This window comes from Myroides marinus, from assembly GCF_900109075.1.
Lineage (GTDB): Bacteria > Bacteroidota > Bacteroidia > Flavobacteriales > Flavobacteriaceae > Flavobacterium > Flavobacterium marinum_A.
In genome coordinates this window covers 1-57,671 of sequence record NZ_FNYS01000012.1, presented here as the reverse complement: position 1 = coordinate 57,671, position 57,671 = coordinate 1, and the positions used below count along the sequence as shown (strand labels likewise).

Here is a 57,671-nt window from a genome sequence, read left to right as displayed (position 1 = left end):
GAAGAACACATTGAGTTCTATAAAACACATGAAGAAAGCAACAAGTTAGCATGGCCAAGTTCTTATGACTACTTCTATGGAGGCTTAAGTGTATCACCTGACAATAAGTACTTTACTAGTGCTGGTTGGGTATGGGGATCTTTTGACTGTTGTAATACGTATGAGATTGAAGATTTTATTAAGAATAACAGAATATCTGATATATACACAGCTGGTGGTGAACACGTGGATAGCCCCTTATGTTGGGTAAATAATAATACTATTGCTATAGCATATGATCCGTATGCAGAAGGTGATGAGGAAGCTACTAAAGGTTCTCTAAAAGAAATACATCTCTATCACATCGAAAACAATTCTTCTACGTTGATTGAAAAAATACAAATGCAACGCCAAGATATTGAGTATACTAAAATGTATTTTGATACTGTACTTAATTCATTTATACTATTGAGTAAGTCGGGAGAAATCACAGTTATCTCAAAGTCAGGAGAGATAGTATTACAGCATAATGACATAAATGTTACTACATATAACACTGCAACTAATCAGGCTCTAGTACATGGTGATAAAACCATTGCGATATGTACCTTATCAGAGTAAACAACAAAGGCTATTCGTATCCGAATAGCCTTCTTTATTTATGTACTAATAAGATTAGAATTTATATCCTACAGATACTTGGAATACTCCATTTTTAGATTTAATCTTTTCACCTTCAACTTTTTTTGCTACATCAGTCAAACCGATATTATAACGAGCATCAAAGAATACGCCCATAGGAAGCTCATACCCCGCCCCTAGATTTAAAGAGAAGTCTACACTTTTCATTTCATCTTTTATATTAACACTACCATCTTTCGCAGAAGCTAAGAAACCTATTTGTGGACCAGCTTGTACATTTAAACCGTCAAACACATAATATTTAGCCATAATAGGCACGTTAATGTAATCTAATTTCATTGTTTCTTTAACAGTAAATCTCTGAGGAATTCCTACTCCAGTATTAATAATCTCTGTAAACTCATATTTTGCCCCTTGAGCTGAATACAAAATCTCAGGTTGAATAGAGAATTTCTCTGTTACGAAATATTCTGCTACTACCCCAACATTGAATCCTGTTCTAGAGCTACTGTCACCATCTCCACTAATTGAAGATACGTTAAGACCAGCTTTAGCTCCTAATTTTAATTCAGGTTTTTGAGCATTTGCATTAAACGAAAAAGCACATAACACTAATGCGCTAAGAATGATTTTTTTCATAATAATTATGTTTTATTTAACTATATAAATATACTAATATCTAGACAATTATTAACATAAATTTAAAAAAACACTTAACCATACAGAGAATAAAGCACTAATCTCTAATATATTACAATTATATCATTATATAGAGCGGCTTTTAGAAGTATTAATTATAAAAAGAGTTATCTACTATTCTGTAGCAATTGGTTTATTACTTCTAGACCACTCACTCCATGAACCAACATATAATTTAGGTGTAGGTAATCCTGCAGCTGTAATTGCTAATAAGGTATGACATGCAGTAATACCTGATCCACAGTGTACTGCTCTATTATCTACTGGATAATCATCTAAGATAGCTGTATACTTCTCCTTTAATTGCTCTTCAGTTAAGAACAGTCCTTCACTATCCAGATTAGACATAAACGGCACATTAACAGCTCCTGGTATATGCCCTGCTACAATATCTATAGGTTCTGTAATTCCTTTATATCGATTAGCCTCACGTACATCTATAACAATATAATCTTCACGCTGTACATTGACCTCTATCTCATTAATATCTGCTAAGGGTAATTGCCAATCTGTCACAGGATAAAGTGATACTTCTTTAGGTGTTACTTTATTATTGTTAACAGGGTAGCCTACTTTCTCAGCAGCCGCCATTCCCCCACTTAACACCTGTACCTTTTGATGACCTACTGCTGTAAGCATCCACCAAAAACGAGCAGCTGAATTACCTCCAAAAACAGTATCATAGATAATGACATGGCTCTCTGCTGTTATTCCTAATGACTGTAAACTATGTGCAAACTTCTCTACTGATGGCAGGGGATGTCTACCTCCTTTAGAAGCATCCTCTCCTATCTCTGCTAGTTGTTCATTTCCATCTACAAATAATGCTCCATCTAAATGTGAGTTATCATAATTCTCTCTCGCTACTTTACTATTCGTAGCGTCTATTAAAATATAGTTATCGCCTTTCTGTTTTAAAGACAATAGTTCCTGTGGTTGAATAATTGGTTTCATATTGTTAGTTTGTATTGATTAGATATAATGTTACATTCGTGGAGCTATAATTAGCTTAGATAATTGCATACCTAAAGCTATCACATCTCTACTATCCTTTACTTCGTATAATGTTGTCCCTGTAAGTATACTCGTTTCTGGTTCTAATACTTTGCGTTCTACTGCGGTATTCGCTTCATAAATAAGATTCAGATCTGCCGTATTAGTCATTTGTATCTCTAGTTTTAATACACCTGCTGATTCATTTACATAAAAAGGCATAACTTTATTTATAACAGGATTAAATGCTTTACTTACATATGCAACGACAGATAACGGTAGTACTCTCTCACCATCAAGAGTAGATGGCTTATGTGTATAAATTATTTTATTTGTCTGATATCCAGCTACGACAACAGTCTCTCCTGTATCTTGTCTATCAAACTTGTCTTCTGTGATATTTACCTGAAGTGTCTGGGAGTCTAAGAACTCTTTTTTGTATTTAAAATTTAAGCTAGAGTTAGGCACTATTCTAGATTCTGCAAAACCATATCCTTCATCTAAGATATCGTTCCACTTATTCTCTATAGTATAGCTTAATCCTTGTCCTTTATACACCACTTCATAACCTGCGATATATATACTGTTCTTTAAAAAAGGTAACGAACCAAACATTACATTAAACCTTGGGTTATTCTTTAAGATATTCTTTAGATGTGTGCGATCTGACTCAGTTAACTTCTCACTATACTCCTCTATAAGTTCATTCGCTAACAAAGGTTCTTTACTTATATACTTTACAAAACCATCAACAATAGAATCCTTAAAAGACAATTGATATGTAAGAACTCCTTCCTCTACTTTATCAACGATACCAATAGTATCTTTCTTTAACACATCATTGGTTATTTTAGTAGAAGTTTCATCTACTTTTAAGTTTTCTTGTTTTTTACAGCCTATCAGTGTAAGTCCTATTATCAATAAGCTTAAACATCTATTTTTCATGCTTTGTTTATTTTGAAAAACTAAATTACAATAAATTGCTTTGATAGCTTATATTTTAGTCTCTGAAATGACTTCCTTCACACTAACTTAATTAATAATTGTACAAAACTATATAACCCTTCATAGAAATTGTATAACAGTCATTTTGACTTTTTATTCGTACTTTGTAGAAGTAAAAAGAGATATCCTATAATCATGAAAAAAGAATATAAAGTAAGCGGTATGAGCTGTAATGGTTGTAGAACCAAGATAGAGAACACACTTAATGAGATACACGGTGTTACTGCAGAAGTATCACTAGAGCAAGAACAAGCTAATATAGATTCACATCACGATATAGATACACTAACTCTACAAAAAGCATTACTACAAAAAGGTAATTATATACTACAAGAGATAGTAACTAAAGAAGATGGTAGCCAAGAGATACTTCCTCCAGTAGAGGTGAGTGAAGAAGATATGTACCAACAAGAAATCCCCGATGGGATGGCTGATAAAGCTGGTAAGTACTTCTGCCCTATGCTATGTGAGGGAGATAAAGTCTACGATACTAATGTAGGCTGTCCTGTATGTGGTATGAACTTAGAGCAAATTCCTGCTCCTAAAATTGAGAAGACAGTATACTACTGCCCTATGCTATGTGAAGGTGATAAAACGTATGATAAACCAGGTAACTGTCCTAAATGTGGGATGAACTTAGTAGCTAAGACAATCTTAGTAGAACAAGAAGATACTACATATACTGATATGTTAAAGAAACTGCGTATATCAGTAGGTTTTACTATACCTGTATTTATACTAGCCATGGGATCTATGATACCTGGTGACCCTATCGGAAAAGTAGTTCCTCATGAGTGGAATAACTACATCCAATTATTATTTACTATACCTGTGGTATATGTGTGTTGGATGTTCTTCACTAGAGCATGGACTTCGTTTAAGACGTGGAACCTAAATATGTTCAGTTTAATAGGATTAGGATCTGCAGCTGGTTTATTATTCAGTGTAGTTGCTTTATTCTTCCCTGACTTATTTCCAGATGATTTTAAAGGAGAACATGGTATACATTTATACTTTGAGTCAGTAGCCGTTATTCTAACGTTAGTGTTAGTAGGACAAGTAATGGAAGCAAAAGCTCATAGTCGAACTAATACAGCTATTAAAGAGCTTTTAAAATTATCACCTACAGAGGCAACTTTAGTAACTGATAATGGAGAAGAAGTTATCCAAATAGAGAAAATAGTAAAGGGAGATCGCCTACGTGTAAAACCAGGTGAAAAAATACCTGTCGATGGTGTGATTAGTGAAGGGGAATCTAGTATAGATGAATCTATGATAACTGGTGAACCAATCCCTGTACACAAACTAAAAGGTGATAAAGTAGTATCAGGTACTATTAATGGGAATAGTTCATTTATTATGACTGCGGAAAAAGTTGGTAATGAAACTTTACTTGCACAGATTATCGACATGGTAAACAATGCTAGTAGATCTAGAGCTCCTATTCAAAAGTTAGCTGATCAAGTAGCTAAATACTTTGTACCGATAGTGGTGTTAATTTCTATTGTTACTTTCATATTATGGAAAACAATGGGACCTGAACCAAGATTAGCGTATGCCTTTGTGAATGCACTAGCTGTCTTAATCATTGCTTGTCCATGTGCATTAGGATTAGCTACCCCAATGTCTATTATGGTTGGTATTGGTAAAGGTGCTCAAAATGGTATCTTAATCAAAAATGCTGAAGCATTAGAAACTGCGAATAAAGTAAATGTATTAATCACTGATAAAACAGGTACACTGACTGAAGGGAAGCCTTCTGTAGAAAAGATAGTAAGTATTCACCCTGATTATACAGAAGAGGATTTATTACTATTAACAGCTTCGTTAAATCAAAATAGTGAACATGCATTAGCTACTTCATTTACCAATAAAGCAAAAGAAAATAAAATGCAATTAATCCCTGTAAAGATGTTTAACAACATCACAGGTAAAGGAATACAAGGATTAGTAGACAAAAAACGTGTTTCCTTAGGTAATAAGGCACTGATGGATGTAGTACAAGCTCAATTATCAGAGAACCTAGTTAAACAAGTAGAAAAAGAACAGAGTTTAGGTAAAACTGTATCTTATATCGCTGAAGGCAACACTATCATCGGATATGCAGTACTATTTGACAAAATAAAAGAGACTAGTAAGCAAGCTGTAAAAGAATTACAAGACAAAGGAATCGAAGTAATCATGATTACTGGAGATAATCCTAATACAGCTAAAGCTGTAGCAGACGAGCTAGGTATCAAACACTTCTTAGCTGAAGCTATGCCAGAAGATAAATTGAATGAAATCAAGAAACTTCAAGAACAAGGAAAAGTGGTAGCAATGGCAGGAGATGGTATTAATGATGCTCCAGCCTTAGCACAAGCGAATGTTGGGATATCGATGGGTACAGGAACTGATGTAGCTATAGAGAGTGCAGAAGTAACACTATTACAAGGAGATCTAGCAGGTATTCCTAAAGCAATTAACCTAAGTCATGGTGTAATGAAAAACATTAAACAGAACTTGTTCTTTGCCTTTATTTACAATAGTGTAGGTATTCCTATCGCAGCTGGTATATTATACCCTGTATTTGGTATTGTCTTATCACCTATGATAGCAGCAGTGGCTATGAGTTTTAGTTCAGTATCAGTTATTACAAACTCTTTAAGACTTAAAAACTTAAAACTTTAATCATCATTTTTTTTATATAATACCTTTCATTTTTTAAAACCAGAGCGATAGCAATAGCTCTGGTTTTTTTGTGTTCAGTTTAGAGCAAAAAAAAAGCCAGGGCTCACTATCCCGGGCTTTTTATTCACCTTAAAAACTAAAATTGCAAACACAAATACCAATTATTAGTTGAGTAAACTGAAAAAAGGCCATCCAAAAAGAATGGCCGTACCAGAATCATCTATATAAGAAAAAACAAGTCCCCACTCTGTTTTTTAATAATTAATTAGAAGCCTTGGTGTTTTTTTCATGTTTAACCGATGCTAATATACTAAAAAAACACAAATATTAACATAAAAAGAAACTGATTGTAAAAAATTAATACATTAACAATAAATCAATCATTAAAATAACATTAAATATCAATTTATACCTCACTTCTCTTAAGTTCATTAACAAATACACCATAATGCAAATAAAAGATAATATCCAAACTCCCTCTTACCTTGTATCATCGCCATTAACAGGATATATTCCTCCTTTTTAATTCAAAAAACTAAATAAAAAAAACTCCCTCTACTAAAACTATCTATTTTAATAAAGGGAGTTTTTTTGTTTTTATACGTTAAGATACATTACTTTCTACAACTTTAGTTCGTGAAACAAAAGCAGAAATTATCAATCCTACTGCTATCACGATATCTAATACAAGCCATGCTTTGGGTTCGATAGGTAGTTCATAAAACGGTTGAAACATTCCTATAATTACTAGGTACATCGTCATTTCAATCACTTTCTTATTTAGGTGGGAATTATAGGCCAAAATACCTAAAGCTACGATGACTATAAATCCAACTAAAAGATCAAAATCAGGTGAGGATGTAAAAGCACTCAAAATCAAAAAAAGTGCAACTGCTATTTTTAGGGCTCTTTCCATAATCAAGTTCTTTATAAATTAGGTTTCCTCTAAATTAATAAAAAACGTAAACAATTAAAAATCAACATCAAACATTTAACATCTATAAATAATATAATATGTATACAAAACAAATATTAACCTCTACAACTCGTTATACCTTCCTGTAAAATGACTTTTATTTGAGATAAAAAAAACTTACTTTAGCACCTAATTATAATTAAATCATAAACAACACAATGAAACAAGTAACTTTAAACCACATACACGAAGCTTTAGGTGCTAAGATGGTTCCATTTGCAGGTTTTAATATGCCTGTACAATATGAAGGAGTAAATGCAGAACACGAAACAGTAAGAAACGGAGTTGGTGTATTTGATGTATCTCACATGGGGATATTTAAAATCTCAGGTCCAAATGCTTTAGCATTAATCCAAAAAGTTACTTCTAATGATGCGTCTACTCTAGTAGATGGAAAAGCACAATACTGCTACTTCCCTAATACTACTGGTGGTGTTATCGATGACATTATTACTTATAGAGTAAACGAAAACGAATATTTGATGGTAGTAAACGCTTCAAATATTGAGAAAGACTGGAACTGGGTAAGTTCTCATAATGATGTAAACGCTACTTTAGAAAACTTATCTGATGGATACTCAATCTTAGCTATCCAAGGTCCTAAGGCTATCGAGGCTATGCAAAGCTTAACTAGTGTAAACCTTGCTGATATCAAATTCTACAACTTCGTAATCGATACTTTCGCTGGAGTTAAAGACGTTGTTATCTCTGCTACTGGTTATACAGGTTCAGGAGGTTTTGAAGTTTACGTTAAAAACGAAGATGTAGAAACTGTTTGGAATAAAGTATTTGAAGCTGGTGCTAACTGGGGAATCAAACCTATCGGATTAGCAGCACGTGATACGTTACGTCTTGAAATGGGATACTGTTTATATGGTAACGAACTAAACGATGAGATTTCTCCATTAGAAGCTGGTTTAGGATGGGTTACTAAATTCACTAAAGACTTCATCAACTCTGATAACTTAAAAGCTGAGAAAGAAGCAGGTATCAAAAATAGATTAGTAGGTTTCGAATTAATCGGTAAAGGTATTCCAAGACACGACTACGAAATCGTTGACGCTGAAGGAAACGTTATTGGTAAAGTAACTTCTGGTACACAATCACCTTCTTTAGGAAAAGGAATTGGTATGGGGTATGTTCCTGTAGCTTTAGCAGCTGAAGGAAGCCAAATCTTTATCCGTATCCGTAAAAATGATATTGAAGCAAAAGTGGTAAAAACACCATTTTATAAAAAATAAGACAAAAGGAAAGGGAGTTTAAAAATAAGCTCCCTTTTTTTTTGTGATATATTTGAATTATACTCTATTTTTGTATTTATAAAATTAAGTAACATATTATTATGGGAAGAGCGTTTGAATTTAGAAAAGGACGTAAGCTAAAACGTTGGTCTGCTATGGCAAAAACGTTTACAAGAATTGGTAAGGATATCGTAATGGCTGTAAAAGAAGGTGGACCTAATCCCGAGGCTAACTCTCGCCTTCGTGCTGTAATACAAAATGCTAAGGCAGCTAATATGCCTAAAGAAAATGTAGAGCGTGCTATTAAACGTGCTACAGATAAAGATACTGAAAACTATAAAGAAGTAATCTTCGAAGGATATGGTCCTCATGGAATTGCTTTCTTAATAGAAACAGCAACTGATAATAACAACAGAACAGTAGCTAACATTAGAAGTTATTTCAACAAATGTAATGGTACTATGGGAACACAAGGTTCTGTTGAATTTATGTTTGACCATACTTGTAACTTTAGAATCCCTGCTGAAGAAGGTAGAGATTTAGAAGAGTTCGAATTAGAACTAATCGACTTTGGTATCGACGAAATCTTTGAAGATGAAGATGGTGTAATGATTTATGCTCCTTTCGAAAGCTTTGGTTCTATCCAAAAAGAATTAGAGGGAAGAGGTATTGAAATTTTATCTTCTGGATTTGATAGAATACCACAGGTTACTAAGGAACTTTCTGAAGCAGAAATGGCTGATGTAGAAAAACTATTAGATAAAATCGAAGAGGATGATGACGTTCAAAACGTATTCACTACTATGGCTTAATCATCATTATGATTTATAATATAAAGCGAGTTGTTTGTTTAAAACAACTCGCTTTTTTATATCAATTAATTCAGAAAGAATTTCTTTGGAGGATAACCATAATGCTTCTTAAACGCTTTAGAGAAAGCAACAGATGATGAATATCCTAAGTCAAAAGCTATCTCTGTTATCGTATAACATGCTTCTTCTAGTTTCTCAATAGCGATATTCATTCTTCTATGTTGAGCATACTCAAATAATCCTAGATTGTATAAATGCTTAAAACCTCTCTTTAATTTATACTCATTTATAAAGAACATCTTAGACAACTCTTCAGTGGTATAAAACTCTCTATAATTCAAATCAATAAAATCTTTTACCTTAGACAATACTCCCTCATCCTCTTCGGTTAACTTAATACCTAACTGTAATTTTGAGCACACCTCTACTCGTTGTTCTCTTTCATTAAGTAATACAGCTATAATCTCTAATACTTTACTTTTCACAAAGATTTCTCTAGAGACACCTTTATAACTACATGTCTTTATTTCATTAGATAATATTAATAACTCCTGCGTAAGCTTAACATCTTTAATCAATCGATGTGATTCATTAGTTTTAATAGCATTAGTGAATTCCGCAATAGTCTCATCATATTGTTCCCATTCCTTAAAGAAATCTAGAGGTAAATAAATGTCTAAATGCTCATACACTGCATCTTTTTCAAAAACGACATCAGCTGTAGATCCAGACTTTAAATAACTCAAATAACAATGAAAAGGTAAATAGCGATTATGCTTACCATTAATCACATCTTTAACAATATGCTTACCAAAGAAAAAACTCAATTCAATAAATTCCGTTTCCTCAAATACATAATGTAATGCATAGTCTTGATTATACTTTAAATAGTATTGTCTGATTATAATATCTGCACAATCAAAAATATGGTAAGTAATAAAAGTACCAACATCATTAGTAAGTTCTTTCTTACTCTGGTACATCTCTTTGGTCACCATATTTTCGACTTCAAAAAACTCTACTATCTCTTCTCCTCTTCCCATATACTACTATTAGATTACTAAAATGCTATTTTTTATTCCCTTTTGGCTAAGCTATTCCTTGCCAATGAATATACTTTTGCTTCCGACTTCAAATTTATTCAATCTAAATTAACTAAATAATGAAAACGTTATTTTTAATTAACACTACACAAAAATCATTACTTGCAGGACTTTTAATAAGTACTCTAGGGCTATATGCACAAGATAATGGAGGAATAAAAGGAACAATAGTAAGTCATACACAAGAGAAACTTGTTGGTACTAACGTGACTTTAAACAATAATCTATTTAAAACAATAACAGATAATAATGGTAATTACCTATTCGAAAATATAAAAACAGGTAAATACCTTATTACAGTGCAGTATAAAAACACTGCTGTAAGAGATAGTATCACGATAACAGCTGATCAAACTTTATCAAAAGACTTTATGTTATTTGATGATTCTAACACTACATTAGATGCTGTAGTTATCAATACAAATAAGAATATACGTTCATCGTCTTCACTTAGAACAGCTGCTAACCTATTAGATGTACCACAAAATATACAAGTAGTAGATAGAGGGCTTATGGATGACCAAATTAGTATGACGATGAGTGATGCCATAGCACAAAACGTAAGTGGAGTTAGATCAGTATTACACCAAGAACAAGCTAGTGCAGGTATATATGTACGTGGCTATGGAGCTAGCAATCTGCGTAATGGTATGGATATATCTGGAAGTTTTGGGCCGATAAGAGAAGATAATACATTCATAGAAAGAGTTGAGTTTGTAAAAGGACCAGCAGGTTTTATGATGGGAAATACTCAACCTGGTGGTTTCTATAACATCGTTACTAAAAAACCGATGGGTACAAACAAAACTACAGTCAAAACAATACTAGGTAGCTTTAATCTGTATAGAGCAGAAGTTGATATAGACAATAAACTTACTAAAGATGATAAATTACTATTTCGCTTAAACGGAATGGCCACAAAAACGAGCTCTTTCCAATTATATAACAAGAATAATTACCTATCATTTGCTCCTTCCTTAAAATATAACATCAGTGATGATACTAATGTTACTTTCGAATACATATTCAACTCAAACGAATTTGAAGGAGGTTTCTCTAAATATGCATATTCTAAAAATGAGTTTAAGGAACTACCTCGCAAGTTCACTTTCTCAGATCCTATTATAGATCCTACAACTATTAAAGAACACAATGTTTTAGTTAATCTAAATCATAGATTAAATGATGATTGGAACCTTACTGCTAAACTAGGTTATGTAGAAGCTACAATGGAAGGAGAAAGCCTTTATTCAATCTACAACTCTATTGATGACAAGGGTAATGTACAACGTGCATTATCTGTAAATGACGCATACAACTCTGCAAAAGTTGGACAAGTATACATGAATGGTAAGTTTAATATCACCGATAAAATCAAAAACAATATCCTATTCGGTTTAGATATGGGACAAAAAGAACATATGGCAGATTGGTCAGAAGTTGCAGATAAAGATGGTAACGCAATTCCTGTAGGTCCTTTGTTTAATATCTATAATCCAATTTATGGAAAACTAACTAAAAAAGATATTCCTACTTATGACCGTTCTCGTTCATTAAGAGAGCGCGCTGCAGGAAACATACAAGAGTATAGCTATATCTCATTATATGTACAAGATGAAGTACTATTATTAGATGAAAAACTTCGTTTAGGATTTGGAGTACGTTATACCTCAACAGAAAAAACAACTAGTGCTGCTAAAGGAGATGTAGTAAAAAACCAAGCTTATACACCACGCTTTAGTGTTACTTATAATATTTCACCATCATTCTCTGCTTATGCTTTATATGACCAAAGCTTCCAAGAGCAAACAGGAATATTAGAAAACAACAAAGCAGCAGATCCTTCTAAAGGAACGAATAAAGAGTTTGGTCTTAAAAAAACCTGGTTTGAGAAAAAACTATTTACCTCATTAGCATTCTACCAAGTAGATAAAACTAATATTCTTACTCCACGCGATCCATTTGCTAACAATCAAATCATGGTACAGAGTGGTCAAGCTACTTCTAAAGGAGTTGAATTTGACTTAAATGGGCAAATCACTGAAGGATTAACCCTAACAATGAATTACTCTTATACAGACGCAAAGATTACTAAAGATAATAACCCTAGTAAAAAAGGACAACTTCTTCCTGGGACAGCAAAGCATAGCACTAATGCTTGGTTAACGTATAGAGTTCCATCTGGGGCACTTGAAGGTTTAGGATTCTCCCTTGGTTATCAATATCAAAAAGATCGTTCACAAGCACCTGTACAAGCTAAAAAATTCTTACCAGATGACTACTTCACCCTTGATGGTGGTGTATCATATAAAAAGAACAACTATGCATTTAATCTTATTGTGAACAATATTACTGACAGATATAACTATGTTGGTCATTTCCCTGGTGCTTGGGGATATTCTCACTATGGATGGAGAGCTACCACCCCTCTATCTTTTAAACTTAGTTTAGCATATACATTCTAAGTCAAGCACATCATTTAACTAAATTATCCCTTTCTGAAAATACTTTTTAGAAAGGGATTTTTTATTCACATACTCAACTTTTCTCAATATTCGCATTATTTGATAGACACTCCCCTATTTTTCCTATTTTTGCAATAAAAATTTTTCATTATGAAATGGGAAGGTAGAAGAGAAAGTAAAAACGTAACAGATAACAGAGGTAAATCTGCTGCAGGTAAAACCGCTCTTGGAGGTGGACTAATAGGTATTATTGCTACACTACTTTATCTATTTGGAGGAGAAACAGGTAAACAAATCGCTCCTGTTATCGAACAAATGGGTGGTGATAGTGGACAAACAGAACAAGTGGATACTAGACAACTGTCTCAAGAAGAAGTTGACATGGGTAAAATGGTGGCTGTTATGTTTGCAGATACAGAAGATGTATGGCATAAAGTTTTTAAAGAAAACGGTATGCAATACCGTGAACCTAAGATGGAGCTATTTGACGATAAAGTTAACACTCAGTGTGGTAGTGCTACAGCTGATGTAGGTCCGTTTTACTGTCCTGCTGATGAAACTGTATATATGGACTTGCGCTTTTTTGAAGAACTACATACGCGATTCGGTGCTGAGAGAGGTAACTTCGCTATTGCTTATGTTATTGCTCACGAAGTAGGACATCACGTACAGACGTTATTAGGTACGAATAGTAAAGTACACCAAGCTCAACAAGGAATGAGTAAAAAAGAAGCTAATAAACTATCTGTAGGATTAGAACTACAAGCTGACTTCTATGCAGGTGTATGGGCTAAATACAATCAGAAATACCTAGATGCTAAAGACATTGATATTGCTTTAAGTGCTGCTCAAGCTGTAGGAGACGATGCCATCCAAAAAAGAGTAACAGGACAAGTTAATCCTGATTCATTTACTCATGGAACATCTAAGCAACGCAAGGAATGGTTTATGAAAGGTTTTGAAACTGCTGATATCAAACAAGGTAATACATTCGACTTTATACGATAATAATCCCCTCAGATACTTGTTTAGCAATTATTTGATTAAATATTAAAAAAGACTCTTTAACAGAGCCTAATCCTATGACAAACTTAAAAGATATACTCAACAACATTAAACAAAACAGCTATACTGTAATCCCTTTTCAAGTAATGGGTGAAGCTGCTACTTACTATAAGAAGACTTTCTTACTAGTAATTACAGCATTAATGACATCATTCTTAGCATATGCAATTATTGGATCGATGATTTTAAGCAAGTTAATGAACTTCTCTCAAGATCAAGAAGTCTTACAACAACAAATGGTAGAGCTGCTTAATATGATAGCAGAACCACCTTACTTCTACTACTACTTACTATTCGCAGCTGTAAGTAATGCTTTAGGGAATGTACTTATCGCTGGGTTTTACAAAATGAATGCTGATGTATCTCTTAATAAAGTACCATCAATAGGAAGTGCTTTCAAATACTTCTTTAATAAGAAAGGGTTATATGTATTTATTATCCAATTAATTATTTCATTAATCTTTATGGGAATTACTGTTCCTTTAAAACTAATGAATCTAGAGATGGTTTCTATGGCTATTAATTGTATAGCGAATATCTTAACTATCTTTACGATACCATTAATCATATTTGGTAATCAAAACCCATTTACTGCTTTAAAAAACAGTATTATGGTTGTCAATAAACAACCGATACCGATTATACTAATTGTAGTATTAAACTACTTCTTTTTGATAAGTGGTTTATTCCTTTTTATCATTGGTATTCTATTTGTTTTACCTTACTTATTTGCAGTTTACTTTGTACTGTATAAACAAGTCATTGGATATAATTTAGAAGAAGAGAAAGAGCTAGCCTAGCCAGCCCTCTCTATCTAAACTACGATACTGTATTGCCTCAGCTATATGCTGGGGCATTATATTTTCAGCCTTATCCAAATCCGCTATTGTACGAGATACCTTTAGTATTCTATCATAAGCTCTAGCGGATAAATTAAGCTTCTCCATAGCCCTTTTTAGCAAGCTAAGCGAATCTTCCTCTAATGCACAATACTTTCTTAGCAGAGCTGTATTCATCTGTGCATTATAATGTACCCCTTTGTGATTAGCAAATCTACTTGATTGTATATTCCTAGCTTCTACTACACGCTCTCTAATACTCTTACTCGGTTCTGATAATTGAGTATCTGATAATCGTTCAAATGGCACAGGGTTTACTTCTATATGAATATCTATTCTGTCTAATAGAGGACTTGATATCTTACTTAAGTAACGTTGCATTTCAGTTTGTGTTGATTTCACAGGTGCATTCGGATCATTAAAGTATCCACTAGGACTAGGATTCATACTAGCCACTAACATAAAAGAAGAAGGATAAGTAATTGTAAACTTAGCTCTCGATATTGTCACTTCCCTATCCTCTAAAGGTTGCCTCATTACTTCCAGTACTTCTCTTTTAAACTCTGGTAGTTCGTCTAAAAACAACACCCCATTATGCACTAACGATATTTCCCCAGGCTGTGGATAAGTCCCCCCTTCTACTAGTGCAACGCTAGAGGCAGTGTGGTGTGGACTCCTAAAAGGCCGAGTACGCATCAATCCACAGTCTTTAGCTTTACCTACTACACTGTGTATTTTTGTAGTCTCTAATGCCTCATCTAGAGTCATAGCAGGCAATATACTCGGCAATCTCTTAGCTAGCATAGTCTTACCAGCCCCAGGAGGCCCTATCAATATGATATTATGTCCTCCTGCAGCTGCTATCTCCATAGCCCTTTTAATACTATCTTGTCCCTTTACATCTTTAAAGTCTATTTCTAAATGTTGTTCTGCCTCTGAGTTAAACATTTCATCTAGATCAATATGCACTGGAGTTAACTCTCCCCTTCCTTCTAAAAACTGTATAACTTCACTAATATTACTCACACCATAAACCTCTAACCCTTCTACAATAGCTGCTTCTTTCTCATTCTCTTTAGGAATAATAATACCTTTAAATCCTTCTTCCTTAGCTTTAATAGCAATAGGTAGTGCTCCATTAATACACTGTATACTACCATCTAAAGACAATTCTCCCATAATAATATAATCAGATAGTTCTTCACTAAGTGAAATCTGATTAGACGCTGCTAGGATACCTATAGCTATCACTAAATCATAAGCTGAGCCTTCTTTTCTCAGATTAGCAGGAGCTAGATTAATAGTGATCTTCTTACCAGGAAACTTATATTCATTATTCTTAAGTGCAGCAGCTATCCTATAACTACTCTCTTTAATAGCACTATCTGGCAATCCTACTAAGTGATATCCTATACCACTATCGATATGAACCTCTACTGTAATAGTGGTAGCCTCTATCCCAAATACTGCACTTCCAAATACTTTTATTAACATAAATTATGATTATTAATTAATATTCACTTAATAATATTGTTTATTTATTACCTTTATAAGTACTGTAGATTAGTCATTGTGTAGAGCGATACCACAAAAAGCAACAACTTTTTAATACTTCAACAACTAAAATTAAGTAAAATGATTAAGAGTACCATTACACTATTCAAAGACAAAAGACTATTATTCAAATAATTACTAAAGTTTTATTTGTATAATTTCTCGAAAAGTATGTTTTTGGCACTAGTATTGAATAACAAATTGTGGAGATAGACTCTCACCTACAAACAACAAATAGTATTTAATAATTATGATTACAAGTAGAAAGACAGTTTTAGTAGCATTTTCAGCGTTGATTATGTTTGGTACATTGATAGGGATTAACAGCTGCAATATAGGTTCAACTAAAACATTAGACCCGAAAGAAAATGCACTAGCATTACCTATCATAAAAGTTGATACAACGACTGCTATTACAATTAAAGATTATATCGGAAATATAGAAGGGAAAGTCAACGTAGAGATAAGACCTCAGGTAGAAGGTATACTTGAGAAGATATTCGTAGATGAAGGAGCTTTCGTAAAAGAAGGTCAGCCTTTATTCCAAATTGACGCTCTTCCATATCAAGAAGTATTAAACAATATGATTGCTACGGAAAACGTAGAGAAAGCTAAGCTTAAAAATGCCAAGCTAGAGATAGACCGTTTAAAACCTCTTATCGATAACGAAGTAATCGCTCAAGTACAATTAGAAACAGCTAAATCAAACTATGAAATAGCTAAAGCATCATTGGCTAAAGCTACAGCTGCTGTTAATAGTGCTAAGATTAGCTTAGACTATACAATTATTAAAGCTCCTGTAAGTGGATACATAGGACGTATGCCTAAGCGTATCGGTAACTTAGTGTCTAAAGGTGATAAAGAACCTCTAACTGTATTATCAGATGTAAGTGAAGTATATGTGTACTTCGGTATGAGCGAATCAGACTTCTTATACTTTAGTAAAGACAACAAAAAGAATGATACTACAGGTATCAGCAGTGGTCAATATTTACCAGATGTATCTCTAATCTTAGCTGATGGTCACGAATACCCAGAAAAAGGTAAAGTAGATATGATTAATGGGCAAGTAAACAGAACTACAGGTTCTATCTCTTTAAGAGCTTCTTTTCCTAACTCTAAAGACGTAATGAGATCAGGTAACACTGGTACTATCAAACTAAAAGAGACTAACCCTAGTGTTATTCTTATTCCTCAAGAAGTAACTACTTCTATCCAAGACAAAACTTTTGTATATATCTTAGACAAAGAGGATAAAGTAAAACTTCGTTCTATCGAACTAAACGGTGTATCAGGTAACAACTTTATCGTATCTGAAGGGTTAAACATTGGAGATAGAATTATCAGAACTGGTTTTGATAAACTAACTGAGGGGATGTATGTAAAGCCTCTTAACTAAGCCTAAAACAAAACTAACAAGACAGACCGGAGTAATTCTACTCACCTTACAAAACAATTTAATATGCTAAAAGCCATTATAGAACGCCCAATATTAGCCACAGTAATATCGATTATGTTCGTATTACTAGGATTAGTAGGGCTTACATTATTGCCAATTACAAGATTTCCAGAAATAGCACCTCCTAGTGTAAGTGTATCTACATCTTATCCTGGAGCCAATGCAGAGACTGTTGCACAAAGTGTATTACTACCGATAGAAGAATCTATCAACGGGGTAGATAATATGACTTATATAAGCTCTAAAGCGAGTAACAGTGGATCAGGAACTATCAACGTATTCTTTAAAGCAGGTACTGACCCTGATCAAGCTGCTGTAAACGTACAAAACAGAGTAAGTAAAGCCGCAGGTGACTTACCTTCTGAAGTTAATGAGAATGGTATCTCTGTGACTCCTCGTCTAAGTGGTAACATTATGACGATTAACTTCTATAGTGATCACCCTGAAGAAGTATATGATGAGACTTTCTTACAGGCCTATACTCAGATTAATATTAACCGTGAGTTACTGCGTGTACCAGGTGTAGCTTCTGTAAGCCGTATCGGTGCTCGTGACTACTCTATGAGAACATGGCTTAACCCAGATAAACTTGCCCTTTATAGCTTAACTCCTCAGGATGTTATTGCCGCTATTAAAGATCAGAACTTCGAAATTGCTCCTGGTAGTTTCGGGGAGACATCTGACGAAGCTTTCGAAACAGCATTAAAACACAAAGGAAGATTTAGTCTTCCTGAACAATACGAGAATATCGTTATTAAGACGAATAAAGACGGTTCAGTTCTTTTATTAAAAGATGTAGCTAGAGTTGAGTTCGGAGCTTCTAACGTAGGTAGTGATAACAGTGTAAACGGATACCCAGGTCTGACGATGAATATCACACAGACTAACGGATCTAATGCACGTGATATTGATATCGCTGTGCGTAAGACATTAGAGAGATTAGCTAAATCGTTCCCACAAGGAGTACACTACGAGATTAGCTATTCTGTAAAAGCGCAAATTGACGAATCTATCAGTCAAGTAAGAAGTACTTTATTCGAAGCATTCTTCCTTGTATTTGTGATTGTTTATTTATTCTTACAGGATTTCCGTTCTACTATCATTCCAGTTATTGCTATCCCTATTTCATTAGTAGGTACATTGTTCTTCATATACTTAATGGGCTTCTCTATTAATATATTGACGATGTTCGCATTAGTACTAGCCATCGGTATTGTGGTAGATGATGCCATCGTGGTGGTAGAAGCCATCCATGAGAAGATGCATCACACAGGTATGAAAGCAAAAGAAGCTACCATAACTACGATGAACGAGATTACTAGAGCGATTATCTCTATTACATTAGTGATGTCTGCAGTATTCTTACCAGTAGGATTTATGCAGGGACCAGCAGGTATATTCTATAAGCAGTTTGCTTATACATTAGCCTTCGCTATCCTTATTTCTGCTGTTAATGCATTGACATTAAGCCCTGCTCTATGTGCTCTATTCTTAAAACAACCATCAGGTGAAGAATACGCAGCTAAAGAACAAGAAAAAGGAATCAAAAGAATCGCAGGTAAATTCTTCTTCTCTTTTAATACAGCATTTGACAGCTTTACAGAGAAGTATGTAGTAACTATCAAAAAGCTTATTACGAATAAGAAAGTTGCTATCGCAGGATTAGCATTGATTATCGGAGTTGGAGTATTGTATCTATATAAAACGCCATCTTCATTTATCCCTAGAGAAGATGATAGTTATATCACTTACTCTCTAGCTATGCCTCCTGGTGCATCGTTAGCACGTACTAAGATTGTACTAGCTAAGGCCGATAGTATCTTAAAACAACGTACTGATATCGTAGGAATGACAGCTATCTCAGGATACAACACTATTGATGGTAACTCGAGTCCTTCGTTTGCAGTAGGATACATTAACCTAAAACCTTATAAAGAAAGAGGTAAAGTAAAGAACATTGACAAGATCATTGCAGAAATTCAAAATGATTTATCACAGATAAACGAGGCTTCATTTAACGTATTCCCTAGACCTACTATTTCAGGTTTTGGTGACTTCGGAGGTATCGAATTTGTGCTTCAAGACCGTATGGGTGGAGGATTTACAGAGTTTAATCAAGTGAGTGACGAAGTAATCAAGCAATTAAATGAAAGAGAAGAAATATCAAATGCCTTCACATCATTTAAGGCGAACTATCCACAGTACTTACTAGAGATTGACTATGTGAAAGCTAAATCTTTAGGTGTAAGTGTAAAGGACTTAATGACTACTGTAAAGAACTACTATGGTCGTGTGAAAGCTGGTGACTTTAATAGATTCGGTAGAACGTACCGTGTGTATATGCAAGCAGACATCCCATTTAGAGAGAGTCCTCAGTCATTCTCTTCTATCTATGTGAAAAACAAAGATGGTGAGATGCTACCTGCTAATACATTAATAAAACTGAAGAAAGTATTAGGTCCTGAGACAGTGACTAGATATAACTTATATAACTCTATCTCAATCAAAGCTAACCCTGCTCCTGGATACAGTACAGGTGATGCGATGAAAGCGATAGAAGAAGTAACAGAACAATTACCTGGTAACTACTCTTATGAGTACACAGGTATGTCGTTAGAAGAAAAAGATTCGGGTAACCAAGCTATTATCATCTTTGGATTAAGTATCATCTTTGTGTACTTCCTATTATGTGCTCAGTACGAGAGTTACTTATTACCAGTAGCAATCTTATTGACAGTACCTACAGGACTATTAGGTGTTGCCTTATTCGTAAACCTAGCTGGATTACAAAACAACATTTATGTACAGGTAGGTCTGATTATGCTTATCGGGTTATTAGCTAAGAATGCTATCCTTATTGTGGAGTTCGCTCTACAACAACGTAAAAATGGTCTATCGATATTCGATGCAGCCGTAGAAGGAGCTAAGATGCGTCTAAGACCTATCTTAATGACATCATTCGCGTTCGTAGCAGGTCTAGTACCATTGATGTTCACTGTAGGACCATCTGCACAGGGTAACCATTCGATTAGTTTCAGTGCGGCTGGTGGTATGATATTTGGAGTGATCGCGGGTATATTCATTATACCAGTATTGTTCTATATCTTCCAGACTTGGGACGAAAAACTTAAATCTAAAATTACTAACGAATAAATATAGAAACCATGAACAAGAAGACAATTATAAAAGGTACTTTGTATGTATCGGTGGTTTCCGCAATATTAGCATTACAATCTTGTGCTCCACAATCTAATTATAAAGCACCTAAATTAGACTTACCTGAACAGTTTAGAGGTCAAGTAGACTCTCTAAATACCGCTAAGGACTCTGTGGGTATCGCTGATATAGATTGGAAAGCATTCTTTGAAGACGAAAAACTTATTAATCTAATTGACAGAGGTCTTGAGAACAATTTCGACATGACTAATGCAATTAAAAACATACAAATAGCTGACCAAAAGGCAAGACAGGCTAAACTAGAATGGTTACCTACAGTAGATATGACCCTTGGTAACGTAGGTTATCAGTATAAGTCGTCTAACTATTATGGATCGCCTTCTTCTGCTTATTATAAGAAAAAAGGAAAAGATGCTCCAGAGAATATGTATGTAAACTCTGCACAGCATATCTCTGATATTAGTATTAGTTGGGAACTAGATATCTGGGGAAAGATGAGAAGTATGAGCGCAGAAGCTCTAGCTAATTATCTAAAAACTCACGAAGCGAAAAAAGCAGTACAAACAGCTCTTATCGCTAATATCGCTGAGGGTTATTACAATCTACTATTGTTAGATGCTCAGATGGAAGTAGCTCAATCTAACTATGAATTAACAAAGAACACGTTAAAAATAGTAGAACTACAAAGAGATGCTGGTCAGACAACTTCTCTAGCTATCCAACAGACACGTAACCAGATGTTAGTAGCTAAGGCGTTAATCCCTTCTCTAAAACAACAGATAGCAATACAGGAGAACTCACTGTCTCTACTGACAGGACAACTACCTGATGCTGTAGAAAGAGATACTAAGCTAGCTGATGTAAAGTATGAAGAAACATTGACTACTGGAGTACCACTATACTTAGTAAGCCAAAGACCTGACGTACAGCAAGCAGAACTAGAATTAAAAGCTAAAAATGCAAGAGTAGGTGTAGCTCAGACGAATAGATATCCTTCTTTAACGATAGATGTAACTGGAGGGTTAAACAGTATGCTAGGTAAAAACTGGTTTAATATACCTGGTTCATTATTTGGTGGGATTATTGGAGAGTTATCAGCGCCCCTATTCAATAAAAGAAAATTAAAAACAGACTTCGAAGTAGCTAAAATCGAAAGAGAAAAAGCAGAAATAGACTTACAAAAGTCAGTTTACGGAGCTATCACAGAAGTATCTGATGCTCTAATCACACTAGAAACAGTGAAAGAGCAGATAGAGATAGCTGAAGAACAAGTAGCTACTTCTAGATTAGGAGTTAAGCAGTCTAACTTATTATTCAACAGTGGTTATGCCAACTACATTGAGATTATTAATGCTCAAAAGAATATGCTAGATAGTGAACTTAACCTGAACAAGCTAAAACAAAACAAACTTATCTCTAGAGTTAAACTATACAAAGCTCTAGGTGGAGGTTGGAAATAACAACAACAAGTAATAGCCAAACTCACACACACAAACTATTACGGAAAAAAGACTGCCATCGTGCAGTCTTTTTTTTATCTTTATAATATCTAAATCTCCTTAGAATAAAAGAATTACTCCACTATTCTATCAAAGATATCCTATAGTCAACCTTAGGTCTAAAGAAGTTTATATCTCTACGGATAATCTCTCTGTTTATATTGCCTTTTACTCTGTTTCACGTCTATATTAGTACTTAGTGACCTTGGTTCTATATGTCTCCTCTATGTATCTGTGATAACTCAGTAATGACTCCGTTATTTTCTCTATTTTAACGGACTCACTACGGACTCATAACGGACTTACTACAGACTCACTCACCACCAATCAAACACAGAATTCATCCTGTATAAATACAGTAATCAATCTACTGTAAACAATTAAAAACAAAAAGGGCTGCCTAATAATAGACAGCCCTAGTATATAATATCTTTAGTTTATTCCTGCTTCATTTAACCATGCACTATACTTCTTACTATTAGCATTGTGTTGAGCTAATGTCACCGCAAACTCGTGGTATCCCATTCTCTCTACACTAGCACAGAAGAATACATAATCGTGTTTCTCAGCGTTAAGTACAGCATCTATACTAGACTGATCAGACATAAAGATAGGTCCTGGAGGTAACCCTACATTTTGATATGTATTATATGGTGAAGGTATTTGTGTATCTTTTAGATATACACGTTTAATGATTTGTTTAAAGTCATTAGTATATAATTTCTTCGCAAAAACCACTGTCGGATCTGCCTGAAGCGGCATACCTAATTTGATTCTATTAAGGTAGACACCTGCTACTCTAGACTTCTCTTCACTCTTAGAAGTTTCTTTCTGCACGATAGATGCTAAGATAGATACTTCTACTGGTGTTAATCCTAAAGCTTTTGCTTTTTGCTGACGTTCTTCGTTCCAGAATCTGATATACTCTTTCTCAAACTTGTTACGCATTTTTAAAGGATTTACATTCCAGTAAAATTCATATGTCTGAGGTAAGAAACATGTGAACACATTCTCTTTAGTAAACCCGTGTTCTTCTAAAAACTTAGGCTCATAGAATGTCTCCATAAAACCTATACTATCTGTCTCAAACATAGTACCAAGCTTACCTGCAAAATCTTCAAGGCGCTCTATATTATTAAATGTCAACTTCACAGGAATATTACTCTTTAACGCTTGAATAATATCGTAACTATTCATCCCATTAGCAAGCTTAAACTTACCGCTAACTACGTTAGATGGATAACTGCGTTGCTCTGCTATTTCTTCAAATCCTGCTTTATCTTTTAAGTGAGGTTCTAACAACTTTAATACTGTCAAAAAGTTATCGTCCTGCTTAATATAAACATATTGTTCCTCATTCCAGTTTTGTAAATTAGGTTTAAACGCCTTTCCATACCAAACGTATAAATATCCTAATAGTCCAAATCCCCCAAGTACTACCAGAATGACTAAAATGTTCTTTAACTTCATAATTCTATTTAAAATAATAATTGATATAATGCTTCGTCTTTATAGACGTTTCCAACTTTCTCCCAATCTTTTTTTACACCTATAAGCTTAAACCCATTTTTAGTGAACAATTGTACACTGGCATGATTGTCTACTGATATATTTGCAAAAAGTTGGTGTAAACCTAATACTTCTTTTCCGTAATTTATAACTAATTCTAGAGCTTGTGAGCCTGCCCCCTTACCTCTATCTTCTGGGTGCTGTATCACTATCCCTACCCCAGCTCGATTATTCTTAGGGTCAAATTCAAACAAGTCAATAAGCCCTAATGCTTCTTCAGTGTCTATATCACAGATAACTAAACGCAATTGCTTTACTTCATAGATATCTAAATGTGCATTCTCTAAATACTGACGAATCAAAAAGCGACTATATGGTGTCACTGTATTACTCACCTCCCATAGATCAACGTTATTCTCTATCTGATAGATAAATTCTAAATCCTCTGGCTCTAGAGCACGTAAAAATATGGTATTCCCACGAATATGTAACATCTTATTTATATTTCTATTTCTCCTCCAAAAACTAACTTAGCTGGTCCGCTTAGCCATACATTCTTAAAGCTTATATTATCTTCTGTCTCAAAGCTAACGTTTAGGCTTCCTCCTTCTACATCTATCTGTATCGAGTTTGAGTCACATTTATTTTGTGCATACATCGAGATAGCTACCGCAGTAGCTCCTGTTCCACATGATAAAGTCTCATCTTCGACACCGCGCTCGAATGTACGTATTCTGAAGTGATTAGGTCCTTCCTGCTCTACGAAGTTAACGTTAGTACCTCTTGGAGCATATAATTCACTCTCTCTAATATCTTTACCAATATTAAATACGTCATAAGAACCAATATTTCTAACCACTTGAACGTGATGCGGTGAACCTGTATTCAAGAAACTATGTTTATCTTCTATCTTGATCCCTGATACGTCAATCATCTTCAAACTAACAGTTCCATCAGTAGCTACTGTAGCTAAATGCTCTCCATCTATAGCTATAAAACGACATTTGTCTTCGATGATATTTAGTTGTTTAGCAAAGGCTACTAAACATCTACCTCCATTACCACACATTGTACTCTCACTACCATCTGCATTATAATAAACCATCTTAAAATCATATCCCTCGGCATTCTCTAATAAGATTAGACCATCTCCACCGATTCCAAAACGTCTATGACATAAGAAAGCTACTAATTCTTTATTGTCTTTCTGGAAAAACTCAGTTCGATTATCTATCATAACAAAGTCATTCCCAGTTCCGTGATACTTATAAAATTCTAACATATAACTTATCTAGCTTAAAGTGGTAAAAATACGAATAATGTATGTTAAAACGGCTTGTTAAGTGAAGGTTAAACATCATTTTTGTCAAAAGTTTATTTATTAATTTTAGTCATACATTTTTAATAAATTCATTCATGAAAAAGATCTTAGGTGTTTTTTTAATTTGTTTATTAAGCGGTAGTATGACCTTAGTAGGTTATAAATACTTTTTTGAGAACCGTTCTACTGTAGATATAGAGTTATCTAATACAGATGCTAATCATCTATCTAATACTAGATCAGGTATAGTACCGTCTTCTGCTATTGACTTTACTCAAGCCGCAGAGAATACCGTAAATACGGTAGTTCACGTCAAAAATCTTAGCAATGTATCTGCTAGGTCTAATCCTATAATGGAATTATTCTACGGGTATAAACCTGAGCCCAAACCTCAGATAGGTACAGGTTCGGGGGTTATCATTACTGAAGATGGATATATAGTGACTAACAATCACGTTATCGCTAATGCTTCTGAACTAGAGGTTACTTTATCTAATAACGAAACATACAAGGCTAGGTTAATAGGGACAGATAAAGAAATGGATATTGCCTTACTTAAGATAGAGCCTAAAAATAAATTGTCCTATATCGTATTTGGAGATTCTGACAATATACAATTAGGAGAATGGGTAATAGCTGTAGGTAATCCTTATAACCTAACTTCAACTGTGACTGCTGGTATTATATCTGCCAAAGCTCGTAATCTGTCTAAAGCAGGAATACAATCATTTATACAAACTGATGCTGCTATTAACCCAGGTAATAGTGGTGGTGCATTAGTGAACACCAGAGGGGAACTAATCGGAATTAATACAATGATTTCGTCTAATACTGGAGCTTACGTAGGCTACGCCTTCGCTGTACCCTCTAATGTAACGCGAAAGATAGTAGAAGATTTATTAGAATATGGCAATGTACAGAATGCCTCATTAGGGGTCTCTGGTTTTGAACTAACACCACAAATAGCAAAAGAATTAAATGTGGCTGACATTCCTTATGGTTTCTACATCCAAGAATTAGTGGGTAACTCTCCTGCTCAACAAAGTGGACTAAGACAAGGAGATATTATCACTAAGATAAATAATAAAGATATCAAGACATTCGTAGACTTGCGTTCTATTATTAACACTAAACGTCCAAATGACAAGATAGAAGTGGAATATGTGCGAGACAATAAATCACTTGCTACTACTATTACTCTTGGCAAGAATGAGCCACGTAAAATAGAGCTAAGAGGATTAGAACTTCAAGAATTGGACGCTGCAGAAAAAGAAGAGTGGAATATCAACTATGGATTAAAGATTACTAAGTTGATAAATTCGGATTTTGATAAATATAAAGATGAATTATTAGGTAGTATACTCTTATCAATCAACGATATTAAGGTTGAAAACGTAAATCAAATCAAAAATATTCTAAATCAGAGTAATCAAAAACAAAAAATAAAGGTCACTTTAATGAATAAAAATGGAGAATATCTACGTTTACTAATATAATCTTATAGTTCACCAAATAAATAGATGAAAAAACTCTTTTTAAGCAAACGAACTTGATTAATTCATTAAAAAAACAGACTTTTGCAGTAATTTATCACAACACAATCGAATATATGAAAAATACTAGTCTTTACGAAAAAGAATTAGCTTTTCAAGCAGATCGCAGAAAAGCATGCGTAGAGTTTATTAAGATTATTAGCGACCTATGGTACGACAAGTCTATAGAGCTTTTAATGTTCCGTAATCAACTTATTGACCGCAGCGTTAGCGATATTATTAACTTACACGAATATGCTGCTAAATTTGTTGGTAAACCAATCAACATTTTTGATTCAGTAGAAATAGCTGAGGCAATTCAAAGAGCTGACTTACCACCTTCTAGAATTGACATCGGACGTTTAACTTACGAATACCACTTAGAAGATAACAAACACAGCAATGCTTTAGATTTCGTTATTTCTAAATTAAAAGATGCTAAAGAAACTGACGAATTAGTACCTAAAGACGTAGTATTATACGGATTTGGACGTATCGGTCGTCTATTAGCTCGTGAGTTAATGAACAAAATTGGTAAAGGACAACAAATGCGTTTAAGAGCAATTGTAACTCGTGATAAAAACGATGCAATTCTTTTAGAAAAACGTGCTTCTTTATTAAAATATGATTCTGTACACGGAGACTTCGAAGGTTCAGTTATCGCTGATCCAGAAAACAATGCTTTAATCATCAATGGTACTACAGTACATATGATTTCTGCTAACTCTCCTGAAGAAATTGATTATACTGCATATGATATCGAGAATGCTTTAATTATCGATAATACAGGTGCTTTCAAAACTGACGAAGATTTAAAACGTCACTTAACTTCTAAAGGTGCTTCTAAAGTTTTATTGACAGCTCCTGGAAAAGGTGTTCCAAACATCGTTCACGGTGTTAACCACACTGAGTATGATCCAAACCAAGTAGATATTTGGTCTGCTGCTTCTTGTACTACGAATGCTATCACTCCTATCTTAAAAGTAATGGAAGATAACTTCGGTGTAGTAAAAGGACACTTAGAGACTATCCACGCATATACAAATGACCAAAACTTAGTAGATAACATGCACAAGAAATACCGTCGTGGTAGAGCTGCTGCATTAAACATGGTTATCACTGAGACAGGTGCAGGAAGTGCTGTAGCTAAAGCATTACCTTCATTAGCTGGTAAACTTACTTCTAACGCTATCCGTGTACCAGTTCCTAATGGTTCATTAGTAGTATTAAACTTAGAAGTTGGTAAAGAAACTTCAGTTGAAGAATTAAACGAAGTAATGCGCAAAGCTGCTCTTAACGGAGACTTAGTAGAGCAAATCAAATATTCTATCAACAACGAATTAGTATCATCTGATATCGTAGGTACTTCTGCTCCATCTATCTTTGATAGTAAAGCTACTATCGTATCTGCAGATGGTAAAAACGTAGTAATGTATGTATGGTACGATAACGAGTATGGATATAGCCACCAAGTTATCCGTCTAGCTAAATACATTTCTCAAGTAAGACGTTATACTTACTATTAGTAGATAGTAAACATAGATATAAGAAAGTCCAGCTTTACAGCTGGACTTTTTTTATTTATACCAATAAGGATATTTATAAGTTCATTGTTTTAAGCAATAAAAAAAGCCTTAAAAGAATAATCTCTTAAGGCTTTATATATTTACTTTATCTTACTTTAATAAATCATCTAGCATTACTCTAAACTTAGAGCTGTTCCAATCTGCTGCTCTAAACTTGCGTACTACTATATTCCCTTTCTTGTTTATAACATAAGAAGCTGGAATAGATTCTGAAAACAATACTGCAGGTGCTGCACTCTTTTCGTAATAGACAGGTAATGTTGAATTATTCTTTTCTTTAAAAGCTTTTACTTTATCAGGAGAATCTGTTGTAACAAATAAGAAAACTACTTTATTTTTATAGTCATCATATAACTCTTGAAAGCTAGGTTTCTCTGCTATACAAGGAGGACACCACGTTGCCCAAAAGTTGATTATTACAACCTTACCTTTGACTCTATCGAAGTCAAACGTTTGTCCGTTCTCATCGACTAATTGCCAATTCTCATAGTTAACTTTCTTCTGGTCTTCTACTTTCTCAATATTAGGGCTCATCGCTAAAAGACGATTTAACCACACTTTGACACCAGTACCTACTGGTGTGAAAAAAAACACACCTAATATTATTATAAATATTACATTAGATATCCAGCCTTTACTACTTTTCTTTTTTGCACACATATTCTCACTTAACTACAGTGGTATAAATATAGAACAAATCTCTCCTAAAACAAAACAACAGTTTTAAGATTTATTATTTAGGACTTTTTAAACATTTCATCAAAATCAACATCTTTTCTACCAGGCAACACTATATTTAACACTATTCCTATAATAGACGCTAAAGCCATTCCCTCTAAAGAAAACAACTCTCCGATATGAATTGCTGCTCCACCGATACCTATGATTAAAATAACTGATGATATAATTAAATTACGCTTAACCTTAAAGTCCACATTGTTTTCAACCAACATTCTCAAACCACTTGATGCAATAATACCAAATAATAAGATAGATACTCCTCCCATTACTGGTGCAGGTATAGTACTTAATAAAGCAGCTACTTTACCACAAAATCCAAATACAATAGCAAAACATGCTGCCCCAATAAACACATAGATACTAAAAGCACGTGTAATAGCTAATACTCCTATATTCTCTCCATAAGTAGTATTAGGTGGTCCTCCTATCAGAGAAGCTAACATAGTTGCCACTCCATCACCTAACATACTTCTGTGTAATCCTGGATCTTTAATCAAATCTTTATCAATCACCTTACTCAATACTAACTGATGACCTATGTGCTCTGCTATAGGTACAATAGCAACTGGTAGCATCAACAAAATAACGTACCAAGATACAGAAGGTGTATAATCGACAAAAGGAACCATAAAGTCTGGTACTTGTATCCAATTAGCTTCAATCACTTTAGTAAAGTCTACAACTCCCATAATCGCTGCAAAACAATATCCTCCAATAATACCTATCAAAACAGGTACTACACTTAAGAATCCTCTTGTAAAAATTGCAGTAATTATAGTGATAGCTAAAGTCACTAAACCTATAGATACATAAGTCAAATCATACTCTCCAGCAGGATTATTCGTCACCATACCAACAGCTGTACTTGCCAATCCAAGTCCGATAACCATGATCACTGGCCCTACTACGATAGGTGGTAATAATCTCATCAACCAATTAGTACCTGCTTTAGCAATTAATAAAGCAACTAAAGAATAAACTACTCCTACGAGAAAACTTCCTACTAAGAAACTCCCCACTGGTAATCCTGAAGCAGGATCTGCCTCTAAAAGTTTAAGAGCAATGATGGGATTAATAAATGCAAATGAAGATCCTAAATAAGAAGGTACTTTTCCTTTGGTAATAAATATAAACACTAAAGTACCTATACCACTTGATATTAATGCAATAGCAGGGTTCATTCCTGTCAATGTTGGTACTAATACAGTGGCTCCAAACATTGCGAAAAGGTGCTGAATACTCAATAATATCCACTGCCCTAACTTTGGCTTTTCATTTACTGCTAATACGATTTTCTTATCGTCTATTTCACTCATGTCGTTGTTGTGTGTTTACTAGTTATAACTAGATTGCTAAATTAGCTATTTTCAAAACAAATATTATACCTATTCGCAGATATTAAAAAAGGGTATCCAGATGGATACCCTTTAATTTATTATAAATACAAATGATTATTTACCTGCTGCAATTAAGTTTAGTGCAGAACCAGCTTTAAACCATTCGATTTGACTAGCATTATACGTATGATTAGCCTTAATCACATCTTTAGAACCATCAGCGTGTACAAACTCTAATGATAATTGCTTACCTGGAGCAAAATCAGTTAAGTCTAAGAAGTTGATTGTATCATCCTCTTGAATCTTATCATAATCAGCTTCATTAGCAAATGTCAATGCTAACATACCTTGTTTTTTCAAGTTTGTTTCGTGAATACGAGCAAATGATTTTACCAATACAGCTTTAACTCCTAAGTGGCGAGGTTCCATAGCAGCATGCTCACGAGAAGAACCTTCTCCATAGTTTTGATCTCCTACTACAATTGTAGGGATACCTGCTGCTTTATAAGCTCTCTGTACTGCAGGTACAGCACCATACTCACCAGTTAGTTCATTCTTAACACTATTTGTTTTGTGGTTAAAAGCATTCTCAGCTCCAATCAACATATTGTCTGAAATATTATCTAAGTGTCCACGGAAACGCAACCAAGGTCCTGCCATAGAGATATGATCAGTAGTACATTTACCAAATGCTTTGATCAACAATTTAGCACCAGTAATATTCTTACCATCCCATGGGGCAAATGGTTCTAACAACTGAAGACGACTTGAAGTAGGATTAACATCTACTACAACATTAGCACCATCAGCTGCTGGAGCTTGGTACCCTGGATCTTCTACATCAAATCCCTTAGTAGGTAATTCGTCTCCTGTAGGAGGAAGTAATTTAACTTCTTCTCCATTGTCATTAATTAACGTATCTGTAAGAGGATTAAATCCTAAATCCCCTGCAATAGCTAAAGCAGCTACCATCTCTGGTGATGTTACGAATGCATGTGTATTAGGGTTACCATCTGCACGCTTAGAGAAGTTACGGTTAAACGAGTGAACGATTGTATTCTTTTCTTGTTTATCAGCTCCTTCACGATCCCACTGACCGATACAAGGTCCACAAGCATTAGTAAATACTTTCGTTCCCATCTTTTCAAATGTTTCGATAATACCATCTCTCTCGATTGTATAACGAATTTGTTCAGAACCTGGGTTAATACCAAACTCAGCTTTAGGCGTGATACCATGAGCAACAGCTTGCTCTACGATAGAAGCTGCTCTTGACATATCTTCGTAAGAAGAGTTCGTACAAGAACCGATTAATCCCCACTCCACTTTTAATGGCCAACCATTAGCTTCTGCTTCTGCTCTCATTTTAGAAACAGGTGTTCCTCTATCTGGTGTAAATGGTCCATTAATATGTGGTTCTAATTCTGATAAGTTTATTTCGATTAATTGATCAAAGTATTGCTCTGGGTTAGCATACACTTCAGCATCTGCTGTTAAGTGCTCTGCTACTTTATCAGCAGCGTCCACAACATCTTGACGCCCTGTAGCAGCTAAGTATCTTCTCATCGAATCATCATACCCAAAAGTAGATGTAGTAGCTCCTATCTCTGCGCCCATATTACAGATAGTTCCTTTACCTGTACAAGACATAGATGTAGCTCCTTCTCCAAAGTATTCTACAATAGCTCCCGTTCCTCCTTTTACAGTAAGAATATCTGCTACTTTTAAGATAACATCTTTAGGTGCTGTCCATCCGTTTAACTTTCCAGTCAACTTCACCCCGATAAGTTTAGGAAACTTAAGTTCCCAAGCCATACCTGACATTACATCTACAGCATCCGCTCCACCTACACCGATAGCCAACATTCCTAATCCACCTGCATTCACAGTGTGAGAGTCAGTACCAATCATTAATCCTCCAGGGAAAGCATAGTTCTCTAAAACAATTTGGTGAATAATACCTGCTCCTGGTTTCCAGAAACCAATACCATATTTATTAGAAACAGAAGATAAGAAGTTGAATACTTCTGACGATTGTGTTTCTGCTACTTTTAAATCTGTAGAAGCACCTACTTTAGCTTGGATTAAGTGATCACAGTGTACCGTGGTTGGTACTGCTACTTTCTCCTTACCAGCATGCATAAACTGCAATAAAGCCATCTGTGCTGTTGCATCTTGACAAGCTACTCTATCTGGAGCAAAATCAACATAGTCTTTCCCTCTCTCAAATGATTGAGATGGATTTCCTTCCCATAAGTGAGTGTATAATATTTTTTCTGTAAGTGTTAATGGACGCCCCACTATCTCACGAGCTTTAGCTACTCGATCAGGCATCTTATCATACACTTTTTTAATCATTTCAATATCAAAAGCCATAATATAAGTTCTTTTTTTACAATTATAATTATAACTACAATTTACTATATTTAGCTAAACATAATTTCTATATAAATGTTAAAACATTATATTTAAAATGATTCTACTTAACAAAAATCAACTTATAGAGGAGACTATTGCAAAAGATAAAAAGTTGAGTATTTTGTTTAAATTTGAATAAACTAAAGTTAATAAGAGAGACTGTTACATATCTCCTATCTAAACTCTCCCACCAAAATATATAACCACATTTAAGCCATTTATATGTACAAACATCTTTTTAAAGCAGCCCTAAATTGGATGGTGACTGATAAGTTAGAAGAATCTAACAAAAAGGTGTATGCCAAAAGCCATACCATCAAAATAGAAGGAAAAGATATTTTATCTATTTCAGCAGCCAAAGCCTTTAAAGGAGATCCTACCTTACTAAATCCAGAAGATTTATTGTTGAGCGCTCTTACCTCGTGTCATATGATGTCATATTTATACGTATGTCAGCAAAACAATATAGAGGTACTTGCTTATGAAGATAATTCAGAGGCTACATTAATACTAAATGATGATGGTAGTGGACGTATAACCAAAGTAGTTTTAAACCCAGTAGTGCACATCAAAGATGCATCTCAAAAAGAGTTAGCACTACAACTGCATATCCAAGCCAACAAACTTTGCTTTATTGCCAATTCTTGCAATTTTGAAATAGAACATCATGCACAATGTTACAGCTAAGATATATGTCTGATTAAAGACAAGTACACCAATAAAAAAGCGAGGTAATCTATACAGACTACCTCGCTTTATATTTATAAATACTATTCTAATTATTTAGTAGGAATAGGTTTGAACTTAGTTAAGTTAATTCCTTCTACAGAAGCTTTATATTCTTCCATAGTTGGGATTCTTCCTAAGATAGCCGATAATACTACTACTGGAGTAGAAGCTAATAAAGACTCTCCTTTTTTGCGTTCAGAATCTTCTACTACACGTCCTTGGAACAAACGAGTAGATGTAGCCATTACCGTATCACCTTTAGCAGCTTTCTCTTGGTTACCCATACATAAGTTACAACCAGGACGCTCTAAGTACATAATGTTTTCGTATTCTGTACGAGCAGCGTTTTTAGGTAATAAATCACTAAACTCAAATCCTGAGTATTTTTGTAAGTATTCCCAATCACCTTCAGCTTTTAACTCGTCGATGATGTTGTAAGTTGGAGCAGCCACTACTAATGGAGCATTAAACTTAACTTCACCACTTTGTTTTTCAATGTTTTTAAGCATTTGAGAAACAATCTTCAAGTCATCTTTGTGAACCATACAAGAACCTACGAAACCTAAGTCAACTTTTTTGTTGTCTCCATAGTAAGAAAGTTCTCTAATAGTATCGTGAGTATAACGTTTAGATACGTCTTCGTTATTTACATCTGGGTCAGCGATCATTGGCTCATCGATAATATCTAAGTCAATAACTACCTCAGCATAATATTTAGCATTAGCATCTGGAGTCAATGCTGGTTTGTCACCAGATTTAATCTCTTCGATACGTTTGTTAGCTTTATTGATTAATCCTTGAAGAACTTGGTTTTTATTATCCATTCCCTTCTCGATCATAATCTGAATACGACCTTTAGCGATCTCTAATGATTCAATTAATGTATCATCTTGAGAAATACAGATAGAAGCCTTAGCTTTCATCTCTGCAGTCCAGTCAGTGAATGTAAACGCTTGGTCAGCAAGAAGAGTTCCGATGTGTACCTCAATAATTCTACCTTGGAATACGTTCTCTCCTCCGAATTGTTTCAACATTTGAGATTGAGTCGCGTGAACTACATCACGGAAATCCATATGTTGTTTCATATTTCCTTTGAAAGTAACTTTTACAGACTCTGGAATTGGCATAGAAGCTTCACCTGTAGCTAATGCTAATGCAACTGTACCTGAATCCGCTCCAAAAGCAACACCTTTAGACATTCTCGTGTGAGAGTCACCACCGATAATGATAGCCCATTCATCGATAGTAATATCATTCAATACTTTGTGGATAACGTCAGTCATTGAGTGATACTCTCCTTTAGGGTCACGTGCTGTAATTAATCCGAAGTCATTCATGAACTTCATTAATTTAGGGATATTAGCTTGTGCTTTTTTGTCCCATACAGAAGCAGTGTGACATCCTGATTGGTAAGCTCCATCAACAATAGGAGAAATAACTGTAGCAGCCATTGCTTCTAACTCTTGAGCAGTCATTAAGCCTGTAGTATCTTGAGATCCTACGATGTTTACTTCTACACGTACGTCAGAACCTGCGTGTAATACTTTTCCTGGAGTTACACCTACTGCATTTTTATTGAAGATTTTCTCAACAGCTGTTAATCCTTGTCCTTCGATAGAGATCTCTTTAGAAGGAGCAAAAACTACAGGAGCAGGAGTTCCTAATAATTTAGCAGCAAAAGTTTGGATCTTTTTACCAAATACGATAGCGTAAGAACCACCAGCTTTGATAAATTCCATTTTTTGTGGAGTAAGTGCTTTAGCGATATCGATAAGCTCTTGGTCTCCGTTATATAATTTTTTAGCTTTTGTATCGATAGTTAATACAGTACCAGTAGCTACTGAATAAACTTCTTCTAATACAGGCTCACCTTTTTCATTGCGAACTACATTACCTTCAGCATCTGTTTTCTTTACCCAGTTTTTAAGGTCAAGACCGATACCACCAGTTACGTCAACTGTAGTTAAGAAGATAGGAGAAATACCATTAGTACCACCTACGATTGGAGCAATGTTTACGAATGGCACATAAGGACTTGCTTGTTTACCTGTCCATAAAGCCACGTTATTTACTCCAGACATTCTTGAAGATCCTACTCCCATAGTACCTTTTTCAGCGATAAGCATTACACTCTTACCAGGGTGTGCAGCTTGTAACGCTTGAATTTCTTTTTGAGCAGCAGGAGTAATCATACATTGTCCGTGTAACTCACGGTCAGAACGAGAGTGAGCTTGGTTACCTGGAGATAATAAGTCAGTAGAGATATCTCCTTCACCAGCGATAAAAGTAACAATCTCTATTTTCTCAGCTACCTCTGGTAATTTAGTAAAGAACTCAGCTTTAGCATAGCTCTCTACGATATCTTTAGCTACAGCATTACCAGCTAAGAACGCCTCTTTCAAACGATCTGTATCAGCATCGTATAAGAATACTTGTGTTTTAAGTACTTTAGCAGCCTCTTGTGCGATAGCAGCATCATTACCTAAAGCTAAGTCAAGAAGTACTTCGATAGAAGGACCACCTTTCATATGAGATAATAATTCGAAAGCAAAAGCAGGAGTAATCTCACTTACTACAACTTCTCCTAAGATAATATCTTTTAAAAATTTAGCTTTAACACCAGCAGCACTTGTAGTACCAGGTAAAACGTTGTAAATAAACAGCTTTAAAGAATCCTCACGGTATTCGTTTGCTGTATCTTTTATTTGTGCTATAACTTCACTTAGTAATTCAGCACCATCAATAGGCTTAGGGTTAAGTCCTTGATTTTTTCTTTCTTCAATCTCGTTGATGTAATCCTTGTAAAGGCTCATAGTTATTATCTATTTAATAAAAAGGCTGACGGATAAAAAAGTGCAATCTTAATCAACCTATAATGTTATTAATTATTAGTTTAACCTCTTCACCTAGCATATAATCTATTAAATAGATTCAATAGACTTATAACCAAGTAGTAGGTTTATATTTTTGTCACAGCAAATTTACGCAAAGTAATTTATTTTCAAAAGTTTTTAATGTTTCTTAGAAATACAAAAAAGATTATTTACAAACATTCTACTTCACTGAATTAAATTCAATACTTTTAATAAATAGAGTATCCTTTTCTGAAATTAATTAATTTTTAATGCTTAAAATATCATATTGCGATATTTACTGCCTAAACATAAAAAAAACGACATTTTAGCCTATTGCTAAAATGTCGTTTTCTATCTTTCAGATTATTATATTCTTATTTTTTCAACCAATTATTACGGAATTTACAATCACGAAATTCTCCTTGAATATTGATATAAGCGTCTCCTACTTTCTTAGATACCCATTTTTCTACTTCTTGAGACTGTTTTTTGTTTAAAGCCATATTCTTAACTTTCGTAAAATCCTCTACGAAGTCGATTTTATGCTCAGCATATTTCTTATTGATTGTCACAATACGGTAATACTTTTCTTGCTTCTGCATATCATTTTTCAATGCTGGCTGAGATACTTCCCCTTCTTTTAAGTTAGATACTAAGAAATAAAGCTCTCTATCCTCCATATTATTAAGCTCAAAACGAGGATCTAAACTTCTAGGATCTTTCATTACCCCACCATTTAATTTAGTATCCTTATTATCAGAAGAACTTGCAGCTGCATCAGCAAAAGAGATTTCTTTATTTACAATCTTCTCGCGTATACCTTCTATTTTCTTCTTAGCCTCTGCTACAGCTTCATCAGTAGGTTTTGGCGTTAAAAGGATATGTCTTAAGTCCAGCTGTTGACCACGTATCTTCTCTAAGTAGATAATATGGAAACCAAACTCTGTCTCAAAAGGTTCTGATATCTCCCCTTCTGCCATATTAAAGGCTACCTCTTTAAACTCTTTTACGAACTGTGTTTTTTTATTAATAGAATAGAATCCACCATTACTAGCAGATGCCCTATCATCTGTAAACAATACAGCTTTACTAAAGAAACTAGCTCCATTCTCTAATACGTCTTTCTTCATTTCGTTTAGACGATCGATTACTTTTTGTTTTTGTTCTTTAGATATTTCTGGCTTAATTACGATCTCAGCTATTTCCACTTCATCACCTACAGTTGGCAACTGATCTTTTGGAATTTCATTAAAGAACTGACGTACTTCTTCTGGAGTAATTGTCACTTTCTCTACAATGTGCTGTTGCATATTCTGAGTAAGCTTATTTTGCTTTACAATCTCGAATAAACTCTCGCGTAATTCCTCTTCGTTCTTCTTGTTATAGAACTTGATAATTTTATCAATAGAACCAACATCTTCTACCATACGGTTAATCTGTTCATTCATAAATGTAGTAACCTCTGCATCAGTCACAGGTAAACTATCTATTTCAGCCTGGTGAGCAAAAAGCTTGTCTTCTAATAATTTTTCGAATAAATCACATCTTGACAAATCACCTACTGGTATACGTTGAGCTTTAAGCTCTATCAACGTTTTATCAATCTCTGATTCTAAGATAATGTAATCTCCTACTACCCCTACTACTCCATCTATTTTTCTACCTTGTTTAGTTTGTGCTTGTGCAAAACCTACAAAAGAAAGAGCTAACCCTAAGGCTAACATTACCTTCTTATTAAAAAACTTCATACCTTTTATTTTTTTTAGCATCCTTTAAAATATCTTCTTCGTATTGTTTTAATAGTTCCATTTTTCGGTCATTAATGACCATCATCTTTAATGAGGTTTTTAAATATTCAAAAGGAATAACACTTCCTCTAGACAATACTTTATTCACTTTTACAAAATAAGTACTATTTTCTTCTTCTACCTCAAAAAAGCTATTGTTTTTTAAGTAATTATCTTTATTACTACTATTTAAGAATGGTAACTTATCATATATCTGTTTAACATCCACCCAAATAGAGTCGTTTAAAGCATAAGTTTTCATATGCAGAGACATTGATTCTAACTTATTGTGATCCTCACTGCGGTTAGAGCTAAAGTATCTTCTGATAGTTCCATAATTACTATTGTCTTTAAGCACATTAGCGTAAGACATCTTGACTAACATATCCTCTACTAAGAAATTATTCTTATACTTATCGTAGTATACCTTTAGATCTTTCTCATTGATAATAGTATCAATATTCTTCTGCACTAATTTTTCTAGATAATCTTTTATCAATAAATCAGTCTTAAACTGTGCTACGAGCTTCTCTATCTCCTCCTTCTTATCTTTAGACAGGTTAAGTTCAGCTGCTTCTATCAGTAAGTTCTTAGTAGCCCACTTATCTATAAAGCGATTTACTATCGCTAAACTATCTTCTTTATCAGCATTAGAAGGCACTAAGTCTAAAACTTCATATTTATCTAAATAAACATCATTCACTCTAGCTACTGCTCCTTCTTTAGATGTAGAAGAACCGATTTTATTACACGAAGTAGCCATAGTACCTATACATAGCGCTCCTATAATCAAGGTTCTTACTAAGTGATTTTTCTTCATATACATATTATCTAGACAAACTATTTTCCAAAAATACTTATTTTATACTAACTATAAAGTATAAATACACATATAGTATATCATTTTATACCTCTCTCCACACATATCCAACTCACAATAATACAAATACTTTGAGAAATTAAAACTAATAATTAACGAAGTATTGGTAATATTAGGTGTTTTTAACCTAGATCAGATCAGTGACTCTAATTAACTTGAGATAATTATCCCATACATTTCTAAAGTCAGAGAATTACATCATTAAAACATACTCTCCGATTAAGACTAATACTAAATCTAGATTCAAAACATTGATAAAATAACTCCAATAGCTTCTAAATATTGTTATGTCAGTCATATTCTACCTACAATTGTTTTACTCAGAAGTCCTTTGATAATTTAAAAAACGTCTTTTAATTCAACAAAATATAAGTACTTTTGTACCTCAAAATTTTTAATAATGAGTTTTTTAAAGGAAATAGATCGTAGACGTACATTTGGTGTAATTGCTCACCCGGATGCTGGTAAAACAACATTAACTGAAAAGTTACTTCTTTTTGGTGGAGCTATTCAAGAAGCAGGTGCAGTAAAAAACAACAAGATTAAAAAAGGAGCTACTTCCGATTTTATGGAGATTGAACGCCAACGTGGTATTTCTGTTGCGACTTCGGTTCTTGCATTTAACTATAAAGACAAAAAGATTAATATTCTAGATACTCCTGGTCACAAGGACTTCGCTGAAGATACATTTAGAACACTTACTGCTGTAGACAGTGTTATCGTAGTTATCGACGTAGCTAAAGGGGTAGAAGAGCAAACAGAAAAGCTGGTAGAGGTATGTAGAATGCGTAACATCCCTATGATCGTGTTTATCAATAAACTTGACCGTGAAGGACGTGATGCTTTTGAACTAATGGATGAAGTAGAACAAAAACTTCACTTAAAAGTAACTCCTCTAAGTTTCCCTATCGGTATGGGATACGACTTTAAAGGTATCTATAATATCTGGGAGAAAAACATCAACCTATTCAGTGAAGATAGCCGTAAGAACATTGAAGAGACTATCAATATCTCTGATCTATCATCTCCTGAATTAGACAAATTAGTAGGTGAAAAATCAGCGAATACTCTTCGTGACGAATTAGAAATAATCGAGGGTATCTATCCAGAATTTGACAGAGAAGCATATATCAACGGAGAATTACAACCTGTATTCTTCGGTTCTGCATTAAATAACTTCGGGGTACGTGAGCTATTAGACTGCTTCATACAGATAGCACCTTCTCCACGTGCTAAAGAATCTACTACAAGGGTTATCGATCCTAAAGAAAATACATTCTCAGGATTCGTATTTAAAATACACGCTAATATGGACCCTAAGCACAGAGACCGTTTAGCATTCATCAAGATTGTATCAGGTACATTCGAGAGAAACACTCCTTACCTACACGTAAGACAAGGTAAGAAACTTAAGTTCTCTAGTCCTAATGCATTCTTCGCTGAGAAAAAAGAAATCGTAGATGTATCTTACGCTGGAGACATCGTAGGTCTACACGATACTGGTAACTTTAAGATTGGAGATACTCTTACAGAAGGAGAGATCATGCAATTCACTGGTATTCCTAGCTTCTCTCCAGAACACTTCCGTTACATTAACAACGCTGACCCTCTTAAATCAAAACAATTAGAGAAAGGTATTGATCAATTGATGGACGAAGGAGTTGCTCAGTTATTTACACTAGAGATGAATGGTCGTAAAGTGATCGGTACTGTAGGTGCGCTTCAGTATGAAGTAATCCAATACCGTCTAGAGCACGAATATGGAGCTAAGTGTACTTATGAGAACTTCCCTGCATATAAAGCATGTTGGGTACGTCCAGAAGATCCAAAGAACGAAGAGTTTAAAGAATTTAAACGTATTAAACAGAAGTTCTTAGCATTTGATAAATCAGGACAATTAGTATTCCTAGCAGATAGTGAATTCTCTATCCAGATGACACAAAGTAAATTCCCTACTGTGAAGTTAGGATTTACATCAGAAGAGATTAAATAGTATATCTATACTTAAAACATAAAACGCTTAAGAATAATTCTTAAGCGTTTTTTATGTCCTATTCTTACCCCTTATCCTCTCTACTGAATAACCTTTTGACAACATTGCTTTTTATCTCCTTCAATGCTCGTTGATATGAAACTATAATCTTATCATAATCCTAGTATAGTTTTAGTACCATTTTACGGTGTTTTGGTACTTACACTATACTTACACTATACTTACACTGTACTAGCACCTCAATAAAAAACACCATAAAAATGGTGTGTGCTTTAACTCAAAAAACGAGTCAATACAAATTATTCACAAAGAACAATTCTGCTGATATGATTACTTCTCTTAACTACTATTGAGCCTATTGACTTATCTGCATAAAAAAAGCTACACCGAGGTGTAGCTTTCTATATTGTTAACAAAGAGTGAGATTAGAATCTCTTCATTTGTTCTTTCATCATTTTGATTTGGTCCTTTAACATACCTTGTTTATCAAGCTTCTGAGCTTCTCCTAATAGCTTAGTAGCTTCTAGTTTACGTCTCTTAGTCATAGCGATACCTGCTAACTGTAATTTAGCCATTGCTAAGTCTTGATCCATGTTTAATCCTAACTCTACAGCTTTCTTCATATATTTTTCAGAAGCGTTTAAGTTAGTCTGAGATGTCATAATTCCCATTAGGTAGTTATAATATCCATTTTGTTTACGTACTAAAGCAGTCTCTGGGTTTTTGATTTTATCTAACCACTTTTGAGCTCCTTCGAAATCTTGCTTTCTAAGCTTTAAGAACGCTAATAAGATAAATTCGTTTTTATAATATAGCAATATTACTAATGACATAAGGAATAATAAGAATATACCATTACCTATATTACCTTCTACGAATTGTAAAACTGATACTGCAAATAATACAGCAGCGATACCTAATTTAATATATCTGTGAAACATCTATTTGATAAACTTTTATTATAAAGAACGCAAAGTTAATAAATTCTACCCATTATAAAAACAAATCAAACTCAAATTAACCCCTTTCACACCCAAAATATCCTTAATATGTGTAGTGATTAGTTTACTAGAACATCACATACTGCTTATTGATATTGTAAAAGACTGTATTTGATTTTAAAATAAATGAGGTATTTGACTTTATACTTATAGTGCTAATATATAATCAGCGTCTATATCTCTAAAATCATGTACGATATAGTTCGCTCCTGTATAGTCTTGTTGTTTAGAGTTAGCACTCTTATACCCTATCACCCTTATACCTGCAGCATTAGCAGCTTTTATTCCATTAGTACTATCTTCTATAACGATACATTCTTCCTTAGCATTATACTTAGCTAAAGAAGCTGCTTTTAAAAATATAGCAGGGTCTGGCTTAGACTTAGGTAATTCTTCTCCACTAACTATATGTGTAAAGAATGGGTACAATCCAAATCTAGTAAAGACTCTATCTATAGTACTTTTAGAAGCTGATGATCCTACTACTAATTCCACACCTTTAGCATGTAATCCTTCGATAAGGTCTCTCACTCCATCGATTAATTCTAGATCAGGTTTGGTATCAAAAGACTCGTTAAACAAGGCTCTCTTTCGCAATACTAAGGACTGTACTTCGCCCTCTACTCCATAAATTTCCTTTATACGTTCGTATGTATTCTTAGTAGAATGCCCTGTGAATGAATTATAAACATGCTCCGATACATCAATACCTAGTTCGGCGAAATGTGTATGATAAGCATAGCGATGTACAGGTTCTGTGTCCACGATAACACCGTCCATGTCAAATATTACTGTCTTAACCATTTTTTTTATGACAAAAATAAGTTCTTTATAATTATAAACCGACTTTAATTATATACTTTTACTCATACCATTAACCACAAACCTAATAAAACAGAAACTTTTGTCTAACGAAAATTCACTTTTAGATCGATTACAAAATAACGACACTAAGCATGAAGCATTTCGTGAATTAATCTCCTTATATCAAGAGAGGTTATATATGCATATCCGTACTATAGTACTAAATCACGATGATACTGATGATATACTACAGGAGTCACTTATCAAGATCTATCAAAACATAGATACCTTTAAAGGAAATAGTCAACTGTTCTCATGGATGTATAGAATTGCTACTAATCAAGCACTAGACTTCCTAAAACAAAAGAGTAGAAAGCTCAATATTCAAGAAGGAGATTTAAATGAGTACCTAATCGATCAACTTGAAGCCGACTCATTGTTCGATGGAGATGAGGCTGAACTATTATTACAAAAAGCTATAGCTACACTTCCGCAAAAACAACAACTCGTCTTTAAAATGAAATATTATGAAGATTTAGACTATCAGTCTATGTCAGAAATTTTAGATACTAGCGTTGGTGCACTAAAAGCATCTTATCACCACGCAGTCAAAAAAATAGAACTATTTTTGCAAGCCAATTAAACCTTAGGCAATAAATTTCGTCTAATAGATAAATGAGAATAAAATGCACAACGATTTTTTAAATAAGAACAATCCAAAACAAGTATTTAAAGTACCTGATGATTACTTCGCTCAACTAGAGGGCAAAGTAATGGCTAGTATTGAGAATACTGCTCCTGCTCCTAAAATTATTCCACTGTATAAAAACAAGTACGTATGGATGGTAGCAGCAGCATGTGTAAGTTTATTTATAGGTATTAGCTTTGTGTATAAAACAGAGAAAAACAACCAACTTAACAACAATATTGAAAACTACTTAGAATATAATTTATCTTATTCTCTTAATAACGAAATCATCAATTCATTAGATGATAAGGATATAGAAGAATTAGAACAAAATATAGATATAAAACCATCTCAATTAGATCATTATGTGTTATCACATATTGATATCGAATACTACTTAAACGAATAATACAATGAAACAATTATTAAGTATTTTATTTATACTTGTTTGTAGTACGCTTATCTACGCACAAGATAAACACGATCAAATACGTTCTCTAAAAGTAGCTCACATTTCTTCTGAACTAAAGCTAACTAGTGAACAGGCTGACAAATTCTTGCCTATATATATCGCCTATGACAAGAAGATGTCTGAGTTAAGACATGCTGATATCTTTAAATATGTTAAGTATACAGATATCGAAGATCTAAATAAACTAAGTGATAAGGAATCTAGTAAAAAGGTACAGGAACTTATCAACTTTGAGGAGACTTACTCTGCTGCACGAGTTAAGTTTATAGAAGATGCTAAGAAAATAATCGGTGATAAAAATGTCTTAATGCTTAAAAAAGCAGAAGATGACTTTAACAGAAAGCTTCTAAAAAAGTACAAAGACAATAAGTAAAATATTAACACGACATAAACATAAAGCCCACAAATAGACGTATATTTGTGGGCTATTTATATTCATATAATAATGAGATTACACAGAAACCTTGTATTTACAGTTATCGACTCTATTTTAGCTATATTCAACGATGGAGAATATGCAGATAAAATGGTAGCTAGAGCATTGAAAAAAGATAAACGCTGGGGAAGCGCTGATAGAAAATTCGTAGCTGAGACTATCTATGAAATAGTAAGATGGAGAAGATTATACGCAGAGATAGCTGAAGTAAAAGATCCTATAAACAGGGATGACGCTTGGAGAATCTTTGCAGTATGGGCTGTACTAAGAGGATATACATTACCAGATTGGAAATACTTTGAGAATACTCCTGAACGTCGTATCAAAGGAAGATTTGATGAGTTAAGTAAAATCAGAAAGTTCAAAGAATCTATTCCTGACTGGATAGATGAATTAGGAGTAAAAGAATTAGGAGAAGAAAAGTGGACGAAGGAGATAGCTGCTCAAAATAAACAAGCAAGCGTTATCCTACGTGTGAATACTTTAAAAACTACTAGACAAAAATTATATGGTATCTTAATGGATTTAGACATTGAGACTATCATGCCTGAAGAATATCCTGACGCCCTTATCCTTAAAGAAAGAGCTAATGTATTCTTAACTGATGCTTTTAAAGAAGGATTATTCGAAGTACAAGATGCTTCTTCACAATTAGTGGCTAGATTATTAGATGTTAAACCTGGTATGCGTGTAGTAGATACATGTGCTGGTGCTGGTGGTAAAACATTGCACATTGCTTCTCTAATGGAGAACAAAGGGCAAATCATCGCTATGGATATCTATGAAAGCAAACAAAAACAATTAAAGATTAGAGCTAAGCGTAATGGTGCTTTTAATATAGAATATCGTATCATAGAAGGTACTAAGACTATTAAAAAACTTCATGATAAAGCTGATCGTGTATTAATCGATGCTCCATGTAGTGGACTAGGTGTTCTTAAAAGAAACCCAGATAGTAAGTGGAAGCTTAGACCTGAGTTTATCGAAGAGATTAAAGAAGTGCAAGCTCAAGTGTTACAAGACTACTCTAAGATATTAAAATCTGGAGGTAAGTTAGTTTATGCTACTTGTTCTGTTCTTCCTTCTGAGAATGAAAAGCAGATAGAGAAATTCTTAAACTCTGAAGCAGGTAAAGATTTTAAATTTATTGAAGATCATAAGATATTAGCTAGTGAGTCTGGTTTTGACGGATTCTACATGGCTTTATTAGAAAAGAAATAAATTAATAAAACATGATAATTCTCCTCCATTTAGACTAAGTCATAGAATTATCTTTGTAGACAGAAACAAACATATTATATAAATCACTTCTATCATGAGAATGAATTTATTATTAGTAACATTCGCATCTTTACTTTTATCAGTATCAAGTTGCACAAAGGATCCTATCATAACAGATCCAACACCTGGTAAAGAAAAACCAACAGAGCCTACTAAACCTATTGATCCAAGTAAACCAGAACCTGGTAAACCTGGAGATTTTAGTAACATGCCAAAAGAACAAGCTGATTATTACAAAACAGTGGACTTCAAAAAAACAGGTATGGCATTAAAAGAAGATCTTACTAAACTAACTACTGATACTCATAAGAGATTCTTATCTTATGGGGACATTTGGGAAGCTAGTAAAGCAACTGATGTTGTTTCCGTAGGAAGTAATGAAGTGTATCTATTATATGGACACGAAGGTGTAACTAGTGGGAAAACTGCATACACTAGAAATAAAAATAATCATGGAGGAAATGAAGGTCAATGGAATAGAGAACATACTTATGCTAAATCATTAGGTACACCTAATCTACAAGAAACTGGTCCTGGATCTGATGCACATCACTTAAGACCAGCAGATGTAAAATGGAATAGCGAAAGAGGTAACCTTCCCTTTATAGCAGGAAGTGGTGTTTCTAAAGCTATTGCTAAAGGATGGTACCCAGGAGATGAATGGAAAGGAGATGTAGCTCGTATGATGATGTATATGTATGTTAGATATGGAGACAGATGTATTCCGAAATATGATGCTTCAGGAAATAAAGGAATTGGATCTGGTGTAGTAATTGGAACAGCTAATAAGATCGACCCTAAAATGGTAGAATTATTACTTGAATGGAACGAACAAGACCCTGTATCTGAATTTGAGAAAAGACGTAATGAATACCATGGTAATAGAAGCAATAAATATGCTCAAGGTAACCGTAATCCATTTATTGATAACCCATATTTAGCTACGCAAATTTGGGGTGGTACTAAACCAGCAGAGAATACTTGGAAAAAATAAGTAAACACTACGTTTTACAATATACTAAAAGAGACAATCGACATGATTGTCTCTTTTTTTATGCACTAATCACACTTTACATAGCTTCCCTTTCCCTATTTTATTTCCATAAAAAGTTTTAAAATACCTACTCAGATTTAACCAATATTCACATAACAGGTAATACTACACTAATTTAACTCTTCACTTACAGAATATACATAACCCAAATCACACTTACTCAAAAGTCTTATAATACGTAACTTGCCAAGAACAGAATAATTAAACACACTTATTAAAATGAAAAAATCATTACTTGCCTTAATGGGGTTACTTATGTTCACTGTTTCGTGTACAAAAGACCCTATTATCACTGATCCTACTCCTGGCAATGGAGACAACAAACCTGTTACTCCAAAACCTGATGAACCTGGAGAAGGTAACAATAACGGAAATACAGCAGAGTATGTCATTCCTGCAGTTTATCAGAAATACTATAGTAAAATAGATTTCACCAAAGGTGGTATGACACTAAAACAACAACTAGCGACATTAGTAAAAGAGAGTCACTTACCTCAAAGCTATACTCCTGGTATATGGAATGCTTCAGAATTCACAGATGAAGACCCAGATAATTCTAATAACGTACTACAAATATATGGTTGGCCTGATAAAGACGCTAAGGATGATGTAAAAAAGAAAAGATCAGTACTTAAAGAGCATAAAAACAATGGAAGTACAGGTATGAATCAAACACTCTTATGGGAAAGAGAACACGTATTTGCTAAGTCATTAGCGGTTGATAAAACTAAAAATCAAAAAGCCTTAAACACAACATCTAGTAACGAAACACCAACAGCAATAGAAGATATAGCTGGGCATGATGCACATCACTTACGTCCTATCAACCGCTCAACAAACTCTTCTAGAGGGAACAGAAAATTTGTAGATGGTAATGGTAACTCTAAAACGGTAGGTAAAGAATATTACTACCCTGGTGATGAATGGAGAGGTGATGTCGCTCGTATGATGATGTATATGCATATTCGATATGAAAATGAAAACGGTGGTGGATATACTAAAGCTAGTAAAGTAGGAATGCCTATTGATGATAAAACAGGTATTCTAAGTGATGAAATGATAGACTTATTCTTAAAATGGAATGCAGAAGATCCTGTATCCGAAATAGAAAGAAGACGTAATGAATATCATGGAAACCCTTACAATCCTATTTACAAGAATTCACAAGGAAATCGTAATCCATTTATTGATAACCCACATCTAGCTACTCAGATTTGGGGTGGGCCAAAAGCTCAAAACTTATGGGTTAAATAAAATATCCATTATAAATCAAAAAGGTCGTTGAAGATATCTTCAACGACCTTTTTGATTTATATATTTTGTTAATAATACTATCTAATATAAACTAAGCTACTTTATTCTTTTGCATCTTAGCTTTTACAAACTCGTAAACAATAGGTAATACTGATACAACAATAATCAATAATACTATCTTAGAGAAATTATCTTTTATAAGAGGAATATTTCCTAAGAAGTAACCTGCTAATGTTAATCCTACTACCCAAACAACTCCACCAACTACATTATACGTCATAAAAATAGAGTAACGCATTTTTCCAATTCCTGCTACAAATGGAGCTAATGTACGCACAATAGGTACGAAGCGGGCTATAACTATAGTACGTTCACCATACTTCTCATAAAACGAATGCGTTTTATCTATGTGTTCTTGTTTTACTACTTGTTTACCAAAAAGTCGTACCTCTGTAAGGCGCATACCTACTTTCCGTCCCAAATAGTAGTTTAACGAATCGCCTGATATAGCTGCTACCAATAAAATTGCAATTGTCAAAACAATATTCAATTCATCTGATTGCGCAACTAACATACCTGTAGCAAACAATAAAGAATCTCCAGGTAAAAAAGGCATAACAACAAGTCCTGTCTCAACAAATATTATTAAAAACAGAATTACATACAACCACGTTCCATACTGCTCTATAAAAAGGTGCAAATACTTATCTACGTGTAAAAGATAATCTAATAGTTCCATAGTATCAAAGATAGATATCAAAACAATTTACAAAACAGTTTTCACAAAAAAATAACAATATAATCACACAGCACAATACAACATCTAAAAACTATATCTATCTATCATAAATACTAAGATATCTCACAATAATGACTCTATAATATTATTATCAACTAAACCAAATACACAATTAAAATATTTTAAATGACTAAGTTTTTCATTATAAACCAATTAAAATAAAATCTTTTTATTACTATAAATTACTTCTCAAAACAGTTTGGAGAACCCATAAATACTACTATATTTGCACTCGCATTACAGAAGTAATGACAAGACCATAAATGGCGAGGTAGCTCAGTCGGTTAGAGCGCAGGATTCATAACCCTGAGGTCACGGGTTCAACTCCCGTCTTCGCTACGAGTAAAAGGACATCTGTATAGATGTCCTTTTTTATTTTATATCACTATTCAAATGAGAATACTACGCCACTTTTAGTCATCTTAATTTTAAAAGCTGTAATTTTGTAGAACAGAAATAAAAACCTTTAAAATTATGATTAAGAGACTAAGTATAGCGCTATGTCTTTCTCTATTAGCTTTTTCTTGTTCAAAAGATGAAAGCACACCAGATAAACCTACTACTCCAGTAGATCCTAAACCACCTGTTGTAGTACCTCCTATTGGTAATGATAAAGACATACCAGATCCTAAAACTTTTGTAATTCCTGAAGAGTATAGTGATTACTATAAAGATATCGATTGGTCTAAAACAGGAATGGAGCTTAAAAGAGAATTAGCTACATTAATAACTAAAACTCATAAATCTATATCTTATACTCCTGGAATATGGGAAGCTATAAGATATACAGACGAAGACCCTGAAAACAAAGATAATGTGCTACTTATCTATGGATGGCCAGATAAAGACAGTAAAAACTCTACTATACAACAACGTTCTATCAATAAAAACCTATCCTATGACACAGATGCTAATCGTCATAAAAGATGGGAAAGAGAACATGTATTTGCTAAATCACTAGCCAAAACTAAAGATCAACTAGCTCTTGATGCTAATCCTAGACACGGATATATCGGAACATCTATCCCTGAAATAGCAGGTACAGATGCTCATAACTTACGTTCTATTAATGGTTCTTGGAATAGTACAAGAAGTAATAAGAAGTTCGCTGATGGTAAAGGTAATTCAGGTTCTGTAGGTTCATACAACTGGTATCCTGGGGATGAATGGAAAGGTGATGTGGCACGTATGATGTTATATATGCATATTCGTTATGAAGTAAATAAGGATCCTAAATATGATAGATATACAAATGCTAGTAAAGTAGGTGTCCCTATTAACTCTAGAGCTCCACTTACAGATAGTATGATAGATCTATTCTTAAAGTGGAATGCAGAAGACCCTGTATCTGAAATAGAAAGAAGACGTAATGAATATCATGGTAATCCTCAAAACCCTGAGTTCAGATATTCACAAGGAAACAGAAACCCATTCATTGACAATCCAAGCTTAGCTAATGTTATATGGAGAATGCCTATGTACATGGCAGAAAATAAATGGAAGAAATAAAAACAATAAAGGCTGTCAAATGACAGCCTTTATTGTTTTTATTTCTTTTTCTCAAACATGAGTTCTTTTACCTTCTCCTTGTCCTCTTTCTCTTTATCTAAATCAAACATAGTTCCGAACACACGATCCCAAAAAGTATTACTAACTCCGAATCCCATCTCTTCATCTTTATAGTGATGTAAATGATGATTTCTCCACAGTGGTTTCATAAACTTAAATGGTGGGGCAAAAGCGTGAATTGCATAATGCATAGAAGCATATAATAAATAACCTATTATAAAACCTGGATAAAAACCAAAAGTATATCTTCCCATGATTAGGTAATGTAATCCAAACAATGTTGATGCCAAGATAATACTAGGAACAGGTGGCATAAATAACCTTTGTCTATCTCTAGGATAATGATGATGATTACCATGCATGATATATGCAAACCGTTGTGCATTAGGTTTGTCACTAATCAAATGAAATATATATCGATGAGCAATATATTCAAAAAAAGTCCAGAATATCATCCCTCCAAAAAATAGAAGAATAAGATTCTGGACCGTAAAATTATAATCTGCATATCCAAGATATACAATATATGATAATACTGGTATATACATCCCCCATATTACAGCAGGATGCCCTTTAGTTAGCATTTCTAAATAAGGATTCTTAAATAATCTAGCCTGACCCTTATTGTGAATTTTATCAAATTTCATAACTACATTAACTTAATTACAGCTAATATAATTATTTTTTACCATCTGATCACCACACTACCCCAAGTAAATCCACTACCGAAGGCTGCTAACACTACTAAATCACCTTCTTTAATCTTACCTGATTCCCAAGCTTCTGTTAAAGCGATAGGCACTGAAGCAGCAGTTGTATTTCCATACTTTTGTATATTATTAAAAACTTGATCATCACTTAATCCAAACTTCTGTTGGATAAACTGAGATATTCTCAAGTTTGCTTGGTGAGGTATTAACATATTGATATCAGACACTTGTAATCCATTAGCTTCCAAACCTTCATTAATCACCTCACTAAAACGAACTACTGCATTTTTAAACACAAATTGTCCATTCATATAAGGTGTATAACTAATATCATCTGGATCATTATCTTTTAAGATATCTGTCACCCATCTTCCTCCCATACCTGGCGCTAATAGAGATAACTCTTCTGCGTGCTCTCCTTGAGAGTGAATATGAGTAGATAGTAACCCTTGATTCTCATTCTCAGAACGAGTCAATACAGCAGCTCCTGCCCCATCTCCAAAGATTACAGACACACCTCTACCTCTAGTAGTCATATCTAACCCTGCAGAGTGTACTTCTGACCCTACTACTAAAACTGTCTTATACATACCTGTTTTAATATATTGGTCAGCAATAGATAATGCGTATATAAAACCAGAACATTGTGCTCTAATATCTAAAGCAGCAACGTTATTCAATCCTAAATCACGTTGTAACAATACACCTGGTCCTGGGAAATAATAATCTGGACTCAATGTAGCAAATACAACAAAGTCAATATCCTTTGCTTCTACACCTGCTCTTTCCATAGCAATACGAGCAGCTTTTACTCCCATTCCAGAAGTAGTATCTTCTTCTAATGCTTTATGTCTTCTCTCGTGAATTCCAGTTCTTTCGACTATCCATTCATGATTTGTATCCATCAACTTTGACAGGTCATCATTTGTAACTACATTCTCTGGAACATAATAACCTAGTCCGCTAATCTTTGATCTAAACATCTTATAAATAATTGGTTTATGTAATACAAAAATACACTAATAACTAAAATCTTTCGCATTTTAACTATAAAAAGCTACACTATCTATTTGATACTGCAGAAATTCCTTTATATTAGCCGACCTAACGTAAACACCTAACCAATATGAAAATAATCAAAACGACATTATTATCTCTTTTTTTGATTACTTCTATGTATGCACAAGAAAATGTGACTTATCAGAAACCTTCTAAAGAAATTTTAGAACTAGCTGATTTTGAAAGAGCCCCTGCTATTTCAATGGATAACAAAATGGAATATATGTTACTTACTTACAGAAGTACATATAAAACATTGATGGATCTAAACCTTAACGAAATGAGACTTGCAGGTTTGCGTATTGACGTGAACACTAATATCTCTAGTACTGTTACTTACACTACTAATATCAAAGTTCGTAAAGTAAAAGATACTCAAGAAATACAAGTAAAAGGATTACCTGCTAATCCTAGAATTACTAATATCACTTGGTCTCCTGACCAATCTAAAATTGCGTTCACTAATACAGCTATTAATGGCGTAGAGCTTTGGATTGTTGATGTTAAGACTGCTCAAGCAACTAAATTAACAGAAGCAAACCTAAATGCTAACATTGGTAACCCTATCACATGGTTTAGAGACAGCCAATCTTTATTAATCAATCAGATACCTGCTAATAGGCCAGCATTAATAGATACTTCTAAAAATCTTCCTAATGGCCCTATCGTATCTGTAAGTGAGGGAGTAGTTTCTTCAAACAGAACATACCAAGATTTATTAAAAAACAAAACTGATGAAGCTAACTTTGAAACATTAGTTAATTCTGAACTTTATAAAATAGATTTAAAAGGTAACAAATCACTTTTCGTTAAAGGAGATTTATATGTAGGATCTAGCTTCTCTCCTGATGGAGAATACATCATGGTTACTACATTACAGAAGCCTTTCTCATACTTAGTATCGTTAAACCGATTCCCAATGAAAACTGTGGTGTATGACAAAGCTGGTAAATTAGTAAAAGAAGTAAACGACATTCCTCTAAGTGAGATTATGCCTAAAGGATTTATGGCTACTCGTGAAGGTAAGAGAAGTATGGGATGGAGAGCAGACAAACCTGCTAGTATCTACTTCGTAGAAGCATTAGACGGAGGTGATCCAGCTAAAGATGTACCATTCAGAGACGAAGTATTTACATGGGATGCTCCATTTAATGACGCTCCTAAATCTATCGTTAAGTTATCTCAACGTTATGGTGGTATCACTTGGGGAGATAATAACTTAGCTTTAGTAAGTGACCAATGGTATGATACTAGAAACACTAGAACATTCATCATTGATCCATCTAAATTTAATGATGCTCCTGTAAAAATAGAAGATAGAAACTCTCAAGACGTTTACAGTGATCCAGGTACTTTTGAATTAAAAAGAAACGAATTCGATCGTTATGTATTAGCGAAAGAGAACAATAAACTTTTCTTAATCGGACAAGGTTATACTGCTAAAGGTCAGTTCCCTTTCATCGATGAGTTTGATTTATCTTCGTTAAAGACTAAGAGATTATACCAATCTACTTATACAGACAAAAAAGAAACTATCCAATCTATAGAAGATGTTAAGAAAGGATTAGTATTAGTATCTATTCAGTCAGCTACTGAGTACCCTAACTACTACTTCAGAAACATCAATAAGAAAAATGACTTAAAAGCAATTACTTCTTTTAAAAACCCTTTCTCTACACTTAACGGAGTACATAAAGAGGTAATTAAATATAAAAGAGAAGATGGTTTAGAGTTATCAGGTACTTTATACTTACCAGCTGGATACGACATCAAAGCTAAGAAAGAGAAGTTACCTCTATTAATTTGGGCTTACCCTGCTGAGTACAAAGACAAAAATAGTGCTGCTCAGGTAACACATAATCCTAACGAGTTTACATTCCCATCATACGGATCATTCATCTATTGGGTAACTAAAGGATATGCTGTATTAGATGACGCATCATTCCCTATCGTAGGAGAAGGAAAAGAAGAACCTAATGATACTTATGTACAACAGTTAGTAGCTAATGGTAAAGCAGCTATCGATGCAGTAGATGCATTAGGATATATCGACAGAAAAAGAGTAGCTGTAGGAGGACACTCTTATGGAGCATTTATGACTGCTAACTTACTAACACACTCTGATTTATTCGCTGCAGGTATTGCACGTAGTGGAGCTTACAACAGAACATTAACTCCTTTTGGATTCCAATCAGAGCAAAGAAACTACTGGGAAGTACCTGAAGTATACAACACTATGTCTCCATTCATGAATGCAGGTAAGATGAAAACTCCAATGTTATTAGTACACGGTGAAGCTGATAATAACCCTGGAACATTCACATTACAGACAGAGCGTTATTTCCAAGCTTTAAAAGGTTTAGGAGCACCAGTTAGAATGGTTATTTTACCTAAAGAAAGCCACGGATACGCTGCTAAAGAAAACATCTTCCACCTATTATGGGAGCAAGATCAATTCTTAGAAAAATACGTGAAAAACAAAAAATAATAACTTTTAAAAGGCTCAGCAAATGCTGAGCTTTTTTTATATCCTTATACTAGGAAAGTAAACTATAGTATAACAAAAAAACGCTACTTAAATTTAAGTAGCGTTTTTTGTTATTATTGAAATTTCTTTAGTGCTAATTTAATTTTAGAACCCTTCTCTATATCAAAAGGATGATCAAAGAATACTACTCTATCCTCATTAAAGAAAGTCTTAATCATATATCCATCGCCTTTAAAGTAAGAATCTAATACCTCTACTTCTATTTGTCCCTTTTGCTTAGACAACATTAATTGATGCGGGTATATTAGTAATAACTCATCTTCATCAAATGTAGAAGTGAAGTCTGAAATAAATAATTCATTCACCTCACCGAATAAAGAAGCTACATATCTATTCATCGGAAAATCATATACATCTTTAGTCTCTCCCATATCTATTAACTCCCCATCTTTAAGAACGATAGTTTCATCAGCGAAGCTCAATGCATCTATACTATCATGAGTAGCTACAACACATGTAATCCCTTTTTCTTTTAAATAAGCAAATAAGTTACGTCTAAGCAAACTTCTTCTAGAATAGTCTATATGACTAAAAGGTTCATCTAATAGTAGAATCTCAGGCTCCAGAGCCAATACTCTAGCGATAGCTACACGTTGTTGTTGTCCACCACTAAGGTTTTTTACTTTTACATCAGCATAGTCTACTAGATCTACAAGAGCTAACAATTCATTTATCCTATGCTCTTTTTCTTTTAAGTAAAAATTAGATAGATACTTACCTATATTTTCTTTTACAGAAGTAAAAGGCATTAAGTCAAAGTCCTGAGCTAAATATCTCATCTCATCCATCCCAGGTACTAGGTGATATGCTGGTCCTAAAACTTGCTTGTCATTCCAGTAGATTTCTCCTCCATCTAAATCTTTTAAACCATATATAAGTTTTAATAAAGTACTCTTTCCGCACCCACTTTCTCCTAATAAAGCTACGTGTTGCCCCTTCTCTATTGCTAGATTAAGATTTTTAATAACCGTCTTCCCTTCTAAGTAACTGAATGATATATTTTTAAGTAAAAGCATTTCTATTTTTTATGAAGAGCAAATATAATAATATACCTACAAGCACTATAGAACATTAACTATTAAAAAGTAAAAAGATATATACTCTCCCAGCAACACTTATTATTTAAACCTTTTTAAGAATAAATAATATAACTATTCACCAATTTTACCATAGATATTGACATTCATTTATTGCCAATAAAAAGTAAACGTATCTTTCTCTCATTCCTTACACAGCACATTTGTTTTATATCATTCTATTGGCTAGCACATGTAAGTACAGTCCTAGTATAATGCAAGTATAGTGCAAGTACTAAAACAAGGCATTTTGGTACTTACACTATACTATAATTATGTTCTTACTATACTTAGAATAGCATCAAAACTTATACAATTCAAACTTTTACCGCTTTTGATATTTTCAGCACTAAACACAAAAAAAGGCAAAGTATATTATACCTTGCCTTTCCTCTTACTAGTCTTAGTAATTTATTCTTTAATGTCTTTTTTTACTTAGAAGCTAAATAACGCTCTGCATCTAAAGCAGCAATACATCCAGATCCAGCAGCTGTGATAGCCTGTCTGTAATCTTTATCCTGAACATCTCCACAAGCAAATACTCCTTCTACATTCGTTTTACTTGTTTTTCCTTGAGTGATTAAGTATCCTGTCTCATCCATTTCTAATTCTCCTTTAAAGATATCTGTATTAGGTTTATGACCGATAGCTACGAAAAATCCTGTTGCTTCAATATCTCTTAATTCCCCTGTTACATTATCTTTCACACGGATACCACTTACTACATTACCATCTCCTAATACCTCTTCAGTAGAAGTATTCATTAAGATTTCAATATTTTCAGTATTACGTACACGCTCCTCCATAATACGAGAAGAACGGAATTTATCACTACGCACTAACATAGTTACCTTCTTACATAACTTAGATAAGTAATGTGCTTCTTCACATGCAGAATCTCCAGCACCTACTATAACTACTTCTTGATTTCTATAGAAGAATCCATCACATACAGCACATGCAGACACACCTCCACCTAAAGATAAATAATGTTGTTCTGATGGTAAGCCTAAATACTTAGCTGTAGCTCCTGTAGAGATGATTACTGTATCAGCATGTACCTCAGTCGTTTCATTTACCCATACTTTCTTAACTTCTCCTGTTAATTCTGCTTTAGTAACCCAACCATCGCGAATATCAGCACCAAAACGTTGTGCTTGTGCTTGTAACTGCATCATCATTTCTGGTCCAGTAACACCTTCTGGGTATCCTGGGAAATTCTCTACTTCATTCGTAGTTGTTAATTGTCCTCCTGGTTGCATTCCTTGATATAATACTGGTGCCATATTAGCACGTGCTGCATATATTGCTGCTGTATAACCTGCAGGTCCTGAACCTATAATAAGACACTTTACTCTCTCTATATTTGACATAATGATATGTTTTACTGTTAGTGAAACAAAAATAGTTTTTTTATCCGCGTTTCAAAACTACTTACTGTAGAAAAAACAAATAGTGTAATAATTTTAATTTATTTCTTTTTTTTCTTGCATGTAAAAAATTTTATACTACCTTTGCACTCGCAATGACAAAATAAGTCTAGCGGGGTGTAGCGTAGCCCGGTCATCGCGCCTGCTTTGGGAGCAGGAGGTCGCAGGTTCGAATCCTGCCACCCCGACTTTTTCGGCATCAGAATGTGCCTAAATCCGTAAGTATCAATTACTTACGGATTTTTTTATTTTTAAATATATCATAATAATCCATTGTAAATCAAGGATCAGTTGCAAAAGTTGGGGACTAAGCAAAAAGTTTAGTTAATCTAAAAAGAAAAAACTTCTTATCTCTAACCCCTCTATACATCATACGGAAGTATTTAATTTTCGCATTAAATGATTCAGCAGAAGCATTAGTACTTCTATTATTAAAGTAATTAATGATTTCGTTATAATGTACATTAAAAGTCTTTAAAACCGTATTAAAGTATTTGATTGAAGTCTTTTCAATGTCATTGAACCAATGGGCAAGCTTAGTCATCGCTATTTCTTTATCTATTTTTAAATTATATATGTTTCTGAGATTATTAGCTAGTAAATATGCTTGTTTAATCTCAGGGT

45 protein-coding genes and 2 tRNA genes (1 of these 47 running past the window's edge) are annotated in these 57,671 nt (G+C 34.0%); 24 read left to right on the top strand and 23 right to left on the bottom strand.

Going from position 1 to position 57,671, the window contains the following annotated elements; all coding sequences use genetic code 11:
* Positions 1–600 carry the 3' portion of a hypothetical protein gene (locus BMX53_RS12500; RefSeq protein WP_074746649.1) on the top strand. 480 nt of this gene lie to the left of the window's left edge, so only the last 600 of its 1,080 coding nucleotides appear in the window; its start codon lies off the left edge, out of view; its stop codon occupies positions 598–600.
* Between the two features lie 54 nt (positions 601–654).
* Here BMX53_RS12500 and BMX53_RS12495 read toward each other — a convergent pair whose 3' ends face one another.
* From BMX53_RS12495 to BMX53_RS12485, 3 genes are all read right to left on the bottom strand, one after another.
* Complete coding sequence (locus BMX53_RS12495) at positions 655–1,260, bottom strand: porin family protein (RefSeq protein ID WP_074746647.1); 606 nt, start codon at positions 1,258–1,260, stop codon at positions 655–657.
* A 174-nt stretch (positions 1,261–1,434) separates the two neighbouring features.
* On the bottom strand, positions 1,435–2,274 hold the full coding sequence (locus BMX53_RS12490; RefSeq protein WP_074746646.1) for a sulfurtransferase: 840 nt from the start codon (positions 2,272–2,274) through the stop codon (positions 1,435–1,437).
* 30 nt (positions 2,275–2,304) lie between these two features.
* The gene (locus BMX53_RS12485) at positions 2,305–3,258 is read right to left on the bottom strand and encodes a hypothetical protein (protein ID WP_074746644.1); all 954 of its coding nucleotides are present in this window, start codon (positions 3,256–3,258) and stop codon (positions 2,305–2,307) included.
* A gap of 195 nt (positions 3,259–3,453) precedes the next feature.
* Here BMX53_RS12485 and BMX53_RS12480 point away from each other — a divergent pair, with 195 nt between their 5' ends.
* Entirely contained in the window at positions 3,454–5,988 is a 2,535-nt protein-coding gene (locus BMX53_RS12480) for a heavy metal translocating P-type ATPase (RefSeq protein ID WP_074746642.1), read from the top strand.
* 604 nt (positions 5,989–6,592) lie between these two features.
* Here the strand turns inward: BMX53_RS12480 and BMX53_RS12475 are convergent.
* Entirely contained in the window at positions 6,593–6,904 is a 312-nt protein-coding gene (locus BMX53_RS12475) for a DUF6804 family protein (protein WP_063176538.1), read from the bottom strand.
* 218 nt (positions 6,905–7,122) lie between these two features.
* Between BMX53_RS12475 and gcvT the strand changes: the two genes are divergently transcribed.
* Both gcvT and BMX53_RS12465 read left to right on the top strand, forming a co-directional pair.
* Complete coding sequence (gene gcvT, locus BMX53_RS12470; RefSeq protein ID WP_074746640.1) at positions 7,123–8,205, top strand: glycine cleavage system aminomethyltransferase GcvT; 1,083 nt, start codon at positions 7,123–7,125, stop codon at positions 8,203–8,205.
* A gap of 101 nt (positions 8,206–8,306) precedes the next feature.
* Entirely contained in the window at positions 8,307–9,017 is a 711-nt protein-coding gene (locus BMX53_RS12465) for a YebC/PmpR family DNA-binding transcriptional regulator (protein WP_038986340.1), read from the top strand.
* A 65-nt stretch (positions 9,018–9,082) separates the two neighbouring features.
* On the opposite strand, the gene BMX53_RS12460 is transcribed toward BMX53_RS12465, so the two are convergent.
* The gene (locus tag BMX53_RS12460) at positions 9,083–10,060 is read right to left on the bottom strand and encodes a helix-turn-helix domain-containing protein (protein ID WP_074746638.1); all 978 of its coding nucleotides are present in this window, start codon (positions 10,058–10,060) and stop codon (positions 9,083–9,085) included.
* A gap of 119 nt (positions 10,061–10,179) precedes the next feature.
* On the opposite strand from BMX53_RS12460, the gene BMX53_RS12455 reads away from it, so the two are divergent.
* The 3 genes from BMX53_RS12455 (at position 10,180) to BMX53_RS12445 (ending at position 14,450) form a co-directional block, all read left to right on the top strand.
* Complete coding sequence (locus BMX53_RS12455) at positions 10,180–12,585, top strand: TonB-dependent receptor (protein WP_074746635.1); 2,406 nt, start codon at positions 10,180–10,182, stop codon at positions 12,583–12,585.
* Positions 12,586–12,735: 150 nt separating this feature from the next.
* Complete coding sequence (gene ypfJ, locus BMX53_RS12450; RefSeq protein WP_038986336.1) at positions 12,736–13,593, top strand: KPN_02809 family neutral zinc metallopeptidase; 858 nt, start codon at positions 12,736–12,738, stop codon at positions 13,591–13,593.
* A 74-nt stretch (positions 13,594–13,667) separates the two neighbouring features.
* Entirely contained in the window at positions 13,668–14,450 is a 783-nt protein-coding gene (locus BMX53_RS12445) for a DUF2189 domain-containing protein (RefSeq protein WP_038986335.1), read from the top strand.
* On the opposite strand, the gene BMX53_RS12440 is transcribed toward BMX53_RS12445, so the two are convergent.
* Positions 14,442–15,983 (bottom strand): YifB family Mg chelatase-like AAA ATPase, encoded by a 1,542-nt coding sequence (locus tag BMX53_RS12440; protein ID WP_074746633.1) that lies wholly within the window; start codon positions 15,981–15,983, stop codon positions 14,442–14,444. The genes BMX53_RS12445 and BMX53_RS12440 overlap by 9 nt on opposite strands.
* 310 nt (positions 15,984–16,293) lie before the next feature.
* On the opposite strand from BMX53_RS12440, the gene BMX53_RS12435 reads away from it, so the two are divergent.
* The 3 genes from BMX53_RS12435 (at position 16,294) to BMX53_RS12425 (ending at position 22,139) form a co-directional block, all read left to right on the top strand.
* The gene (locus BMX53_RS12435; RefSeq protein WP_063176533.1) at positions 16,294–17,442 is read left to right on the top strand and encodes an efflux RND transporter periplasmic adaptor subunit; all 1,149 of its coding nucleotides are present in this window, start codon (positions 16,294–16,296) and stop codon (positions 17,440–17,442) included.
* A gap of 63 nt (positions 17,443–17,505) precedes the next feature.
* Complete coding sequence (locus tag BMX53_RS12430; protein ID WP_074746632.1) at positions 17,506–20,655, top strand: efflux RND transporter permease subunit; 3,150 nt, start codon at positions 17,506–17,508, stop codon at positions 20,653–20,655.
* A gap of 11 nt (positions 20,656–20,666) precedes the next feature.
* Positions 20,667–22,139 (top strand): TolC family protein, encoded by a 1,473-nt coding sequence (locus tag BMX53_RS12425; protein ID WP_074746630.1) that lies wholly within the window; start codon positions 20,667–20,669, stop codon positions 22,137–22,139.
* A 471-nt stretch (positions 22,140–22,610) separates the two neighbouring features.
* Here the strand turns inward: BMX53_RS12425 and mltG are convergent, their stop codons facing one another.
* Genes mltG through dapF form a run of 3 tightly spaced genes read right to left on the bottom strand, consistent with a single transcriptional unit; the run spans position 22,611 to position 24,969 of the window.
* Positions 22,611–23,648 (bottom strand): endolytic transglycosylase MltG, encoded by a 1,038-nt coding sequence (gene mltG, locus BMX53_RS12420; protein ID WP_074746628.1) that lies wholly within the window; start codon positions 23,646–23,648, stop codon positions 22,611–22,613.
* An 8-nt stretch (positions 23,649–23,656) separates the two neighbouring features.
* Entirely contained in the window at positions 23,657–24,181 is a 525-nt protein-coding gene (locus tag BMX53_RS12415) for a GNAT family N-acetyltransferase (RefSeq protein ID WP_074746626.1), read from the bottom strand.
* 5 nt (positions 24,182–24,186) lie between these two features.
* Positions 24,187–24,969, bottom strand: coding sequence for a diaminopimelate epimerase (gene dapF, locus BMX53_RS12410; RefSeq protein ID WP_074746624.1), 783 nt, complete (start codon positions 24,967–24,969; stop codon positions 24,187–24,189).
* 134 nt (positions 24,970–25,103) lie between these two features.
* Here dapF and BMX53_RS12405 point away from each other — a divergent pair, with 134 nt between their 5' ends.
* Together BMX53_RS12405 and BMX53_RS12400 are read left to right on the top strand one after the other, a co-directional pair.
* Positions 25,104–26,504 carry a S1C family serine protease gene (locus BMX53_RS12405; protein WP_074746622.1) on the top strand — a complete coding sequence of 467 codons (1,401 nt, stop codon included), beginning with the start codon at positions 25,104–25,106 and terminating at the stop codon, positions 26,502–26,504.
* 113 nt (positions 26,505–26,617) lie between these two features.
* The gene (locus BMX53_RS12400) at positions 26,618–28,066 is read left to right on the top strand and encodes a glyceraldehyde-3-phosphate dehydrogenase (protein ID WP_038986322.1); all 1,449 of its coding nucleotides are present in this window, start codon (positions 26,618–26,620) and stop codon (positions 28,064–28,066) included.
* 150 nt (positions 28,067–28,216) lie between these two features.
* Here BMX53_RS12400 and BMX53_RS12395 read toward each other — a convergent pair whose 3' ends face one another.
* From BMX53_RS12395 to BMX53_RS12385, 3 genes are all read right to left on the bottom strand, one after another.
* The gene (locus BMX53_RS12395; RefSeq protein WP_038986319.1) at positions 28,217–28,786 is read right to left on the bottom strand and encodes a TlpA family protein disulfide reductase; all 570 of its coding nucleotides are present in this window, start codon (positions 28,784–28,786) and stop codon (positions 28,217–28,219) included.
* A 77-nt stretch (positions 28,787–28,863) separates the two neighbouring features.
* A complete protein-coding gene (uraA, locus tag BMX53_RS12390) occupies positions 28,864–30,183 on the bottom strand; it encodes a uracil permease (protein WP_074746620.1) in 1,320 nt (439 codons plus the stop codon).
* Between the two features lie 135 nt (positions 30,184–30,318).
* Complete coding sequence (locus BMX53_RS12385) at positions 30,319–32,580, bottom strand: aconitate hydratase (protein WP_074746618.1); 2,262 nt, start codon at positions 32,578–32,580, stop codon at positions 30,319–30,321.
* Positions 32,581–32,844: 264 nt separating this feature from the next.
* Here BMX53_RS12385 and BMX53_RS12380 point away from each other — a divergent pair, with 264 nt between their 5' ends.
* Positions 32,845–33,309 (top strand): OsmC family protein, encoded by a 465-nt coding sequence (locus BMX53_RS12380; RefSeq protein ID WP_074746616.1) that lies wholly within the window; start codon positions 32,845–32,847, stop codon positions 33,307–33,309.
* Between the two features lie 92 nt (positions 33,310–33,401).
* Here the strand turns inward: BMX53_RS12380 and BMX53_RS12375 are convergent, their stop codons facing one another.
* From BMX53_RS12375 to BMX53_RS12365, 3 genes are all read right to left on the bottom strand, one after another.
* Complete coding sequence (locus tag BMX53_RS12375) at positions 33,402–36,164, bottom strand: bifunctional aconitate hydratase 2/2-methylisocitrate dehydratase (RefSeq protein WP_074746614.1); 2,763 nt, start codon at positions 36,162–36,164, stop codon at positions 33,402–33,404.
* A 416-nt stretch (positions 36,165–36,580) separates the two neighbouring features.
* On the bottom strand, positions 36,581–37,954 hold the full coding sequence (locus BMX53_RS12370; RefSeq protein ID WP_038986421.1) for a peptidylprolyl isomerase: 1,374 nt from the start codon (positions 37,952–37,954) through the stop codon (positions 36,581–36,583).
* Entirely contained in the window at positions 37,941–38,813 is an 873-nt protein-coding gene (locus tag BMX53_RS12365) for a hypothetical protein (RefSeq protein WP_074746612.1), read from the bottom strand. Before BMX53_RS12365 ends, BMX53_RS12370 begins: the two co-directional genes overlap by 14 nt.
* A 460-nt stretch (positions 38,814–39,273) precedes the next feature.
* On the opposite strand from BMX53_RS12365, the gene BMX53_RS12360 reads away from it, so the two are divergent.
* Positions 39,274–40,866 carry a peptide chain release factor 3 gene (locus tag BMX53_RS12360; RefSeq protein ID WP_063176521.1) on the top strand — a complete coding sequence of 531 codons (1,593 nt, stop codon included), beginning with the start codon at positions 39,274–39,276 and terminating at the stop codon, positions 40,864–40,866.
* 425 nt (positions 40,867–41,291) lie between these two features.
* Here the strand turns inward: BMX53_RS12360 and BMX53_RS12355 are convergent, their stop codons facing one another.
* The gene (locus BMX53_RS12355; protein WP_038986310.1) at positions 41,292–41,807 is read right to left on the bottom strand and encodes a hypothetical protein; all 516 of its coding nucleotides are present in this window, start codon (positions 41,805–41,807) and stop codon (positions 41,292–41,294) included.
* A gap of 207 nt (positions 41,808–42,014) precedes the next feature.
* Positions 42,015–42,671, bottom strand: coding sequence for an HAD family hydrolase (locus BMX53_RS12350; protein ID WP_038986309.1), 657 nt, complete (start codon positions 42,669–42,671; stop codon positions 42,015–42,017).
* Positions 42,672–42,771: 100 nt separating this feature from the next.
* On the opposite strand from BMX53_RS12350, the gene BMX53_RS12345 reads away from it, so the two are divergent.
* The 6 genes from BMX53_RS12345 to BMX53_RS12320 all read left to right on the top strand — a co-directional run bounded on the left by BMX53_RS12345 (position 42,772) and on the right by BMX53_RS12320 (position 47,856).
* Positions 42,772–43,314: an RNA polymerase sigma factor gene (locus BMX53_RS12345; RefSeq protein WP_074746610.1), complete on the top strand. Its 543-nt coding sequence runs from the start codon at positions 42,772–42,774 to the stop codon at positions 43,312–43,314.
* A gap of 43 nt (positions 43,315–43,357) precedes the next feature.
* A complete protein-coding gene (locus BMX53_RS12340) occupies positions 43,358–43,768 on the top strand; it encodes a hypothetical protein (protein WP_038986305.1) in 411 nt (136 codons plus the stop codon).
* Positions 43,769–43,772: 4 nt separating this feature from the next.
* Positions 43,773–44,204: a hypothetical protein gene (locus BMX53_RS12335; RefSeq protein ID WP_038986304.1), complete on the top strand. Its 432-nt coding sequence runs from the start codon at positions 43,773–43,775 to the stop codon at positions 44,202–44,204.
* 72 nt (positions 44,205–44,276) lie between these two features.
* The gene (locus BMX53_RS12330; RefSeq protein ID WP_038986302.1) at positions 44,277–45,488 is read left to right on the top strand and encodes an RsmB/NOP family class I SAM-dependent RNA methyltransferase; all 1,212 of its coding nucleotides are present in this window, start codon (positions 44,277–44,279) and stop codon (positions 45,486–45,488) included.
* 94 nt (positions 45,489–45,582) lie between these two features.
* A complete protein-coding gene (locus tag BMX53_RS12325; protein WP_074746609.1) occupies positions 45,583–46,542 on the top strand; it encodes an endonuclease I family protein in 960 nt (319 codons plus the stop codon).
* A 279-nt stretch (positions 46,543–46,821) separates the two neighbouring features.
* A complete protein-coding gene (locus BMX53_RS12320; RefSeq protein ID WP_074746607.1) occupies positions 46,822–47,856 on the top strand; it encodes an endonuclease I family protein in 1,035 nt (344 codons plus the stop codon).
* A 91-nt stretch (positions 47,857–47,947) separates the two neighbouring features.
* Here BMX53_RS12320 and BMX53_RS12315 read toward each other — a convergent pair whose 3' ends face one another.
* Positions 47,948–48,595: a DedA family protein gene (locus BMX53_RS12315; protein WP_038986297.1), complete on the bottom strand. Its 648-nt coding sequence runs from the start codon at positions 48,593–48,595 to the stop codon at positions 47,948–47,950.
* 325 nt (positions 48,596–48,920) lie between these two features.
* On the opposite strand from BMX53_RS12315, the gene BMX53_RS12310 reads away from it, so the two are divergent.
* Both BMX53_RS12310 and BMX53_RS12305 read left to right on the top strand, forming a co-directional pair.
* Positions 48,921–48,994 (top strand) — tRNA-Met (locus tag BMX53_RS12310).
* 135 nt (positions 48,995–49,129) lie between these two features.
* The gene (locus BMX53_RS12305) at positions 49,130–50,164 is read left to right on the top strand and encodes an endonuclease I family protein (RefSeq protein ID WP_063176516.1); all 1,035 of its coding nucleotides are present in this window, start codon (positions 49,130–49,132) and stop codon (positions 50,162–50,164) included.
* Between the two features lie 38 nt (positions 50,165–50,202).
* Here the strand turns inward: BMX53_RS12305 and BMX53_RS12300 are convergent, their stop codons facing one another.
* Positions 50,203–50,871, bottom strand: a complete 669-nt coding sequence (locus tag BMX53_RS12300) for a sterol desaturase family protein (protein WP_038987735.1) — start codon at positions 50,869–50,871, stop codon at positions 50,203–50,205.
* A gap of 38 nt (positions 50,872–50,909) precedes the next feature.
* Positions 50,910–51,917, bottom strand: a complete 1,008-nt coding sequence (locus BMX53_RS12295; protein WP_038987734.1) for a 3-oxoacyl-ACP synthase III family protein — start codon at positions 51,915–51,917, stop codon at positions 50,910–50,912.
* 143 nt (positions 51,918–52,060) lie between these two features.
* On the opposite strand from BMX53_RS12295, the gene BMX53_RS12290 reads away from it, so the two are divergent.
* A complete protein-coding gene (locus BMX53_RS12290) occupies positions 52,061–54,481 on the top strand; it encodes an alpha/beta hydrolase family protein (RefSeq protein WP_074746605.1) in 2,421 nt (806 codons plus the stop codon).
* Positions 54,482–54,594: 113 nt separating this feature from the next.
* Here the strand turns inward: BMX53_RS12290 and BMX53_RS12285 are convergent, their stop codons facing one another.
* Together BMX53_RS12285 and trxB are read right to left on the bottom strand one after the other, a co-directional pair.
* Positions 54,595–55,557 carry an ABC transporter ATP-binding protein gene (locus BMX53_RS12285; protein WP_074746603.1) on the bottom strand — a complete coding sequence of 321 codons (963 nt, stop codon included), beginning with the start codon at positions 55,555–55,557 and terminating at the stop codon, positions 54,595–54,597.
* Positions 55,558–56,048: 491 nt separating this feature from the next.
* Complete coding sequence (gene trxB / locus BMX53_RS12280; protein WP_038987730.1) at positions 56,049–56,990, bottom strand: thioredoxin-disulfide reductase; 942 nt, start codon at positions 56,988–56,990, stop codon at positions 56,049–56,051.
* A gap of 170 nt (positions 56,991–57,160) precedes the next feature.
* Between trxB and BMX53_RS12275 the strand changes: the two genes are divergently transcribed.
* Positions 57,161–57,235, top strand: a tRNA-Pro gene (locus BMX53_RS12275).
* A gap of 119 nt (positions 57,236–57,354) precedes the next feature.
* Here the strand turns inward: BMX53_RS12275 and BMX53_RS12270 are convergent.
* The coding region (locus tag BMX53_RS12270; protein WP_143061425.1) for a transposase at positions 57,355–57,671 on the bottom strand (317 nt) is incomplete at its 5' end.

Coding starts and splice junctions, on each gene's coding strand:
- BMX53_RS12495 (WP_074746647.1), bottom strand. CDS start 1,260: ATGAAAAAAATCATTCTTAGCGCATTAGTGTTATGTGCTTTTTCGTTT.
- BMX53_RS12490 (WP_074746646.1), bottom strand. CDS start 2,274: ATGAAACCAATTATTCAACCACAGGAACTATTGTCTTTAAAACAGAAA.
- BMX53_RS12485 (WP_074746644.1), bottom strand. CDS start 3,258: ATGAAAAATAGATGTTTAAGCTTATTGATAATAGGACTTACACTGATA.
- BMX53_RS12480 (WP_074746642.1), top strand. CDS start 3,454: ATGAAAAAAGAATATAAAGTAAGCGGTATGAGCTGTAATGGTTGTAGA.
- BMX53_RS12475 (WP_063176538.1), bottom strand. CDS start 6,904: ATGGAAAGAGCCCTAAAAATAGCAGTTGCACTTTTTTTGATTTTGAGT.
- gcvT (WP_074746640.1), top strand. CDS start 7,123: ATGAAACAAGTAACTTTAAACCACATACACGAAGCTTTAGGTGCTAAG.
- BMX53_RS12465 (WP_038986340.1), top strand. CDS start 8,307: ATGGGAAGAGCGTTTGAATTTAGAAAAGGACGTAAGCTAAAACGTTGG.
- BMX53_RS12460 (WP_074746638.1), bottom strand. CDS start 10,060: ATGGGAAGAGGAGAAGAGATAGTAGAGTTTTTTGAAGTCGAAAATATG.
- BMX53_RS12455 (WP_074746635.1), top strand. CDS start 10,180: ATGAAAACGTTATTTTTAATTAACACTACACAAAAATCATTACTTGCA.
- ypfJ (WP_038986336.1), top strand. CDS start 12,736: ATGAAATGGGAAGGTAGAAGAGAAAGTAAAAACGTAACAGATAACAGA.
- BMX53_RS12445 (WP_038986335.1), top strand. CDS start 13,668: ATGACAAACTTAAAAGATATACTCAACAACATTAAACAAAACAGCTAT.
- BMX53_RS12440 (WP_074746633.1), bottom strand. CDS start 15,983: ATGTTAATAAAAGTATTTGGAAGTGCAGTATTTGGGATAGAGGCTACC.
- BMX53_RS12435 (WP_063176533.1), top strand. CDS start 16,294: ATGATTACAAGTAGAAAGACAGTTTTAGTAGCATTTTCAGCGTTGATT.
- BMX53_RS12430 (WP_074746632.1), top strand. CDS start 17,506: ATGCTAAAAGCCATTATAGAACGCCCAATATTAGCCACAGTAATATCG.
- BMX53_RS12425 (WP_074746630.1), top strand. CDS start 20,667: ATGAACAAGAAGACAATTATAAAAGGTACTTTGTATGTATCGGTGGTT.
- mltG (WP_074746628.1), bottom strand. CDS start 23,648: ATGAAGTTAAAGAACATTTTAGTCATTCTGGTAGTACTTGGGGGATTT.
- BMX53_RS12415 (WP_074746626.1), bottom strand. CDS start 24,181: ATGTTACATATTCGTGGGAATACCATATTTTTACGTGCTCTAGAGCCA.
- dapF (WP_074746624.1), bottom strand. CDS start 24,969: ATGTTAGAATTTTATAAGTATCACGGAACTGGGAATGACTTTGTTATG.
- BMX53_RS12405 (WP_074746622.1), top strand. CDS start 25,104: ATGAAAAAGATCTTAGGTGTTTTTTTAATTTGTTTATTAAGCGGTAGT.
- BMX53_RS12400 (WP_038986322.1), top strand. CDS start 26,618: ATGAAAAATACTAGTCTTTACGAAAAAGAATTAGCTTTTCAAGCAGAT.
- BMX53_RS12395 (WP_038986319.1), bottom strand. CDS start 28,786: ATGTGTGCAAAAAAGAAAAGTAGTAAAGGCTGGATATCTAATGTAATA.
- uraA (WP_074746620.1), bottom strand. CDS start 30,183: ATGAGTGAAATAGACGATAAGAAAATCGTATTAGCAGTAAATGAAAAG.
- BMX53_RS12385 (WP_074746618.1), bottom strand. CDS start 32,580: ATGGCTTTTGATATTGAAATGATTAAAAAAGTGTATGATAAGATGCCT.
- BMX53_RS12380 (WP_074746616.1), top strand. CDS start 32,845: ATGTACAAACATCTTTTTAAAGCAGCCCTAAATTGGATGGTGACTGAT.
- BMX53_RS12375 (WP_074746614.1), bottom strand. CDS start 36,164: ATGAGCCTTTACAAGGATTACATCAACGAGATTGAAGAAAGAAAAAAT.
- BMX53_RS12370 (WP_038986421.1), bottom strand. CDS start 37,954: ATGAAGTTTTTTAATAAGAAGGTAATGTTAGCCTTAGGGTTAGCTCTT.
- BMX53_RS12365 (WP_074746612.1), bottom strand. CDS start 38,813: ATGAAGAAAAATCACTTAGTAAGAACCTTGATTATAGGAGCGCTATGT.
- BMX53_RS12360 (WP_063176521.1), top strand. CDS start 39,274: ATGAGTTTTTTAAAGGAAATAGATCGTAGACGTACATTTGGTGTAATT.
- BMX53_RS12355 (WP_038986310.1), bottom strand. CDS start 41,807: ATGTTTCACAGATATATTAAATTAGGTATCGCTGCTGTATTATTTGCA.
- BMX53_RS12350 (WP_038986309.1), bottom strand. CDS start 42,671: ATGGTTAAGACAGTAATATTTGACATGGACGGTGTTATCGTGGACACA.
- BMX53_RS12340 (WP_038986305.1), top strand. CDS start 43,358: ATGCACAACGATTTTTTAAATAAGAACAATCCAAAACAAGTATTTAAA.
- BMX53_RS12335 (WP_038986304.1), top strand. CDS start 43,773: ATGAAACAATTATTAAGTATTTTATTTATACTTGTTTGTAGTACGCTT.
- BMX53_RS12330 (WP_038986302.1), top strand. CDS start 44,277: ATGAGATTACACAGAAACCTTGTATTTACAGTTATCGACTCTATTTTA.
- BMX53_RS12325 (WP_074746609.1), top strand. CDS start 45,583: ATGAGAATGAATTTATTATTAGTAACATTCGCATCTTTACTTTTATCA.
- BMX53_RS12320 (WP_074746607.1), top strand. CDS start 46,822: ATGAAAAAATCATTACTTGCCTTAATGGGGTTACTTATGTTCACTGTT.
- BMX53_RS12315 (WP_038986297.1), bottom strand. CDS start 48,595: ATGGAACTATTAGATTATCTTTTACACGTAGATAAGTATTTGCACCTT.
- BMX53_RS12305 (WP_063176516.1), top strand. CDS start 49,130: ATGATTAAGAGACTAAGTATAGCGCTATGTCTTTCTCTATTAGCTTTT.
- BMX53_RS12300 (WP_038987735.1), bottom strand. CDS start 50,871: ATGAAATTTGATAAAATTCACAATAAGGGTCAGGCTAGATTATTTAAG.
- BMX53_RS12295 (WP_038987734.1), bottom strand. CDS start 51,917: ATGTTTAGATCAAAGATTAGCGGACTAGGTTATTATGTTCCAGAGAAT.
- BMX53_RS12290 (WP_074746605.1), top strand. CDS start 52,061: ATGAAAATAATCAAAACGACATTATTATCTCTTTTTTTGATTACTTCT.
- BMX53_RS12285 (WP_074746603.1), bottom strand. CDS start 55,557: ATGCTTTTACTTAAAAATATATCATTCAGTTACTTAGAAGGGAAGACG.
- trxB (WP_038987730.1), bottom strand. CDS start 56,990: ATGTCAAATATAGAGAGAGTAAAGTGTCTTATTATAGGTTCAGGACCT.